The following is a 57671-nucleotide window of genomic DNA, read 5'->3' on the forward strand; positions in this document are numbered from 1 at the left end:
GGCAAGCCAGCTCCTACAGAGACCTCGGCAGCACGATATTTTTGTGGTGAAACGCGGTCCCGTGGGAGCCGGCTTGCTGGCGATGGCGTCAGCAAGGACAGCGCCAGACCCAAGGGCCTCATCGCCGGCAAGCCAGCTCCTACAAGGGATTTGCGTTCGGCCTGAAACACTATGGCCGGACCATCCCGCGCAACTGCAACACCTGTTCACGCAGTTGCTCCGGCACCGCCACCTCGGCCCCGACCGGCGCTCCCGCCACCAGGGTCACCCGCGACCACAGGCGCCGGAACAGGCCCTTGCCCGGATCACGGCTGAAGAAACTACCCCACAAGCCTTGCAACGCCAGCGGAATCACCGGCACCGGGGTCTCCTCCAGCACGCGGGTCATGCCGCCCTTGAACTCGTTGATCTCACCATCGGTGGTCAACTTGCCCTCAGGGAAGATGCACACCAACTCACCCTCCTTCAGGTACTCGGCAATCTTGCGGAACGCACGCTCATAGATCTCCAGATCTTCACTGCGCCCGGCAATCGGAATCGCCCCGGCCGTACGGAAGATGAAATTGAGCACCGGCAAACGGTAGATCTTGTAATACATCACAAACCGAATCGGCCGCCGCACCGCACCACCGATCAGCAGCGCATCGACAAACGACACATGGTTGCAGACCAGCAAGGCCGGTCCCTCATCGGGAATCAACTCCAGGTTGCGGTGCTCGACGCGGTACATGGAATGGCTGAGCAGCCAGATCATGAAACGCATGCTGAACTCGGGCACGATCTTGAAGATGTAGGTGTTGACCGCGATATTCATCACCGACACCACCAGGAACAATTCCGGGATCGACAGCTTCGCCACGCTCAACAGCAGGATCGAGACAATGGCTGAAACCACCATGAACAACGCATTGAGGATGTTGTTGGCGGCAATCACCCGGGCCCGCTCGTTCTCGGCGGTCCGCGACTGGATCAAGGCATACAACGGCACGATATAGAAGCCGCCGAACACCCCCAGCCCGAGGATATCCACCAGCACCCACCAGGCCTGGTGATAACCAAGGATCGCCAGCCAGTCGTTGGCCTGCACGTTCTGCGGCAGGTTGCCGGAATGCCACCACAACAACAGGCCGAACAGCGTCAGCCCGAACGAGCCGAAGGGCACCAGGCCGATCTCCACCTTGCGTCCCGACAACCGCTCGCAGAGCATGGAGCCGGCGGCGATGCCCACGGAAAACACGGTGAGGATCAGCGTCACCACGGTTTCATCACCGTACAGCCACTCCTTGGCGTACGCCGGGATCTGCGTCAAATAGATCGCCCCGACAAACCAGAACCAGGAGTTGCCGACAATCGACCGCGATACCGCCGGCGTCTGCCCCAGGCCCAGGCGCAAGGTGGCCCAGGACTGGCTGAAGATATTCCAGTTCAGGCGCATCTGCGGGCTCGCCGCCGCTGCCCGGGGAATGCTGCGGCTGGCCAGGTAACCCAGCACCGCCACCAGCACAATGGCCGAGGACACGATGGGCGCGTAGTGCGCCGAAGACATCATCACCCCGGCACCGATGGTCCCCGCCAGGATCGCCAGGAAGGTGCCCATTTCCACCAGGCCGTTGCCTCCCACCAGCTCGTCTTCAGCCAGGGCCTGGGGCAGGATCGAATATTTGACCGGTCCGAACAGCGCCGAATGCGTGCCCATGGCGAACAACGTCACCAACATCAACGACAGGTGATCGAACACAAAGCCCACGGCACCGACCGCCATGATCGCGATTTCACCCAGTTTGATCACCCGGATCAGCGCGTCCTTGGCGAACTTTTCGCCGAACTGTCCGGCCAGGGCCGAGAACAGGAAGAACGGCAGGATGAACAGCAAGGCACAGAGGTTCACCCAGATACCGCGATCCCCGGTGAGGGCGAGCTTGTAGAGGATGGCGAGGATCAACGACTGCTTGAACAGGTTGTCGTTGAACGCTCCGAGGGACTGCGTGACGAAGAACGGCAGGAAGCGCCGTGTACGCAGCAGGCTGAACTGTGAGGGGTGACTCATCTTCCCTGTACCTGAGTGGCGCCGAGAGCGGCTTTCTTGTTGGAAGGCGGATCACCACCCCCGGGCCACAACCTTACCTAAAATCAGGCAACTATTTCGCTATTCCTGCCAGGCAAGGTGAAACAAACAGCTCGCCTTTATAGGCACCGCGCAGGGTTTTCGAACCGACAATCAGCCAGAGCACCGCGAGCAAGGCCACCAGCACCATGCCAAAACCGCTGAAGAAGCCCAGGTGCAAGGTGCTGCCCAACTTCAAGGTCGCCAGGGAGTAGACACCCAAGGGGAAGGTGTAGCCCCACCAGCCGAGATTGAACGGGATGCCCCGACGCAGATAACGCAGGGTGATCAACACGGCCATCAGCATCCACCACAGGCCGAAGCCCCAGAGAATGATGCCGGCGATCAGGCCCAGGCCGCTGGCGATCTCGCCCATACCCGACAGGCCGTTGGCGGCGAAAATCGCTGGCGAGTCCGCCCCCAGCACCAACATGCCCAACGCACCGGTGCCGATCGGGCCCAAGGCCAACCAGCTCGAAGCAGCCATGTTTTCATGGGGCAGTTTGTGCAGGGCCATGCGCAGCAGCAGGATCACCAGGATGCTGAACGCTACCGGCACCGAAAAAGCCCAGAGCACGTAGCTGGTAATCAACACGTTGAACTGCATATGGGTATCGAGCAGGTGCGGCGCCAGCAGACCACCGCTGGCCGCCGCCACCTCGGCAGCCACCACCGGCAGCAGCCAGACCGCCGTCATCTGGTCGATGCTGTGCTCCTGGCGGGTGAACATCATGTAGGGAATCAGCACGCCGCAGGCCAGGGACATCGCCACGTCGATCCACCACAGCACTTCGGCCACCTGCACGGCGTTGTCGCCCCAGTGCGGCACGCCAAACATCAGGAAACCGTTGATGATGGTCGCCAGCCCCATGGGAATGGTGCCGAAGAACATCGAGACCGTGGAATGCCCGAAAATCCGCCGCGCTTCATGGAAGAACAACACCCAGCGCGCGCCGTAGAGCAGGCTGAACAGCGTGAACAGCAGGATATTGAACAGCCACAGGCCTTCGGCAAACGCCTTCAGGCCCGGGACTTCAACCGGCAGTTGAGCCAAGGCCAGGGCCAGGACACCGGTGCCCATGGTGGCAGCGAACCAGTTGGGGGTGAACTGGCGAATGACTTCGCGAGGGTGCTGGAGGTGGCCTAAAGGCCGGTTTCCGGGTTTGACGCTATTGGGGCACGTTTGCATGACTGACTCCTGTCCTCAGGTGAGGTTGCAGCCATCATAGAACCGGATCGAATATCCATATAACGGGTAATTTCTCTAACTGTTATCTATTTTGTAGATAAGCGATCATGGACTGCCTTCGGTTTCGATCACCAGCACCCGCGCCTCGCCCAAGGGTTCGGCCAGGTGCTCACAGCCTGTTTCAGCATAGAAGATATCGCCGACTTCCAGCACCACGGCCTGCTCGATTCCGTCCTTGCGATAACGCATGCGGACCTGCCCATCGAGCACCACAAACACCTCCTGCCCGTCATTGACGTGCCAGATATAGGGCTGGTCGGTCCAGTGCAAGCGGGTGCTGATACCGTTCATGCTGGCAATGTCCAGCGCTGCCCAGGGACGGCTGCCGGTAAAGTCACGGCTGCGGGTCATGGTCATGGACGTTGCAACCTCGGCTGATTGGAGGTCGGGATTGAAGAAGGGGGCATGGCCTGGGTCCTTGCTGAGTCGATGTGAGGGCTCATGATTGCCCGCCGCCCACTCATTAATAAGTGGCCCGAAAGACAATCTTCGATAAGATCAGGCCAAATCGCTGCCCGAGCCCAGAGCCGATGACCACGATCTCTATCGCTGTAGTCGCCTTCAACGGCATCAGCCCCTTCCATTTGTCCGTCCCCACACTGGTGTTCGACGGGCAGTGCGACGGTATCGAGATGCCGCGCTTTTCCTTGAAAGTCTGCGGCTTCGAACCGGGCCCACTGAGCACCTCGGCAGGTTTCGACATCCAGGTTCACCATGGGCTTGAAGTGCTGGAGCAGGCCGACGTGATCATCATGCCGTCCTGGCGCGACACCGAAGAACGGCCGCCCGAGCCCTTGCTGGAAGCGCTGCGCCAGGCACACGGCAAAGGCACGCGGATCGTCGGCCTGTGCCTGGGGGCCTTTGTCCTTGCCGAGGCCGGGCTGCTGGACGGACGCAAGGCCACCACCCATTGGAACTGGGCCGCGACCTTTGCCCGTAAATACCCCCGGGTGCTGCTGGATGCCGATGTGCTGTATGCCGAGTCCGGGCACCTGCTGACCTCGGCCGGCACCGCCGCCGGCCTGGATTGCTGCCTGTACCTGATGCAACAACTGTGCGGTGCCGAGGTCACGCACAAGGTGGCCCGGCGCCTGGTGGTTGCGCCCCATCGTTCGGGTGGACAGGCGCAGTTTATCGAGCGTCCCCTGGCCCTGGCCGGTGAGCAGGATCGCATGGGACAACTGTTGCAATGGCTCGGGCGAAACTTCACCCGCAGCCACTCCGTGGATGAGCTGGCGGACCGGGCGGCGATGAGTCGTCGGTCATTCACCCGGCACTTCAAGCAACTGACCGGGACCACGGTTGGCCAGTGGTTGTTGGGGCAACGTTTGAGTCATGCCCAGCGTCTGCTGGAAAGCAGCACCCAGAGCATTGAAGCCATTGCCCTGGAAGCCGGGTTCGGCACAGCTCTGTCATTGCGCCAGCATTTCAACGCCTCGCTGCGGATTTCCCCGTCGGCTTATCGGGCGCAGTTTGTCGGGCGCTGAGATGATCACCGCTCAACCAACATCGAACGCAGCCCCCTTGTAGGAGCGAGCTTGCTCGCGATGGACGTTAACGATAACGCGGCATTTGCTGAGCGAATGCGGCGCTCTCAGATCCATCGCGAGCAAGCTCGCTCCTACAAAATCCTCTTGGCCCTGCGCCTACGAGTTATGCGACGTTTCCAATAGTCCATTTCCCTGGCGGATATTGATGACTCACTCCACAAACAGGCGCAAACCGCCGAAAGAAGCTCGCGTATCCGCCCCTCGCTCCAAACGATAAAGATCCAGTTGGGACTCCTTGCGCAACCAAGTGGCATCCAACACCGGCTCCGCACTTGGCGGCGGTCGCTTGATCTCATCGCCCCGCACCAACGCACTGCGCAAAATCGCAAAGCGCGCCCTGTTGATATGCCCGCCGGAACCATAAGTACCGGCCTTGCCCAGCCTCGCAGCAACCCCGGTTTCCGCGCCGAACCAACCGCCGCCGATACCTAGGCGCGCCATGATAAAGACAGGATCGCGAAGAATCGCCGCACAGGTCTGGATCAACTCGATAAACCCCTGGGTCGCGATATCCATGGCCTCCAGACCATGCAATCGGGCAATGCGTTTGCCGATCCACACACCGCCGGTCTTGAGCAGCAATGCATCGACACAGTCATGGGCCAGCTCGACTCGGCGTCGCGGATCGGACTCGTGCAACAGTGCCCGCCTGAGGGTGTGCAGAACAAAGGCCATCGGCACCGCGCCCTGGGGTCGCATCCGCCGCGAGGGCAGTACATGGCAGAGCAATTGGTGCAGGCCGAACAGGCTCTCGGGCTGCAGGAACAAACGGGCCTGGGCGGACAGCGGTTGCCAGGCCACCTCCTGCAACAGGCCGAGCATTTGCGTCAGGTCCGCTGACTGGAGCCTCAGGGCAAGCTGAGTGGACGCCGGCAATGGCGCGCGGATGCCGGAGTGTGTGGGAGTCGTCATGGGCCGCCGTGGTCATTCCGGTAAAAGACCCCAGTCTGACCAGCGCCCAGCCGTCGATCTTGCAATAACCGATCAGCCGGCTGACCGGCTCAGGCCACCAGATCGCGGACCGGGCGCCGCCACAACAACATCAGCAAGGCCCCCAGGGCCAGCCCGATCAACATCGCGCCATAGCCATCGGTCGTCGCGATCAGGCCGAAACCGCGGCTGAGATTGCCCGCCAGCAACGCTGGAACACAGAAGGCCAGGTAGCTCAGTGCATAAAACGCCGACATCAGCCCCGCCCGCTCATGGGGCAAGGCCAGTGGCACCACGCTACGCAACGCCCCGAGAAAACCCGAGCCGAAGCCGCTGCCCGCCACCAGGGTGGCGAAGATAAACAGCGGGAGACTGGCAGTGTGCACGGCCAGCAGAATCAAACTGACACCGATGGCCAGCAGCACGGCGCCCAGGCGCAGGGTCTTTTGCGCCTCACGATTGCGCTGCATGAAGATCGCCAGTACCCCGCTGAGGGTCAGCACCGCCACCAGCACGCCGCCGATCAGGTTGGAGGTCGAACCGGTCGCGGCGCGCACCAGCGAAGGCGCGAGCGACAGGTAAAAACCGCCCATGGCCCAGACCGCGACGTCCACCGGTAGCGCTATCCACAGGGCTTTGCGCGCTTGCGGCGGTACGTGCAGGGTCGGGCGCAACGACGCCAGGGCGCCGGGCTGCGCACTGACCGTTTCCGGCAAGCGCCAGACATAAGCCGCCTGCACCACCAGCAAGCCGAACAGAATCCAGTACACCAACTGCATGGGGTGTGGTGCGAATTCCGCCAGCAGGCCGGAGCCTAGACCACCGCAGGCCATCCCCAGCAAGGGCGCCAGGCTGTTGATCAACGGGCCCTTGCGGTTGTCGTTGTCCAGCAGGGACGCACCCAGTACGCTGGTCGCCATGCCGGTGGCAAAGCCTTGCAGCGCCCGGGCGGCGATCAGCAACACAGCACTGTCAGCCGAGATAAACAGCGCCATCGCGCCGAGATCCAGCAACAGTGCGGCAAAGATCACCGGCCGCCGGCCCAGATGGTCGGACAACGAACCCACGGTCAACAGCGCGGCCAAAAGGCTCAGGGCGTAGACCCCGAAGATCAGCGTCAGGGTCGCAGCGGAAAACTGCAGGGTTTCCTGATACAGATGGTACAAGGGCGTCGGCGCGCTGGAGGCGGCCAGAAAGGTCAGCAGGGTAATCGACAGAAACACCTGGCTGCCACGATTGGAAACCGGCGCTTCGAGGCTATTGGACATGGGCACGCTCCACAAAAGCTAAATTATTGCTTTTGCGGAGTGTGCTACTGCCTTTCGCTTAAAGCAAATTCTTTGTGTTAAGGTTTTGGCATGGCGATCAAAGAAAGTATCCGTCCGGGCGGCCGCAGTGCCCGGGTGCAGGAATCGATTCACGCGGCGGTCAATGCCCTTCTCGACGAGCAGGAGCGCGCGAGCCTGACGGTCCCGCAGATCGCGGCGCGGGCCGGGGTCACGCCTTCGACCATCTATCGGCGCTGGGGTGATCTGTCGGCGTTGCTGGCGGACGTGGCTTTTGCCCGCATGCGCCCGGATGCAGATCCGGCCGACACGGGCAGCTTGCGTGGCGATCTGCGGGCGTGGGCCGAGCAGTATCTGGACGAAATGAGTTCGGCGCCGGGTCGTCAGTTGATGCGTGATGTGCAATGCAGCGCCAGCACCGGTTATTGCACGGAGATTCTCGGCGGGCAGTTGCAGGCGATTCTTGATCGTTACCCGGATGAGGCGCTGCCCAGCGTCGACCGGTTGCTCAACCTGATCGTTGCCCCGACGGTGTTCCGGGTGTTGTTTGCCAATACGCCATTGAGTGTCGAGGAATTGCATCGGCAGATTGAGCTGGCGTTGCTGCCCGCCAAAGGCCCTTGAACCTTGCGACGCCCTCTCGGCCGCCATCGCCAGCAAGCCGGCTCCCACAAGTAAGGGCGTACACCACAGGGGTATCGTCGTGCACAGCTTCCGTGGGAGCTGGCTTCCCAGCGATGAGGCCCTTGAGCCTTGCGACGCCCTCCCGGCCGCCATCGCCAGCAAGCCGGCTCCCACAAGTAAGGGCGTACACCTCAAGGGTATCGTCGTGCACAGCTTCCGTGGGAGCTGGCTTGCCAGCGATGAGGCCCTTGAGCCTGGCGACGCCCTCTCGGCCGCCATCGCCAGCAAGCCGGCCCCCACAGGATCGCGTCTCACCGCAAAATATCGCGCGGCCACGGCCCCTGAACCGACTCGCTGGCGATAACGGTGGTCAATACACATCCGGAACCAGAGTTGTTCGGCCTGCCTGCTTATCGCGTACTAGCTTTTCTAGTGACTCCCACGCTGACAGGAGGGCAACGGATTGCCCACATCACCTCACTCCAACCGGCTGCGCGCTGGGCGCTATTCACAGTCCGGGCAGATCTATCTACTGACCGCCGTCATTGAAGATCGCCACCCGCTTCTCGCCGATTGGCCGGTGGGCCGGTTGCTGGTGCAGCAGTTTCGCCAGGCACAAGCTGAAGGCCGGGTCGACTCTCTGAGCTGGGTCGTCATGCCGGATCACTTCCACTGGCTGATCGAGCTTAAAAACAGCACCTTGCCGGAGCTTATGCTCGCGACCAAGTCGAGAAGTGCACGACAGATCAATGCCCGCTTGGGACGCTCGGGAAGGCTTTGGCAAAAAGGTTTTCACGATCGTGCGATTCGCCGCGAAGAGAATTTACTGGCGGTCGCCCGCTATATCGTCGCCAACCCGCTACGCGCCGGTTTGGTGAAACGGGTACAGGATTATCCATTATGGGATGCAGTATGGCTGGAAGATGTGGATTGCAGGGAGGGACGGCGGTAGGCCCGGCATCGCTGCGATGCGGTGCCCCGACAAGCCAGCGCCTACGGAGGCCTCGGCAATACGATATTTTTGTGGTGAGACACAATTCTGTAGGAGCCGGCTTGCTGGCGATGGCGGCCAGATAAGCGCCGCAAGACTCAAGGGCCTCATCGCTGGCAAGCCAGCTCCTACGAAAGCCTCGGCAATACGATATTTTTGTGGTGAGACACAATCCTGCAACGCCCAGGGCTGCGACCTTGGTCGACACTGACGCCGCCCGGCCATCGTGCGAGACTGTAGCGCCAGGGCCGGACTGCCCTCGGGATGTCTTTTGCCGGGAGTTTCCATGTCGCTGTCCAGCGGGCTGATCGCCGCCGTCGCCCTGGCCTATATGGCCGTTATGTTCGCCATCGCCTTTTATGGTGACCGCCGCAGCGCGCCCCTGCCACCCCGCGTGCGAGCCTGGGTGTACAGCCTGTCGCTGGCCGTCTATTGCACCAGCTGGACCTTCTTCGGCGCGGTCGGCCAGGCCGCCGACCAGCTCTGGGCGTTCCTGCCGATCTACCTCGGCCCCGTGCTGTTGCTGGTGTTGGCGCCCTGGGTCCTGCAAAAGATGGTGCTGATCAGCAAACAGGAAAATATCACCTCCATCGCCGACTTCATCGCCGCCCGCTATGGCAAGTCGCAGTCCCTGGCGGTGGTGGTGGCGCTGATCTGCCTGGTCGGTGTGCTGCCCTACATCGCCCTGCAACTCAAGGCCATCGTCCTCGGCGTCAACCTGTTGATCGGCGCCGGTGCCGACGCCATGGGCGTGCGCGCCCAGGACACGGCGCTGGTGGTGTCGCTGATCCTGGCGCTGTTCACCATCGTCTTCGGGACCCGCAACCTCGACGCCACCGAACACCACCGCGGCATGGTGCTGGCCATCGCCTTCGAATCCCTGGTCAAGCTGTTTGCCTTTCTCGCCGTCGGAGCCTTCGTCACCTACGGCCTGTATGACGGTTTCGACGACCTGTTCAACCAGGCCAGAACCTCGGCGCTGCTGGCCGAATACTGGGAAGAAACGGTCAACTGGCCGTCCATGGTGGTACAGACCGGCGTGGCGATGATGGCAATCATCTGCCTGCCCCGGCAGTTCCACGTCACCGTGGTGGAAAACATCGAGCCCCAGGACCTGCGCCTGGCCAAGTGGGTGTTCCCCGCCTACCTGATCCTGGCGGCGCTGTTCGTGGTCCCCATCGCCCTCGCCGGGCGCATGATGTTGCCCGTCGATGTCTTGCGCGATTCCTACGTCATCAGCCTGCCCCTGGCCCAGGCCCATCCGGCGCTGGCCTTGTTGGCCTTTATCGGCGGCGCCTCGGCGGCCACCGGCATGGTGATTGTCGCCAGTGTCGCGCTGTCGACCATGGTCTCCAACGACATGCTGCTGCCCTGGCTGCTGCGCCGGCAGAACTCCGAGCGGCCGTTCGAAGTATTCCGCCACTGGATGCTCTCGGTACGCCGGGTCAGCATCGTTGCCATTTTGCTGCTGGCCTATGTCAGCTACCGCCTGCTGGGCTCGACCGCGAGCCTGGCGACCATCGGCCAGATCGCCTTCGCCGCCGTGACCCAACTGGCGCCAGCCATGCTTGGCGCGCTGTACTGGAAACAGGCGAACCGTCGAGGTGTGTTTGCGGGTATCGCCGGCGGGACCTTCCTCTGGTTCTACACCCTGATCCTGCCGATCGCCGCCCACAGCCTGGGCTGGTCACTGAACAGTTTCCCAGGGCTGGCCTGGCTGCACGGCAACCCGCTGAACCTGCCCATCAGCCCGCTGACCCAGGGCGTGGTGCTGTCACTGGCGGGCAATTTCACCCTGTTCGCCTGGGTCTCGGTGCTGTCGCGCACGCGGGTCTCCGAGCACTGGCAGGCCGGACGTTTTATCGGCCAGGAACTCAACGCCCGCCCCGGCGCCCGCTCGATGCTGGCGGTGCAGATCGAAGACCTGCTGACCCTCGCCGCGCGCTTTGTCGGCGAAGAACGCGCGCGCCAGAGCTTTATCCGTTTCGCCTATCGCCAGGGCAAGGGTTTCAACCCGAACCAGAACGCCGACAGCGACTGGATCGCCCATACCGAACGCCTGCTGGCCGGGGTACTCGGGGCTTCCTCGACCCGAGCAGTGGTGAAAGCGGCCATCGAAGGGCGGGAAATGCAACTCGAAGATGTCGTCCGGATCGCCGACGAAGCCTCCGAAGTGCTGCAGTTCAACCGCGCGTTGCTGCAAGGCGCCATCGAAAACATTACCCAGGGCATCAGCGTGGTCGACCCGTCCCTGAAGCTGGTGGCCTGGAACCGGCGTTACCTGGAACTGTTCAATTACCCGGACGGCCTGATCAGCGTCGGCCGGCCGATTGCCGACATCATCCGCTACAACGCCGAGCGCGGTTTATGCGGTCCCGGCGAGGCTGAAGTGCACGTCGCCCGGCGCCTGCACTGGATGCGTCAGGGCCGTGCGCACACCTCGGAACGGCTGTTCCCCAATGGCCGGGTGATCGAGCTGATCGGCAACCCGATGCCCGGTGGCGGTTTTGTCATGAGCTTCACCGACATCACCGCGTTCCGCGAGGCCGAAAAAGCCCTCACCGAAGCCAACGAGGGCCTGGAACAGCGCGTCACCGAACGGACCCACGAACTGTCGCAACTGAACGTCGCCCTGACCGAGGCCAAGGGCACGGCGGAGTCGGCCAATCAGTCCAAGACCCGCTTTCTCGCGGCGGTCAGCCACGACCTGATGCAGCCGCTGAACGCCGCCCGCCTGTTCTCCGCCGCCCTCTCCCACCAGGACGACAGCCTGTCCCGGGAAGCCCAGCAACTGGTCCAGCACCTGGACAGCTCGCTACGCTCGGCCGAAGACCTGATCAGCGACCTGCTGGATATCTCGCGCCTGGAGAACGGCAAGATCACACCGAACCCGCAGTCCTTTGTCCTCAATGATCTGTTCGACACCCTCGGCGCGGAATTCAAGGCCCTGGCCCAGGAACAGGGCATGACCTTCCGGGTTCGCGGCAGCCGCTTGCCGGTGAACAGCGACATCAAGCTGTTGCGGCGGATCCTGCAAAACTTCCTGACCAATGCCTTCCGCTACGCCAAGGGCCCGGTCCTGCTCGGGGTACGGCGCCAGGGCGGGCAACTGTCGTTGGAGGTCTGGGACCGCGGGCCGGGCATTCCAGAGGACAAGCGCCAAGTGATTTTCGAGGAATTCAAACGCCTCGACAGCCACCAGACTCGCGCCGAAAAAGGCCTGGGGTTGGGCCTGGCGATTGCCGACGGGCTGTGCCGGGTGCTCGGGCATCGCCTGCAAGTGCGCTCCTGGCCAGGGCGTGGCAGCGTGTTCAGCGTCAACGTGCCGATTGCCAGCCAGTCAGCGAGTGCGTCCGGCCAGATCGCCGCCGTTAACGGCCAGGCGTTGAGTGGTGCCCAGGTGTTATGCGTGGATAACGAAGACAGCATTCTGATCGGCATGCACAGCCTGCTGACCCGCTGGGGCTGCCGGGTTTCGACCGCACGCAATCGCGAGGAATGCGCCGCCTTGCTCGATGGCGGCCTGCGTCCGCAACTGGCACTGGTGGACTATCACCTGGATGACGGCGAGACCGGCACCGGCTTGATGACCTGGATGCGCACACGCCTGGCGGAGCCGCTGCCGGGCGTGGTGATCAGCGCCGACCTGCGCCCGGAGACCGTCGCGCAGGTGCATGGGGCGGGATTGGAATACCTGGCCAAGCCGGTGAAACCGGCGGCGCTGCGGGCCTTGTTGAGCCGGCACCTGCCTCTTTGAACGCGGACTGATTACTCCGGCAACTGCAGCACGCCGTCTTCGTCGGTCATCGCCCGCTCCAGCAGCTCCGTCGGCAGGCTCTTGCTCGCCCGTGCGCCCAACAGCTTGAGTTGCTCGCTGCGGCTGACCAGGTTGCCACGTCCATCTGTCAGCTTGTTGCGGGCGGCGGCGTAGGCCTTGTCCAGTTGCTGGAGGCGATTGCCGACCTCGTCCAGGTCCTGGATAAACAACACGAACTTGTCGTACAGCCAACCGGCGCGCTCGGCGATTTCCCGGGCGTTCTGGCTCTGACGCTCCTGCTTCCAGAGGCTGTCGATCACCCGCAAGGTGGCGAGCAGAGTGGTCGGACTGACAATCACGATATTGCGGTCGAAGGCTTCCTGGAACAGGTTCGGCTCAGCCTGCAAGGCCGCCGAAAACGCCGCTTCGATGGGCACGAAAAGCAAGACGAAATCCAGGCTGTGCAGACCCTCCAGACGCTTGTAGTCCTTGCCGGCAAGGCCTTTCACATGATTGCGCAGCGACAGCACATGCTGCTTGAGCGCCGCCTGGCCGATCGCCTCGTCATCGGCGCCGACGTATTGTTGGTAGGCCGTCAGGCTGACCTTGGAATCCACCACCACCTGCTTGTCACCCGGCAACAGAATCAGCACATCCGGCTGGAAACGCTCGCCGTCCGGCCCTTTCAGGCTGACCTGGGTCTGGTACTCGCGGCCCTTTTCCAACCCGGCATGCTCCAGCACACGCTCGAGAATCAACTCGCCCCAGTTACCCTGGGTTTTCTGGCCCTTGAGCGCCCGAGTCAGGTTGGTCGCCTCATCGCTCAGGCGCAGGTTCAGCTGTTGCAGGCGCTCCAGTTCCTTGCCCAGGGAGAAGCGCTCGCGGGCTTCCTGTTGATAACTTTCTTCCACGCGTTTTTCGAAAGACTGGATACGTTCCTTCAACGGGTCGAGCAATTGTCCGAGGCGTTGCTGGCTGTTTTCGGCAAACCGCGCCTCGCGCTCATCGAAGATCTTTCCGGCCAGTTCGGCAAACTGCGCACGCAGTTCGTCCCGCGAACCCTGCAGGTCGTCCAGGCGCTGCTGATGGCTGTCCTGTTGTTCCCGCAGCTCGGCACTCAAGGACGCCGCCTGGGCATCCAGACGACGCAGCTCGGCCTCTTTCTGGGCGCGCTCGAGGTTCCAGGCATGGGAGGCGTCACGGCCGTTATCACGCTCGACCTGCAACAACTCGACTTCCCGGCGCAACGCCGCCAGTTCCGCCTGCTTGACCGCATTGGCCTGACTCAGGTCGCTGACCTCGTCACGGCAGGCATCCAACTGCGCGTTAAGACCGTCCTGCCCCAAGCGGACGCCGCTCAAACGCTCGTCCAACAGCGCCAACTCGGCCTGGGCAGCGCTCGCCCGGCGCTGCAACTGCCAGGCCAGTGCCAGCAACGGCAACGCCGCGCCCGCCAAACCGAGCAAGAGACTGGTCAGATCCAACGCCATAAGGACTCCCGAGGTGCCAACGAAGTGTAAAAAATCAAGGGTAACCAACGTGATCGGCCAGGGACAGGTCGAGCCGAGTAGAAATCGTATCGGGCCTGAACAGGGACAAGAGCGCCAAGGGAAATTTCATGTGGCATTGCACGCCAGATCGCGGGGCGCGCCACTCTACGCTGTTTTTCATACGGGTAAAGTCGAAAAAACGCGGCATGCCCGTGCTAGAGCAAGCGCTTGGGACAATCCACAGAAGCTGTGGATAACTCAGTGGACAACCCCTCTCCAACCCTCGCAAAGCCGCATGGAATGGGGCTCGCAGTCAAACTGTCGATTTTTTCACCAATAAAAAAAGACGATATTTTTCATTGACTTGTATTTGCGATACAGGCATTCGAGGGACAGATTGCGCAGATGACAGTCAGGTGACAAGCCGTGGCCCGATTGTGCACAAGTAGTGCGGCAACGGTTATATCGACGCACCTTTTTTGCACAGGCCCGGCCATGGGCTTTTCCACACGGCACATCACGCCCTCTTCCGTGCAGTGCCCCACCGGCTCAATCCCGCCTCGACGCCAGGGCAGCACCCTGGGCAATATTTTTTGCTAACACACTTCCCTTATCCGTTTCAATGCGCTAGTATCCGCAGCGTTAGTACCAAGCTGAAAGTCAATTCTGGTCGAACATTCCCTCTAAGCACTCTCCAAAATGGATCAGTCGCTCAACAGAAGGGATCGACCCCTCGATGGTTTCCAGGTAAATCCTCGCAGTACAGCCTTTGAAGGCGACTGTCGAATACGATTACTCTGACCGAACCAACCTGCAAGATTGATCAGGATCTTCACCCCGGGCCCAGAACCTTTGCCCTTGTTGTGATTGCCTGCCCTCCTAAGTACCTACCTGCCAGCCCCAGCGCCACTTAATTTCATGCGCTCAACTGGCGGCTTTGTTCCAGTCAGGTTCTTCGTCAGATCCATAATGGTTCGACGCTACTGGAACGTTTTAACGTTGCACGGATCAGATTCCGTGTCATTTGCAGGAACACCTAATAATTATGTCGACTCAAATCCATACCCAGGACGCCATTCGCACCCTGACCAACGCCTTCGCACCAATGAACTGCCTGATCATGGCCGCTCGCAAAGGCTGCTTCAGCTTCACGCTGGTCAACGAACACGGTATCGCTCGTCACAGCGAACGCCTGTATCCCGACCAGTATTCCAGCGCCGAGCCGCTGCAGGCGGTCATTGATCGCACGCGTCAGGCCCTGGTTGCCTAAAGTTCGAAACAAGCTGTAACCCAAAAGCCCGGCCTTTGTTGCCGGGTTTTTTATTGCCTGAAGTTTCGCGATTTTGGCTGTATTACTAAGCACGAATAAATATATAGGCCGCGCTCAGATGGCTTAAATATTTTAAAAACAGTCCTTTACAACAAAGATATGACACTACACTTCAACTCAAGCGGCCCGGGCCGCTTCCGGCGGGCCTGAACGCCTCAACCGCTACCAGAGGCCAGGCCACGCCGACCAATAAAAAACGCCGATTACACCGGCAGGAGCATCGAGGGTGTCATGGGTATCGCCGCCAGGGAACTGCGCCTTTATGTGATTCGTCCGACCCTGTTGTACCTGGGCCGCCACAGCCCGAGCGCCGAAGCGCTGCTGCTGGGAATCGCAGCGAGCCAGTCGGACCTCGGCTCGGCCCTGCACGACCGCCGTGGCCACGGCCTGTACTGCATCGACGAGAGCCGCCACGCCGCGTTATGGGACCGCTACCTGGCCCCGGACCCGGAATTGGCCAGTCTGGTTCGCGGTCTCGCCAGTCAGCACGCCTTTTTTAGCAGCCCAAATCTGGAACTTGCGGTCAATCTTCGTTATGCCACGGCCATCGCCTGGCTATTGGTAGAAGAACACCACCCTCACCTGCCCGCTATCGACGATCTGCTCGGTATGGCGCGGATATGGAGACAGACTTTCCAGCCACAAGGACGTTTAAGGGATTTCACCCGCGCCTGGCGAAGTTGTGACTCTTCGGTCACTTCCGTCACCTGTTAGTGCCAAAACCCAGTTTCTGAAAAAACTCAGCGACTTTGGTCGGATTGTCCTACAAAACCGCTCTATCTCCAGCCATTCAGCCTATAGCGTCGAAGCGAAAATGTTGGTAATTTTCGCCTCGGTGATCACCACGGAGTTCTAATAATGAAAAAAGTAATGCTCAAGACCACACTCAGCCTTTCTGTTGCTCTGGCATCCACCCAGTTGTTCGCAAGTGGCTTTGCGCTCAACGAACAGAGCATCAGCGGGATGGGGACCGGTTATGCGGGTCGATCTTCTTCTGCCGAAGATGCAAGCACCGTTTACGGCAACCCTGCCGGTATGTCCCTGCTCGGTCGCGATCAAGTGACTGCGGGTGTAGCAACGATTGATGCCACCAGCCATATCAGGAATGCCAGCGGCAATCCCGGTACCAGCGACGGTGACATGGTCCCGTTCACCTCTGTACCCAATGCGTTCTTCGTCAAGCAACTGGGTAACGGCTGGGCCCTGGGTCTGGGTGCCTATGCGCCTTTCGGCCTGATAACCGATTATGAAAGCGGCTTTGGCGGTAGTAACTTCGGCCAAAAGAGCGAAGTCAAGGTTGTCACCCTGCAACCGACTGTCAGCTATGCGTTCAACGATATAGTTTCCGTCGGCTTCGGTCCGACCATCAACCGTATGAGTGGCGAGCTGAGTTCCACCCTGGCTGCACCACCGATTGGTACCGGCTTTGTGGACGTCAAGGGTGACGACACAGCCATCGGCTACAACATCGGGGTTATCGTCCAACCGACCAACACCACCCGCCTGGGTATGACCTACCACTCCAAGGTCAGCTACTCGCTGGATGGTCACACCTCTGTTACCGGCCTCGGTCCTTTTATTCCAGACGCACGCTACAAGGGCTCCCTGGATATCACCACGCCAGAGAACCTGGACTTCTCGATCACCCAGAAACTGGATGATCAGTGGACTGTCTATGGCGGTGCCACTTGGACTCGCTGGAGCCGCCTGCAAAACATCACTATCAACAACCAGGGTGTGAGCGGGCCGCTCGCTGGCGGTATCACCACCATCACTGAGCAGCAAAACTGGCGTGATACCTGGGCTTCGGCCATCGGCGTGGCCTACCGGGTCAACAAGGAATGGGTGCTGCGCAGTGGTCTCTCGGTTGACCAATCGCCCACCAACAACACTGACCGTTCCGTGCGCATCCCTACGGGTGATCGCAAGGCCATCAGCTTTGGTGCAGGCTGGAGCCCGACCGACGACCTGACCATCGACCTCGCCGTTTCCTATCTCAAGGAAAAAGATGTCGATGTCAACCTCAGCAACCCTCAGAAAGGCACCTACAGCGCCGAGTACGAAAACAGCGCATGGGGCTACGGCCTGGGCGCGACGTACAAGTTCTGATTCACGACGGGCCTGAACCGCTCGTTAGCTGGATAGAAAAAAACCGCATCGTCTGATGCGGTTTTTTATTGCCTGATGTTTATCAGGGCTTCGAGGCAATGGCCTTTTCCACCGCCTCGATCAGCTCGGGGTTATCCGGCTTGGTCAGACTGGAGAAGTGCGCGATCACCTTGCCCTGGCGATCCACCACATACTTGTAGAAATTCCACTTCGGCGCCGCGCTCTGCTGTGCCAGCACCTTGAACAGGTGCACGGCATCCGGCCCCCTGACCGACTGCGGCTCGGTCATGGTGAAGGTGACGCCGTAGTTCACATAACAGACCTTGGCCGTCTCGGCACCATCGTTGGACTCCTGCTTGAAGTCATCCGACGGCACGCCGATCAGCTCCAGGCCCTGCCCCTTGTAACGCTGATAGAGCGCCTCGAGGCCCTTGAACTGCGGGGCAAAGCCGCAGAAGCTGGCGGTGTTGACGATCACCAGCGGCTTGCCGGCAAAACGCTGGCAAAGATCGATGGACTCCTTGGCCCGCAACTTCGGCAACTGCCCCTGCAACAACTCGGGGCAATCGGCAGCCAGGGCTGCGCCCGAAAAAGCCATCAGCACTGCAGGCACTACCAGCCAGCGCATCGCCATATCCAGCGTCCTTGAAAAAAGATCGGACCTCGACGTTACTCGCACCGGCGCGCGTCTAGCAAGCACCCATGCCCAGCTGCATCAAGGCCAGGCCGCCCTGGTGCCAACCCCACCAGGACAGTGCCAGCAGCAAGGCGATTACCGCCAAGGCCAGCAGCCGCGACCAGAATGCACTCATGCCAGGCCTGCCTGTGCCTGTAACCGCGCCACAGGCCGCTCACGCACCGGCCAGTTCAAAGCGGCGGCAAGCAGGCTTAGAAGGATGGAAACCTGCCAGATCAAGTCGTAGCTGCCGGTACGGTCATACACCACCCCGCCGAGCCAGCCACCGAGGAATGCCCCCAACTGATGGAACAGGAACACGATCCCACCGAGCATGGAGAGATTTCGCACCCCGAACAGCGTCGCCACGGTGCCGTTGGTCAGGGGTACCGTCGATAGCCAGAGAAAGCCCATCGCCATGCCGAACAGGTAAGCGCTGAACTGCGTGACCGGCACCCAGAGAAACACCGCGATCACCACCGCCCGCGCCAGGTAGAGGGCGGTCAGCAGGCGCGGCTTGGAGATCCGCCCGCCGAGCCAGCCGGCGGTGTAGGTCCCGAAGATATTGAACAGGCCGATCAGCGCCAACACCGTGGTGCCGACGGTGGCCGGCAGATGCTGGTCCACCAGGTAGGCCGGCAGGTGCACGCCGATGAACACCACCTGGAAACCGCAGACAAAAAAGCCGAATGCCAGCAGCCAGAAACCGGAATGGGAACAGGCCTCACGCAGCGCTTCGGAGAGGGTCTGCTCACCCTCGAGCTTGGGCAGCGGCTTGTCCTTGAGCAGGCCCACCAGCGGCACGATCAGCGCCACCAGCACGCCCAGCACCAGCAACGCCGTCGACCAGCCGAGCCAGCCGATCAGGCCCAGGGTGCCCGGCAGCATGGCGAACTGGCCGAAGGAGCCGGCAGCACTGGCGATGCCCATGGCCATGCTGCGTTTCTCCGGCGGCACGGCACGCCCGACCACGCCGAGGATCACCGAGAACGAGGTCCCCGACAGGCCGATACCGATCAGCAGGCCGGCACTCAGGGACAGGGTCAGCGCAGAGTCGGACAGGCCCATGCAGAACAGTCCGACGGCGTACAGCACACCACCGATCACCACCACTTTGGCCGCACCGAAGCGATCGGCCAGGGCTCCGGTGAATGGCTGGGCCAGCCCCCAGATCAGGTTCTGCAAGGCGATGGCAAAGGCAAACACCTCGCGCCCCCAACCGAACTGCGCACTCATGGGCGGCAGGAACAGCCCGAAACCGTGCCGAATACCCAGGGACAGCGCCAGGATCAGCGCGCTCCCGAGCAAAATCCAGCCACTGGCACGCCACATCGATGTCATTATTGTTCTCCCCTAACGGGTATATACCCGTTTTATTCAAATAAACGGCGATTACCCGCCGCTTGCCAACTCTTCCAACAAGGCCACCAGTGCCGCCCGCTTTTCATCGCCCAGGCGGTTGGCCAGACGTTGCTGCGCGGCTTCCCATGCAGGCTCGGCGGCCAACAGCCGTTCGTTCCCGGCGTCGGTGAGCCGGACCAGGCGGTTACGTTGGTCGACACCTTCGGTCAAGGCTACAAGGCCGTCGCACTCCAACACCCGCAAGTTGCGCCCCAGGGTGCTGCGATCCAGGCCCATGGCTTCGGCCAGGCTGGAAATGCTCGGCTGGTCCAGACGCTTGAGGTTGCACAGCAGAGAATACTGGGCAACGTTGATCCCGAAGCCGTCGAGAGCGCCGTCGTAATGCCTGCTGACGCCACGAGCGGCGCGACGCAGGCTGATGCATAAACAATCGGTGGATAACATCGCGTGTGTATATACCCGTAACACAGTGAAAACAAGTCGGGCCGCCGCATCGCAGCAATGAGACCCTTGAATCCAGCGGCGCCTATCCGGACGCCATCGCCAGCAAGCCGGCTCCTACAAATTTGTGTTTCACCACAAAAATGGCGTCGATCCCAGACTTCTACAAATTTGTGTTTCACCACAAAAATGGCGTTGAGCCCAAGTTTCTGTAGGAGCCAGCTTGCTGGCGATGGCATTGGCAAGATCAGCGAAGACCCATCAGACCAACGCCAACCCCACCAGCACCAGCATTTCCAGCAACTCCAGCAACGCCCCCGCCGTATCGCCCGTGGTGCCGCCCAATCGCCGCATCATCAACTGTCGCAACCAGCAGAAGCCCAGCGCCGCCAGCCCTAAAGCCCAGGCGCCCTTGAAACCGGCCAGCACTCCACAGAACAGCGCGCTCGCCAGCAATACAGTCCAACCTGCCCGGCGCGGCAGATGATCGGCCAACGCCTGCCCCAAGCCACCGGCACGCACATAAGGCGTGGTCAGGAACAACCCGAGCAAGGCGCTACGGCCGGTCAGCGGCACAATCCACAACACAAGCGTCTGCTGTTGCTCGATCAACGCCAGCAAGGCACAGAACTTCAACAACAACACCAGCACCAAGGTGACCACGGCAATCGGCCCGCTGCGCGGGTCCTTCATGATCAGCAAGGTCCGCTCACGGTCGCCGAAGCCGCCCAGCCAGGCATCCGCGCTGTCGGCCAGGCCATCCAGATGCAGGCCGCCGCTGAGCAGCACCCAAGCCGTCAGCAGCAGCGCGGCATGGAGCAACAACGGCGCTCCCGCCAACATCCAATCAAGGGCATAAAGCACGGCACCAAAGAGCAACCCCACCAACGGATAACAGAGCAACGAACGCCCCATTTCCCGAGGCTCCGGCATCCCCGGCAAGCGAATCGGCAGGCTGCTGAGAAACTGCAAGGCGATCCAGAACGGCTCGCGATTCACGGCGCTTCCCTCAGCCCATCGTCAGTCGCTACCTGCAAGGCAAACAAGGCGCCATGGGCCACCTCGACCTGCAACAACTGCTCACGCGGCAACCCGCGGGCCTGGGCCAGCAAGACCTTCATCACCCCGCCATGGCTGATCAGCAACACGCGCTGGCCGGCATAGCGCTGCCGCAAACGCGACACCGCCGCCAACACCCGCGCGGCGAAGCGTTCCACCGGTTCGCCGTCAGGCGGTGTGAAACCATAGGGATCGGACCAGAAGCGTCCCAAATCGTCGGAATCCGTCTCCATCAACGCGGCCGCGCTCTGCCCTTCCCAGGCACCGAAATGCAACTCCCGCAGGTCGTGCTCGATCTCCACCGGCAGCCCCAGGCTCGCGCCCAGCTCTTCGGCAAAGCGGGCACAACGCTGCAAGGGCGAACTGATCACCCGGTCCCAGGGCCCTTGCTCTGCCACACCAGCGCGCATCTGCTCCCAGCCCTTGAGCGTCAAGGCATCGTCCAGGCTACCGCGCAAGCCGCCACCCAGTTCGGTTTCACCGTGACGCAGCAGGTCCAGGCGCAAGGTCATGCCGGGCGATCAGCCACGGCCGCCTCGGCAAAGGTCGCCATCTGCCCGTGCAGGTCACAGGCCAGGCGTACCAACGGCACCGCCAACGCCGCGCCGCTGCCCTCGCCCAGACGCAGGCCCAGGTCGAGCAATGGCTCGGCCAGCAAGCTCTCCAGAACATGCCGATGCCCACGTTCGGCACCCCGATGGGCGAAGATCAGCCACTGCCGACACTCGGGATTCAAACGCACCGCGACCATCGCCGCCACGGTGCAGATAAAGCCGTCGACCAGTGCCGCCACGCCTTCCTGGGCACAGGCCACATAAGCCCCGGCCAGAGCCGCGATCTCGAAGCCACCCAAACGGAACAAGGCCTGCAACGGATCGTCGGTGTGCTCGGCGTGCAGCGCCAACGCTCGCTCGATCACCTGGGCCTTATGGCTCACGCCGGCCGGATCAAGCCCGGTGCCGGGACCGGCCAACAACGCCGCCGGGCATTTCAACAGCGCACAGGCCACGGCACTGGCCGAGGCGGTGTTGCCGATGCCCATTTCGCCGCCGATAAACAATTCAGTCCCGGCCGCCAGCGCGCGCCGCACGCTGTCACGTCCGGCTTCCAGCGCCAGACGGCCCTGGGCTTCGGTCATGGCCGGGCCCTGGGCAAAGTTCGCGGTACCGGCACCGATCTGCAGATGACGCACACCCGGCAGATTGAGCATCGGCGTCACAGTGCCGAGGTCGTTGACATCCAACTGCGCGCCCAGCTGCCGCGCCAGCACACTGATCGCCGCGCCGCCACCGACGAAGTTGGCGAGCATCTGCCCGGTCACTTCCTGGGGATACGCCGAAACCCCTTCGGCCACCACGCCATGGTCACCGGCAAAAATCGCGATCCACAGGGTGTCGACCCGCGGCTTGAGCCGACCCTGCAAACCTGCCAGTTGCACCGCGACCTGCTCCAGCTGGCCCAGGGAGCCGGTGGGTTTGGTCAGTTGTTGCTGACGTTCGAATGCCGCGCCTTGCGCCTGCAGATCAATCGCCTTGCACGGGTTCAGCCACCACGATTCACTCATAACGCAGTTCCTTTCAAAGTCAGGGGCAAACCGGCGACTGTCAGCACCACACGCTGACAACGCTCGGCCAGAGCTTGATGTAGCCAACCGGCTTCATCGACATAACGGCGAGTCAATTCGCCCAGCGGGACGATACCCAGACCGGTTTCGTTGCTGACAAAAATAATTTCTCCCGGCAACTGCGCAAGGCTCAGCAACAGGGCTTCGCGCTCGAGCTGCAGACGCTCGGCGTCGTCCAGCATCAACAGATTGGTCAGCCACAGGGTCAGGCAATCCACCAACAGGCAGGCGTCGGTCGCCGCGTTCTCACGCAGGACCCGGGCCAGCGCCAGCGGTTCTTCGATCAACTGCCAGTGGGCCGGGCGCCGCTGGCGATGCAGGGCAACCCGCTCGTTCAATTCGCCGTCCAGCGGCTGGCTGGTGGCGATGTAAGTCACCGGCAGCGCACTTTCCGCCGCCAGGCGTTCAGCCAGGCGACTCTTGCCGGAGCGGGCACCGCCGAGGATCAGTTGCAACATGGTAGACAGATATCCTTATTCAAGACCGCACAGCTGGCGCAGGCGATCGGTATCCAGATGTTTTTCCACCAGGTCGGCCAGGCGCTCGATGTCACGCTCGCGCAGGGCGTGATAATCGACCTCCTGCACCTGCGCCAAACCGGCCCAGCGCAGCAGCGCACTGCACGCCCGAGGCGATTCGAACAAACCATGCAGGTAAGTCCCGAGCACTTGTCCGTCGGCACTTTGAGCACCGTCGCAACGACCATCGTCTAGGTGCACGGCCGGCTGTTCCAGCGCCGCGCCGACGGTCACTCCGGCATGGATCTCATAACCGCTGACCTCGGCGTCTTCCAGGGACAGGCGACCGCGCACATTACGCAATTGTTTTTCCTGTTCAAGCTCGGTGCTCAGGGCCAGCAGCCCGAACCCGGCACTGGAACCCGGCGGCCCTTCCAGCCCGAGGGGATCATGCACCTGCTCACCGAGCATCTGCAGACCGCCACAGATCCCCAGCACCTTGCCGCCATAACGCAGATGACGGTTGATCGCCGTGTCCCAGCCCTGCTGGCGCAGATAGGCCAGGTCGCTGCGCACGCTCTTGGAGCCGGGCAGGATAATCAGGTCCGCGGGCGGAATGGCCTGGCCAGGCGCGATAAATTGCAGGTCGACCTGCGGGTGCAGGCGCAAGGGATCGAAATCAGTATGGTTGCTGATGCGCGGCAGCACCGGCACCACCACGTTCAGCACCTGGTCGGCCTTATCGGCCTGGCGTTGGTCGAGACCGTCCTCGGCCTCCAGATGCAGGTCCAGCACATAAGGCAGCACGCCAATCACCGGCTTGCCGGTGCGCTGCTCCAACCAATCCAAGCCGGGCTGCAACAGCGCGAGATCGCCGCGAAAACGGTTGATGATAAAGCCCTTGACCCGCGCCTGCTCGCTGGGCGACAGCAGTTCCAGGGTGCCCACCAGATGGGCGAACACCCCGCCTCGATTGATATCGGCAATCAACAGCACCGGGCAGTCCACCGCCTCGGCAAAACCCATGTTGGCGATATCCCCGGCGCGCAGATTGATCTCCGCCGGCGACCCCGCGCCTTCGACCATCACCACCGGATAGGCGGCGCTCAGGCGTTGGTGCGAGGCCAGCACCGCCTGCATGGCGATGGCTTTGTAGTCGTGATAGGCGACGGCATTCATGCTGGTCACCGCACGGCCGTGGATGATCACCTGGGCGCCAGTGTCGCTGTTGGGCTTGAGCAACACCGGGTTCATGTCGGTGTGCGGCGCCAGCCCGGCCGCCTGGGCCTGGACCGCCTGGGCCCGGCCGATCTCGCCGCCGTCGGCGGTCACCGCGCTGTTGAGCGCCATATTCTGCGGCTTGAACGGCACCACCCGCACGCCCTGACGGGTCAGCCAGCGGCAGAGTGCGGTCACCAGCGTACTTTTGCCGGCATCGGAGGTGGTGCCTTGCACCATCAGGGTGGTCATGCCAACTCCCCGGCAAACGCCGACAGCGCCTGCTCCAGACGCAGCCAATCGGCTTCATTGGCCGGCAGACCGAAGCGCAGGCTACTGTTCTGGGCAAACAAGCGCAGCAGAATGCCCCGGCCAGCCATGAACTCATGCAACGCCTCGGCCCGGGACGTCACTAGCCACTGGAACAACGTGCAACCGCCCTGGGGCGCCAGGCCGAAACGCGTCAGCAATTCCACCAGGCGCTGACTGGCCTGTTCGCTGCGCACCCGCTGGCGCTCATGGCCGGCGGTGTCGGCGAGGCACACCTGCCCGAGTACCCGCGTCGGCCCACTGACCGCCCAGGGACCAACCTGTTCGGCCAGCAACTTGAGCAACTGGGCTTCAGCCAGGACAAAGCCCAGGCGTACGCCGGCCAGGCCGAAAAACTTGCCGAACGAGCGCAGCACAATCAGCCCGACCTTGTGGCTGTGGGCGGCCAGGCTACGCTGTGGCGTGTTGTCCATGAACGCTTCGTCCACCACCAGCCAGCCACCGCGCTGGGCCAGGCGGCCATGCCACTCCAGCAACTGCTCCGGGGCCAGGCTCAGGCCCGTGGGATTGTTCGGATTGACCACCACCAGCACATCAAGACTATCTAGAAAAAAGTCGACTTCGTGCTCCAGCACTTCGCGCACGATGTAGCCGTTGCGCCGCCAGGCTTCGGCGTGTTCGGCGTAACAGGGCGACAGCACACCGACCTTGCCGGAACGACGCAGGCGCGGCAACAACTGGATCGCCGCCTGGGAACCGGGCACCGGCAACACCAGGGGCGCGCCGTAATAGGTGCAGGCGGCCTGTTCCAGGCCGTCATCGGTTTCCGGCAGGCGCGCCCAGGCACGCTCGGGGATCGGCGGGATCGGCCAAGGCCAGGGCGCGAGGCCACTGGACAGGTCCAGCCAATCGGCTTCGGCAATCCCGTAGTGCTCCACCGCCTTGCGCAAGCGCCCACCATGCTCAAGCATAAATCTCAGCTCCCAGACAGAGAATCAGCAACCACAACCACACACCCCGTTGCACCAACTGCCAGCCACGGTCGATGGAGTCGGCCGTGGCCGGCTCCCCCTCGCCCAGCTGTGGGCGTTGATGCACTTCACCGTGATAAATCGCCGCCCCGCCCAACTCGACCCCCAGCGCACCGGCGCCGGCCGCCATCACCGGCCCGGCATTCGGGCTGTCCCAGGTCGGTCCCTGGCGGCGCCAGCATTGCAGTGCCAAGCCGGTCTTGCCAAGCAAGGCGTAGGTCAGCGCCACCAAGCGTGCAGGAATATAGTTCAAGACATCGTCGATCCGCGCCGCCGCCCAGCCAAAACGCTCGAAACGCTCGTTGCGATAACCCCACATGGCGTCCAGGGTATTGCTCAAGCGATACAGGACCACGCCGGGCGCGCCGGCCACGACAAACCAGAACAAGGCGGCGAACACCGCGTCGCTGCCATTTTCCAGGACCGACTCGGTGGCCGCACGGGCCACTTCGGTGTGATCGAGCTCCGTGGTCTGGCGGCTGACCAGATAGCTCACCCGCTGGCGTGCACGATCCAGGTCATCACTGCGCAACGCCTGGGCCACCGGAATGACGTGCTCGCCGAGGCTGCGCAGGCCGAGGGCACAATAGAGCGCGAGGATTTCGACGAGCCAACCGACATAGGGCGCCCACGACAAGGCCGTGGCCAGGAGAGTCAGCGGCAGCACCGCGAGCACCCAGGCGGTGACCCCGTGACTGCGCCAACCGCGCCCGCCGGCATTGAAACGTTGTTCGATACGGTCCGCCAGACGGCCGAACGCCACCAGCGGATGCCAGCGTTTGGGTTCGCCCAGCAGCGCATCCAGCGCAACCCCGGCGACACTCAACAACGCCACACTCATTGACTCACTCCCCAATAATTCTCATATAACAGCTCACTCAAAGGACGCGGTTGCGCCCAGCCTTCCAATACCAGCATCGGTGCCGGATAAAACGCCTCGACCGGCCCCAGGCACAACACCGCCAGCGGCTTGGCCCCCGCCGGCAGACCGAGCAAGCGGGCCAGGGCCTGGGGCTCGAACAGCGAGACCCAGCCCATGCCCAGGCCTTCGGCGCGGGACGCCAACCAGAGATTCTGGATGGCACAGGACAAGGACGCCATGTCCATTTCCGGCAAGGTCCGACGACCGAAGATATGCCGCTCGCGATCATCCATCAGCGCGGCAACCAGCACTTCGGCACAGTCGTTGATGCCTTCGACCTTCAACTTCATGAATTCATCGGAACGCTCACCCAAGGCCTCGGCGGTGCGTATCCGTTCTTCTTCCACCAACTGCTGAATTTTCCCGCGCAGCTCGCGGTCGGTAATCCGAATAAAGCGCCAGGGTTGCATCAGCCCGACACTGGGTGCCTGATGCGCCGCTTCGAGCAAGCGCGAGAGCAATTCGGGCGCCACGCTGCCACCGGTAAAATGACGCATATCGCGACGCTCACCGATGACACGGTAGACCGCCGCGCGTTCTTCAGGACTAAAAGCGTTGTCGGTCATGGCCTCCGCGCGGGTAAGTCCGCGCGCTCCGAGAGTGCGCCGGCCTTGGCAAAGTGGATATCCGGGGCCAACAGCGCGGCAATGGCCCGCGGATTGGACGGAAAATAAAAATGCACATAAGAGGCGGTCATCCGCCCCTGTCGATACACCGCTTCGGCGCCACGCCCACCATTGGGGCTCAGGCCCCGGGCAATCGGCTCAAGGGCCGTGGTGGTCAGCGAATGGTGATAGGTGTGACCGCGCAACAACCCTTCCGGCAAGGTCACCGCCTGCAAGGCCAGGGCCGCCAGGCGCTTCTGCATCACCGCCTCCCCCGCCAGCAAGCCCAGCAACTCGGCACGCTGTCCTTCGACATCGGTCAGCGCGTCGAGCAGATAGAGCATTCCGCCGCATTCGGCGAGCAAGGGTTTGCCGGCCTGGTGGTGGGCACGGATCGCCGCCAGCATCGCTGCGTTCTGCCCCAGGGTCAGGTGATGCAGCTCCGGGTAACCGCCGGGCAGATAGAGGCTGTCCGCCTCGGGCAGGACCTGATCGTGGATCGGCGAGAAAAACCGCAACTCGGCGCCCATGGCCCGCAACAGGTCCAGGTTGGCGCCATAGATGAAGGCAAAGGCTTCGTCATGGGCCACCGCGATGCGCACGCCGGCCAGCAGCGGCTCGGCGACCACCAGCTCGGGCGCCTCAAAGGCCACCGGCGGCGGCAGCGCCACCTCGCAACTGCCGGCCAAGGCCTCGGCGGCGACGTCCAGGCGCTTGTCCAGGTCATTCAATTCACTGGCCTGCACCAGGCCGAGATGGCGGCTCGGCAGCTCGATCCCGGTTTCCCGGGAGAGCGCACCGTACCAACGCAGGCCTTCGGTCAGGCTGCCTTCGAGCAATTGCGCGTGACGCAGGGTGCCGACGCGGTTGGCCAGCACCCCGGCGAACGGCAGGTCCGGTTGGTAACGCGCCAGCCCCAGGGCCAGGGCGCCGAAGGTCTGGGCCATGGCGGTACCGTCGATGACCCCGAGCACCGGCACACCAAAATGCCGGGCCAGGTCGGCACTCGACGGCGTACCGTCGAACAACCCCATGACCCCTTCGATCAGGATCAGGTCGGCCTCACCCGCGGCTTCCCAGAGCAGCCGGCGACTTTCCTCGGCGCCGACCATCCACAAATCCAACTGATAGACCGGCGCGCCGCTGGCGCGCTCATGGATCATCGGGTCGAGAAAGTCCGGGCCGCATTTGAAGACCCGGACCTTGCGCCCCTGATTGCGGTGCAGGCGCGCGAGGGCCGCCGTCACCGTGGTCTTGCCCTGGCCGGAAGCCGGCGCGGCGATCAGCACCGCCGGGCAATGACGCGTTTGACTCATAGTTCGATGCCCTTCTGGGCCTTGATCCCGGCCTGGAACGCGTGCTTGAGCAGGCCCATTTCAGTCACGGTGTCGGCCAGTTCGATCATTTCCGGCTTGGCGCCGCGCCCGGTGACCAGCACGTGCTGCATCGGTGGGCGGGCTTGCAGGTCGGTCAGGACCTGGTCGAGGTCCAGATAACCATGTTTGAGGGCGATGTTCAGTTCATCGAGCACCACCAGGCCGATGCTCGGGTCGCGGAGCATTTCCCGGGACACTTCCCAGGCGGCTTCGGCGGCGGCGATATCCCGTTGGCGATCCTGGGTCTCCCAGGTAAAGCCTTCGCCCATCACATGGAAACGCACCTGCTCGGGGAAGCGCCGGAAGAACAGCTCCTCGCCGGTGCTGTTGCGGCCCTTGATAAATTGCACCACGCCGCACTGCATGCCATGGCCCATGGCACGGGCGAGCATGCCGAAGGCCGAGCTGCTCTTGCCCTTGCCGTTGCCGGTCAGGACCAGCAGCAGGCCGCATTCGTTGGGCGCACTGGCGATACGTTCGTCGATGACGGCCTTTTTGCGCAGCATGCGCGCCAGGTGGCGTTCGTCGCGATCGGGGGATTCGTTCATGGCAGCTCTCCGTTGGGGCTGGATAAGGCAAACGGGGGGCAGGGAAAAACGCGGCCGGAGCCGTCCAGCATCGCCCGCCGTGACGCTGTGGGATGGATCAGGCCGGTCTCCGGGCTCATAAGCGCGTATTCGCGGGACCGCGCGCCTTCCCATGTCGATTGGACACAGTGGCTCAAGGCGCGGTCTTGACTCATTTACCGTTGCGGGGGCAGCGCCGGAATCGCGCCTGTCGAAGGGCTCACCGGCTTCCCTGTTTCACCCTGTCGGCTGGCCGCCACAGAGCACCTGAAACAATCGGCGAAGGTTAGAGGGTTGGGGGTGGAGCGTCAAATAAAGCCGAGCCGGGCTACTGGCGATACAACGATCCACGCCCCATAAGCATTCGAAATGACCTGCACGAGGAAAACTCATTTTTACTGATCGACATGACCGGGAATACTCGCCTCTCAGGAAGAACAATAACCCGAGGTGACGGCCATGCACCTGATCAGACCCAACCTGCGCCACCACTGCCCCACGGCCTATACCGCCACAGGCAGTACGATCCATACGAACGACAACAGGACAATACTCGACGCCTGTTCCGGCGCCATCGCCTGCTCGCTCGGCTATGGCCATGAATACATCCTCGCCAGGATGACCGAGCAAGCTCAAAAGCTGAGCGCCGGCTACCGAACCCAATTCCTCAATCTTCCAGCGGAACAATTGGCCGACCGGCTTTGCCGCAAACTGGGTTATGCCGGTGCCTTTTTCGTCAATAGCGGGTCCGAAGCCGTGGAGGCGGCCTGCCGGACCGCGATTCAGTATTGGGACGAAGTGGGGCTGCCGAAGAAAAAACACATCCTGAGCAGAACCATCAGCTATCACGGTTCAACCCAGGCCAGCCTGACGCTTTCCGGTCACTGGCCCCGACGCAGAGGGGTTTGCAACCCCGCGCAACGTCCGACCTTGCCCACACCCTACTGCTATCGATGCCCCTACGGAAAAACGCCAAAGAGCTGCCAGCTCGCCTGCGCCCAGGCATTGGAAGTCGAGCTGGGCGAGGTGGGCAGCGATGCCATCGCGGCACTGCTGATCGAACCGATCACGGGCGCGTCCGGGGCCGCGATTACACCACCGACCGGTTATCTCGAAAAAATCCGCGACATCTGTAACCGCCACGACATCCTGCTGATCGCCGACGAAGTCCTGACTGGCCTGGGCAGGACCGGCTCATGGCTGGCCATGGAGCATGGCGACGTCAAAGCCGACATCAGCGTGCTGGGCAAAGGCCTGAACGCCGGCTACTTCCCCTTCTCCTGCCTACTGGTCAGCGAAACGATCAAGGAAGCCATCGAGCTGGGGACCGGCCTCTTCTCCTACGGCCACACCCACTCCAATCACCCGGTGGGCGCGGCGGTAGGCAACGCGGTGCTCGATGTGCTGGAAACAGAGGCATTGGTGGAGTTGTCCGCCAGCCGGGCAACAATCATCGAGTCGCATTTGCGCCGCTGCATGGAAACCTCGGACCTGATCGGAGAGGTTCGTGGAAAAGGCCTGTTCTGGGGACTGGAAATTGTCCGGGACAAGCGCAGTAAAAGGACATTTCCCCAACGTGCCAATGTCGCCGAAAAACTGGTCGGGCACGCCTTGGAAAAAGGCTTGAATCTCTATCCCGCCAGCGGGTTCGCCGCCCATGAACACGGCGATGCACTGATCTTCGCACCGGCGCTCAACACCCCACAAACCGTGCTCGAGGACATGCTGTCGTTGCTTGACGAAGTGATCCGCAGTGCCCCTTATGATCTGCGCAGGGAGTCACTGCATGACTGAGCTCATGGGCAGGACGGGCGAAATTCTACATACCGTAACGCCCAGCGACCTTGCCACGCACTGGAACAATGACATTCCGGTTCTCGCCACACCAATACTGCTGTGGCTATCGGAACTGGCCGCGATGCGTGCCCTGGAAGACCTGCTACCCACAACCGCAATGACCCTCGGCATCGCCCACGACAGTCGACACCTGGCCCCGACCCCCTTGGGATTCACTATCAGCGTCAGCGCCCGGGTCAAGGCGGTGACGGGCAAATACGTCACGTTTGACGTCAAGGCCACCGACGGTTTCGAAGTCATTCTTTCAGGTACGCATACAAGAGCCATCATCGAGCGCGAAAAGTTCGAGGAACGGGTCGCGGACAAAAGTACAGGAGCCTGACCATGACACCAGGACTTCCCCAGTCTGAAAAAAGGCTATCGCTCATTCTCTGGCTGGTGGCCGGAGCCGCCTTGCTCGGGGTGGCTCCCGTCACCGTCAAGGCCCTGCCTTTCGATGCCGAGGTCTCCGCCTTTTATCGCGTACTGCTGGCGACGCCTTTCATGTTGCTGATCTGCGCCTTCAATACCACCAGGGCATCGCCTGTTCCGAAAAACGGGCGATTCTACGGTCTGACACTGCTGGCCGTTATCTTGTTTACCGCCGACCTGACGGTCATGCACTTCGCCATCAAGCGCACCGATGTGGCCATCGCCACACTGCTCACCAACTGCGCGCCCTTCTTCGTCGTGCTCATGGGCATCGCCGGGATCGTCGAGAAACCGAAAGTCACGGAGTTCGTTTGCCTGCTGGTGGCCATTGGCGGGATGTACGTGCTGTGCATCCTCGATAAACCCCTGACCCACGACTACTGGGGAGAGGCCCTGGCGTTGCTGGCGGCCTTTTTCTACGCCGCCTATATCGTGACCATCAAGAAGGTCAGGGAATATGAGTGCGCGCCTGCACTGATCATGCTGTTCATCACGGTGGGTTGCAGCCTGCTGCTGTTCCCGGTCTTCATACTGTCCGGAGCGCCGCTGCCCGGCGACCTGAGCACCTGGGCCCTGCTGCTGGCCCTGGTTCTCTGTGGCCAGGTGCTGGGACAACTGCTGGTGACCCGGTCGCTGAAAGGACTCTCTGCCTCGTTCAGCTCAATCGTATTGCTCCTGCAGCCCGTTACCGCGACGGCGCTGTCGTGGTCATTGCTGGATGAAACCCTGACACCCCTGGAGCTGGCAGGGATGGCAATCATCCTCGCCGCCATTGCCGCCAGCGCCCTGTTGCCGCCCAAAAGCAGTAATCCCCTGCGCACACCGGAAAAAGAATTTCCCGACAGAAATACCAGCCAGTAACGACTGACAGTCGCAGAAGCAACGTCCAAGCTGATGATCTCTCTACCCTGAACACCCGGCCATGAAACTCACCAATATCGACATGGACCTGCTCAGAGCCCTGGTGTATGTCAGCAATACCCAGGGGTTCACCAAAGCGGCTGAACAGCTGTTTCGAACGCAATCAGCCATCAGCCTGCAAATAAAAAAACTGGAGCAGATCACCCATGAAAAACTTCTGGAACGGGGCAAAGAAATACGCCTGACACCGGCCGGCCTGAAAGTTTACGATTACGCCCAGCAAATCCTGAAGCTCAACGATGAGTTGATCCACTCGATCACCCATGAACGTCCCCCGCCTCACGCCAGAATCGGCCTGCCCGAACATCACGACCCGGCACTCATAGAGAAGATCATCAGGAGTACGTTCTCCTCGAACATTCAGTGTTCTTTTTTTAATGACGACGCCATGAACCTCTCAAGGATGGTCGAGCACCACCTTCTGGATATCGCCTTCATACTGCAAACAGAATTGGTTGGGGCACTGGAGATAGCGGTGATCCCCTTGAGTTGGGTATCGGCCAAAGGCTCGCGGCTGTACCGCAACGACATCATCAGGCTAGCCGTTCCACCGCAAGGCAGCGTCATTCGGCGCCTCACGCAACAAACACTCACGGACAACGCGCAACGGTTCACGGTGATCTGTTCGTCCGGTGATTTCACACACCTCAAGACGACCATCGTGACCGACCAGGCCATCGGCGTCATGCCGACTCAAAACGTGCCCGATGCATTGGGCATCGTGAATGACCACAAGCTTCCCGACCTCCCGCAAGCCCGGTTATTCATCAAGATATCCGCACAGGCCAGCGACGACGTGAAAACGCTGGCGTCTGCAATGATACGGGCCTGTACTGAAAGCGACTGGCCCCTCAACACCTCGACATCTGATTGAAGATATTGATCCGCTGTATATCGTTGGTTCCCCCGGCGATCTTCAGGCCGGCGGCATCGCGCAGGTATTTCCCGATCCTGGGGTCCGAATAGCCCAGGTGACCATGTACCTGCATCAGGCTCTCGGCCGACCTCATCAAACACTCGGCCCCTTGATACTTGGCAGTGGAACAGACCATGGAGGCCTCGGGATCATTTCTGTCCAGGAGACGCAAGGCTTCATAGGCCAGGTTTCGACACACGATGGAAGACATCTTCATCTCGGTCAAACGCCCTTGAATATACTGATACGCGCCGATCGCCTGCCCAAACGCCTGCCGGTACTGGCTGCGCTGCATCGCGGAACGGGTCATGCCATCGATCAGGCCCGCCGCGATAATCCCGTACAGGGCCCGCTCAAAAGAAATGATTTCATATAAAACCGTCAGGCCCCGTCCTGGAGCACCGATGATATTGCCCTCATCAATGGCCACCTCGACCAGATTCAGATCCGCCGTCGGACTGGTACGAATACCCAGGTTGAACTCTTGCTCGCCCACACTGATTCCGGGCGCATCCAAGTCCATGAAAAACAGCGTGATGTCTTTTTTCGGGCCCAGTGCAGGTATGCGTCCCGCCAACATCCCCATCGTGGCAACGGGTGCATTGGTAATATGCTTTTTCTGCCCGCTCAAACGATAACCACTGCCCTCGCGTACCGCGGACAACTGCATTTTCGACAGATCGGAACCACCCGAAGACTCCGTCATGGCCGTGACCGCAATTTCACCCTTCAACAACCTCGGCACCCAACGTTGTATCTGTTGCGCGGAGCCATGACTACACAGAAGCTTTAATGAACCTATATGGCCGAGGACGGTAATCAGGAAACCCAGGTCCTCACACTCTTTGGCCACCTCGTCCAGGCACTCGGCACACTCCGCCCAGGTCCCCCCAAAGCCACCCAGCTCGCGGGTGACAGGAATCTTCCACATGCCCAATTCAGCCATCCTTTGCCAACTGCGTCGATCCAGCGTCGCATCACCGTCGTGCCGTAGAGCATTTTCGGCAACCGCTCGCCCCAAGGCCTTGAACAATGATTTATCGATCACACCACCGTTTGAAGGAGACATAAAACACCTCTGCTAGCGCTTTCCTGATGTTTTTATGCCCTCGATTCCATCGTCCGCACAACGAGTTCTGAAAATCCTCCCGATGACGAAAACCAATCCTTGCCCGGCCAGGCAAAAACATCGACTCGCTCAAAAAACTGGCGCCAAAATTTGTGCTACGTTGAACAAGGTGATATCAAATAGCCACAACCCGCCCAAGAATAAGTAAAGGGGAGCCCCATGCAAGGCCTGATCATCAGCAATCCGAAACTGGAATTCCTGCGTCCCGCCCTGGAACGCTGGCCCGAATGCATTGATCGCTACAACCAACTGCTCGGTGACGGTCAGGCGCCGTACTGGTTCAACGAGCGAGCCAACCTGGGATTGTTGTCGGCCGCGGCCTGGGCGGCGGAAATGGTCACCCTGGAGCACTTCCAGACCAAAAAGCAGTTCGAAGAGGGCGACCGTGGCGGACACTGCGACCTGCAGATCTCAACCGCGCAAGAGTCAGTCTATATCCAGGCCACGCAACGCTGGCCCAAGGTCAACAACCTGAACCCGATGCCGGCGCTGCTGGATGTGACGAGCGATGCCAAGAGGATCAGCCAGCCCCATCACCTGAAACTCGGCTGCCTGTTCGTCTCACCCTTCAAGCCGCAGCAGAGCCCCAGCCCGGAGGACCTGCAGGACATGGTCGATGACCTGCAAAAAGCCCACAGCTGCGCCGTCGCCTGGTACTTCCCCTACGCCTATCGCAAGTTGCACAACGAAGCCGGCCAATATCACCCCGGCATCGCCCTGCTGTTCAAGGAAGCCTGAGCGAGCGCTCTAGACTTTACGGCACAGCGTCAAACCATCACCCAGCGGCAACAGCGAAAGATCCACCCGCGCGTCATCCTTCAAGGCTCGGTTCAGCGCCTGGATGGCCCGGGTGTCGGCACTTGGCGCATTCACTTCCAGCACCCGCCCGCTCCACAGCGTGTTATCGAAAATCGCCAGGCCGCCCGTGCGCAGCAAACGCAAGGCACTTTCCAGGTAAGCCGGATAGTTGGCTTTGTCAGCATCGATAAACATCAGATCGAACTGCCCGCCCTGCCCTTGCTGCTCCAGCTGCGCCAGGGTTTCCAGCGCCGGCGCCAGGCGCAGTTCGATGCGCTCGGCCAGACCCGCTTCCCGCCAATAGCGCAGCGCCGTGGCGTTGTAGCCCCCGGGAATATCGCAGCACAGCAGGCTACCGCCCTGCGGCAAGGCCGAGGCCATGCACAAGGCGCTGTAACCGGTGAAGGTGCCGACTTCGAGCAAACGCCGGGCGCCGGTCAGCTTGACCAGCAGCGCGAGGAACTGGCCCTGCTCAGGCGCCACCTGCCAACGCGCCATGGGCAGCGCCTGGGTTTCATCACGCAGACGCTTGAGCAACGGCGTTTCGCGCAGGGAAACGTCCAGCAGATAGCCGTAGAGGGCATCGTCCAGCTTGAGGGTGCGAGCGGTCATGACAACCTCGCGGCAACTCGGTGACTAAGGGTTGCTCGCCAGGTGCCCGGCCGGTAACACACGCTTGGCATTCAGATAAGCGTGCTGCCAGTAGGCCTTGGACAGGCTGTCCAGTTTCACCGTGCCGCCAGTGGCCGGCGCATGGACGAAACGGCCCTCGCCGACATAAATGCCGGCATGGCTGACCTGGGAACCACCGTTGGTGGCGAAGAAGATCAGGTCGCCGGTCTGCAAGGCGTTCTGCGGCACGTTCGGCGCCCGCATCACGATCAGCTCACGGGTCGAACGTGGCAGGTTGATGCCCGCCATATCGCGATACACATAACCGATCAGGCCGCTGCAATCAAAACCCGAGTCCGGCGTATTACCACCCCAACGATAAGGCGTACCAACCAGGCCCAAGGCACGGAACAGCACGTCTTCGGCTTCTGGCGAGGAGGGTTGCGGGGAGGCGAATACCACGGGGCGAGCCACCGGCGCTGGCGGCGGCGGCGCGTGGCCGGCACAGGCACCGAGCAACGCGGTGAAGGCAATCAAGGCAATACGGGCCGTGGTCGACATGTGCAGAAATCCTGACTGAATGCGGCTTTCTCTGCCGTGGCGTAGAGAAATCAAAACCGCGCAAGCAAGGCTCGCGCGGTCAGATACTCAACAATATGTCAGGATTCTAGCGGCTATACGCCAAACTTCAAGTATCACTTTAACTTCGGACGTTTTTTGTACAGTTTGCCTGGCGCTGAGGCTTGGCATTTAGCCATCAGCGGGGCCGATGGCACTGAAAACGCCCGAGTGATTACCGGTTGCTGGTAGTCATCGTGGTAGGGGCCATCGCGAGGGCACGCTTGGCTTCGATGAAGGTCTTGCTCCAGTAGCTGTCGCCCAGGCTGTCGATCCGCACACCACCGCTACGGCGGCTGCTGGAGTGGATGAACTGGTCATCGCCCAGGTAGATACCGGCGTGACTGACACGACCGCGGCGACCATTGGTCGCGAAGAACAGCAGATCACCTGGCTTGAGCTTGTTGCGCGCAACCAGTGGTGCCTTCACGTTGATCATCTCGCGGGTGGAGCGCGGCAGGTCGAGCCCGGCTTCCTCACGGAACAGATAACCAATGAAACCACTGCAGTCAAAGCCGGAACTCTCGTTGGTGCCGCCAAAACGGTAACGGGTACCGATCAGGGACATGCCACGCTCGAGAATGCTGTCAGCAAGGACTGGCAACTGATAAGGCTTACCCTCGCCGAACGAGGCGAGTTCTTTCTCTGTGGCCAGCTCATCGTCCAGTACAGACGCGGATTTGACGCCAGAAACCGAAGCGGTTTTGACCGAATTATCGACCTGCTGTTGCGAAACCGGCGTATGCGCCGCGCAACCAAACAACAGGGTAACAAGTGCGAGAGGCACGAGGGGTGCGAAGCGATTTAGCATGGGCACGACCGTGGCTGATTTGTTAGGAGGCGTGACTATGCCTTCTATCACCCTCATTTGCAAATTTTATGGGACAAGATGTGACTCGGTCGTTTCTTGAAAACATCTAAGGATTTAATACCCAAACGGTTCCCACACGCCTGAAAAAAGCTTCTGACGTGGGTTTTGTGACGTCTGGATTTTGGCGAAAAAGCGCTGAAAGCCCCGGTTTTACCAGCCCAGGGTCTCTTTGAGAAAGGGGATGGTGAGCTTGCGCTGGGCCTGCAACGAGGCCTGATCGAGCTGTTCGAGCAAGTCGAACAAAGCGCTCATGCTACGAGTACCACGAGTCAGGATGAAATGCCCTACTTCGTCGGTCAAATGCAGACCGCGTCTTGAAGCACGCAGTTGCAAAGCCCGCAGCTTGTCTTCATCCGAAAGGGGCCGCATCTGGAAAATCAGTGCCAGGGTCAGGCGCGATTTCAGGTCGGCCAGCTTGACCGGCAGTTCACGGGGCGAAGTCGAGGCGGCAATCAACAGGCGTCGGCCGCTGTCCCGCAGACGGTTGAACAGGTGAAACAACGCCTCTTCCCAATCCGCACGCCCGGCCACCACTTGCAGGTCATCCAGACACACCAGCTCGTACTGTTCGAGGTTGTCGAGCAACTCGACACCACGGTCCATCAACTCCGCCAACGGCAGGTACACCGCCGGCTCCCCCATCTGCTCGAAGCGCAGGCAAGCTGCCTGCAACAGGTGGGTACGCCCCACGCCGTCCTTGCCCCAGAGGTAGATCAGGCTTTCGGTCCACCCGGCGTCGGCTTCGCATAGCCGCTCGACATAGCCGAGTGCAGCGGCATTGGCGCCTGGGTAGTAGTTGATGAAGGTGGCGTCATCACGCAGACGCACACCTAGGGGCAGCTGAATCGGTTTCATGCTGACTGAACGGTTATCGGGAACCGTTAGTGGCCTCTGTGTAAAGTTTGCAAAGTTTATACCCGTGAGGCTGGGCGCACAATGCAACAGACCACAAGCAAAATCAAAGGTTTGCGCGCGACGATCAGAGATCGGGGTCTTCCCGACCGCCGTACATGTCCGAACGTTTGTACAGTTCGTGCATATGCCGCACCAATACCATGATCACCGCCGCCACCGGCAGAGCCAGCAACACGCCGGTAAAACCGAACAGTTCGCCCCCGGCGAGAATCGCGAAGATCACCGCCACCGGGTGCAGGCCGATGCGATCACCAACCAGCAGCGGCGTGAGCACCATCCCTTCCAACGCCTGACCAATCATGAAGACCGCGACGATGCCCGCCATCGGGTACAGGTCGCCGCCAAACTGGAACAGGCCAGCGATAATCGCCGCACTGATGCCAATCACGAAGCCCATATAAGGAACAATGGCCGCCAAACCGGCCAACAGGCCGATCAACAAGCCCAGCTCCAGGCCGACCAGCATCAGGCCACCGGCATAGATCCCGCCCAACGCCAGCATCACCAGCAACTGGCCACGCATGAAGGCGCCCAGCACGTCGTGACACTCGCCCGCCAGGGAAACAATACGTTCCTCGCGGTCACGGGGCAGCAGGCTGCGAATCTTCGCCATCATCAGGTCCCAGTCCCGCAGCAAATAGAAACTCACCACGGGCACCAGCAACAGGTTCGCGACGAAACCGATCAGCGCCAGGCTCGAAGCCGTCGCCTGGGACAGCACCACGCCGACGATATCGCCGGTCTGCCCCATGTGTTCGCTGATGGCCGCCTTGACCTTGTCGAATTTCCAGAAACCGTCAGCCAGGCCGAACTTGTGCTGAGCCCAGGGCATCGCGGTGTGCTGCAGCCAGTCGAGCATCTGCGGTGCCAGTTCATACAGGCGGAAGAACTGCTTGGCCAACATCGGTACCAGCACCAGCAGCAGGGTCATCAACACCAAGATAAACAGCGCGAACACCGAGACCACGCCCCAGGTACGGGACATCCCGAGCTTTTCCAGACGATCGACCACCGGGTCGAACATATAGGCCAGCAGCAGGCTCACCAGGAACGGCGAGAGTATCGGGTGCAGCAGGTACACGAACACGCACAGCAGGATCGCCGCGCCCAACCAAAACCATCGACGTGTGTCGGTCATGGACGACTCCAGCCTTATATATAGAAAGAAATTCGATAGAACCGAAAAATTACCAACGGAAACGCAACTGCGCTGTCGGCGCCACCGGCGTAACAGGTGCCGCGACAGGGCTCCCAGGGGCGGCGGCCGGAGCCGGAGCAACTGCCGTCGCCGCCGGCAACGCTTCACCCGCCGGGACTTCCTGCAACTTCGCCAGCCCCAGTTGCGCACGCAACTGTTCCGCGCTGCCGTTGACCTGATAAACGATCCGGTCGCCGTCCACGCTTTGCGGGCGACCACCAAAGGGCTCGAGCAAATGCTCCAGAGCAGCGTAACGCTCCAGGGTCATGCCCTGCACTTCCAGCAGTTGTGCAGCCGATACCCCGGGTTTGGTGGCAAAACGCGGTGCCAGGCGCTCGCTCACCGCCAACAGCACGGCATCCGCCAACGCCGCCGTATCGGCGCCCTGGGCCGTGCCCTGCTCCTTCTGGTCGCCCAGCCACAAGCGCCATTTCGCCTGCCACTGCCCGCCTTCTTCATGGGCATGCACCGCCAGCAGGGCATCGGCGCCATAGCGTTCGGACGCCGCGTGCAACGGCGTCGCATCACTGCCTTCGAGGTTCTTCGCCGTGGCGACGATCTGTTCATCCAGGTCGGCCAACGGCAGACGCAGTGGCAAGCCACGGTGTTGCGCTGCCCGGCGCAACGGCTCGGCGGCCGATTGACCGTCGCCGATCAGGTTCGAGCCCTCGGTCGAATCATTCAGCCACCAACCGAGAATCGCCGGCCGGTTGCTGCCCCACAGTGCCAGCCCGGCGCCACGCAGGGCGCGGTCGGTGCTCAGCGGATCGAAATCCACCTGCAGGCTTTCCGGTGGCCCGGCGTCATAGCCGTACTGGCTGATGATTTGCTGCGGGTCCTTGCGCACTTCGGCCAAGCCGGGGTTCTGCAGCGCCTTGGGGTCGCCGGTCAGGCGCAGCACCAAAGTATCCAGGGCACGCTGGGTGGCCTGGTTGCGTTCATCCGGCGTCTGGCTGCTGACCGGTTCGCGCACCTGGTACAAGCCATTCAGGGTTTGCGCGTGGATCGCCAGGCTCAACAGGGAAAGACAGCCGGCACTCAATAGTTTGAACAGACGCATGAAAAATTCCCGACGGGCAGAAGCGGCAGGTTAAAGACCGCATGAATACAAAGCGACAGGTTTGAGACCGCTGCGCAGTGCCATCATTCACACAATCGCTGAAAAGTTTTTCCCCGTCATAAAGATCGTGGGTCAAGGGCTATACCTTATACAGCCACATCCATTGCGGCCAGCACGAGCGTAAAGGGATTTTTTTAACACGATATGACCCTGCCGTCGGCCCGAGGATGGCCGCTGCTGCCCAAGCCTGATAAAATCGCGCGCCTTCGCAGACCGGCGAGCGTCAGGCCCAAGGAAATTCGAACCCGTTCGTTTCCCCCATGAAGCCCAACCGCTTCCGGTCGATACCCCCTGAATCCCCCCTAAAGGCCTGGATCATGAGCAAGCAACCCTCCCTGAGCTACAAGGACGCCGGTGTAGACATCGACGCCGGTGAAGCATTGGTCGAACGCATCAAGAGCGTGGCCAAGCGCACTGCGCGCCCGGAAGTCATGGGCGGCCTGGGCGGTTTCGGCGCCCTCTGCGAGATCCCGGCCGGTTACAAGCAGCCGGTCCTGGTCTCCGGCACCGACGGCGTCGGCACCAAGCTGCGCCTGGCGCTGAACCTGAACAAACATGACAGCATCGGCATCGACCTGGTGGCCATGTGCGTGAACGACCTGGTGGTCTGCGGTGCCGAGCCGCTGTTCTTCCTCGACTACTACGCCACCGGCAAGCTCAATGTCGACACCGCCGCCCAGGTAGTGACCGGCATCGGCGCCGGCTGCGAACTGTCCGGCTGCTCCCTGGTGGGCGGCGAAACCGCTGAAATGCCCGGCATGTACGAAGGCGAAGACTACGACCTGGCCGGTTTCTGCGTCGGCGTGGTGGAAAAGGCCGAGATCATCGACGGCTCGAAAGTCGCCGCCGGCGATGCCCTGCTCGCCCTGCCGTCGTCCGGCCCGCACTCCAACGGCTACTCGCTGATCCGCAAGATCATCGAAGTGTCGGGTGCCGACATCGAAACCATCCAGCTCGACGGCAAGCCGCTGACCGACCTGCTGATGGCACCGACCCGCATCTACGTCAAACCCCTGCTCAAGCTGATCAAGGACACTGGCGCGGTCAAGGCCATGGCCCACATCACCGGTGGCGGCCTGCTCGACAACATCCCGCGGGTACTGCCAAAAGGCGCCCAGGCCGTGGTCGACGTGGCCAGCTGGCAGCGTCCGGCGGTCTTCGACTGGCTGCAGGAAAAAGGCAACGTCGACGAAACCGAGATGCACCGCGTGCTGAACTGCGGCGTTGGCATGGTCATCTGCGTCGCCCAGGAACACGTTGAAACCGCGCTGAACGTCCTGCGTGAAGCCGGCGAACAGCCATGGGTCATCGGCCAGATCTCCACGGCCGCCGAAGGCGCTGCCCAGGTCGAGCTGAAGAACCTCAAGGCTCACTGATGTCCGAGCCGATGACCTCGACCTGTAACGTCGTGGTGTTGCTGTCCGGTACCGGCAGCAACTTGCAGGCCCTGATCGACAACGTGCGGGCCGGTGAAAACCCGGCCCGCATCGCTGCGGTGATCTCCAACCGCGCCGACGCCTTCGGCCTGCAACGTGCCCGGGACGCGGGGATCGAAACCCGCGCCCTGGACCACAAGGCCTTCGACGGCCGCGAAGCCTTCGATGCCGCCTTGATCGAACTGATCGACGCCTTCAATCCGCAACTGGTGGTCCTGGCCGGCTTCATGCGCATCCTCAGCGCTGACTTCGTCCGCCACTATCAGGGGCGCCTGCTGAATATCCACCCCTCTCTCCTGCCCAAGTACAAAGGCCTGCACACCCATCAGCGCGCGCTGGAAGCGGGTGACCGGGAACACGGCTGCAGCGTGCACTTCGTCACCGAGGAACTCGATGGCGGACCTCTGGTCGTACAGGCTGTGGTTACGGTAGAGTCTGACGATACCGCGCACAGTCTGGCGCAACGGGTCCACACCCAGGAACACAGGATTTATCCGCTGGCGGTACGCTGGTTCGCCGAGGGGCGTTTGGTCCTGGGTGATCAGGGTGCATCGTTGGACGGTCAATTACTCGCGGCCAGCGGCCACATGATTCGAACCTAGGAGATTTTATGCGTCGTGCCCTGCTCTTCGCTCTTACCCTGCTCGCCTTGCCGGCAGTGCAAGCGGCGGATCTTCAACCTTTCGCCGCCAGCTACACCGCCGACTGGAAACAACTGCCCATGAGCGGTTCGGCCGAGCGTAGCCTGTCGAAAAACGATAACGGCACCTGGACCTTGAGTTTCAAGGCTTCCATGATGATCGCCAGCCTGACCGAGGAAAGCACCATTCGCCTCGACAAGGACACCCTGCTGCCACAGAGCTACACCTTCGAACGCGGCGGCCTGGGCAAGGCGAAGAAGATCAACCTGGACTTCGACTGGTCGTCGAAGATGGTCACCGGCACCGACCGTGGTGACCCGGTCAAGGTACCGCTCAACAGCGGCATGCTCGACAAGTCCACTTATCAGTTGGCCCTGCAACGCGATGTTGCGGCCGGCAAGAAAAGCATGAGCTACCAGGTAGTCGAAGGCACGGACACCGACACCTACGACTTCCGGGTCCTGGGCGCGGAAAAAGTCAGCACCAAGGCTGGCTCGGTCGATGCGATCAAGGTCGAGCGCGTGCGCGACCCGACGCAGAACAAGCGCACCACCGTCATGTGGTTCGCCAAGGACTGGGACTACCTGCTGGTCCGCCTGCAACAGGTGGAAACCGACGGCAAGGAGTACAACATCATGCTCCAGGAAGGCACCGTGGCCGGCAAAGAGGTCAAGGGCAGCTGATCCAAGCCGCCAGAATGAGCCCCGCGAGTGCGGGGCTTTTTTATGCCCGCAATAAAACCGGCGTCACGCGTGTAGACACCGCCTTGCCCGCCAATCGACGCGATCCCGGTAGGAGCTGGCTTGCCAGCGATGGCGATTTCACATTCACCGCCGCCCTCCTCCCGCAACCGCGCTTCCAAGCGTCTGGATCGCAGCTTTGCCGCGGATCCAAGATGAAACTTTTGTCAGAAAACTTCAGCCAAAAAGGCGCAAACCCAAGCAATCCGGGCCTTTGGCCATTATTGCGTTTCTGACAAGAGTAAATTCCGTCTGTTACCGATTTACGTAGGAGGCTAATGAATCATATAACAGAGGCCTGCGACGCGTTGCCGCAGTTCAACAGAGACTGGAGCTTGCAGATGACCGTAAAAGTGACCGAACGCGATGATGCACACATGTCCCATGAAGGCGTTGCCCACGGCATTCGAATCTGGGATGTACACCAGCAGGACCTCCTGGTAGGCATGTTTCACAACGAGACCGACGCTCATAATTATAAAAACGAGCTGGAAACCCTCGAGAAGAAACGCGAGATGCAGGCGTCCTGAACGCCTGGTAATGACAGACTTGTAAAACGACAAACCCCGCACCTGGCGGGGTTTGTCGTTTCTGGCTGCCAAGGACTTGATGGCTCTTGGCGCAACAGCCTCAGTCCAAGGCGGGTGATGGCTGATCAGACAGGGGGGCCCCCTCAAGCAGGGCATCCACCACCGCACGCGCCACCTCCACCGAATGCAGCATGCCCCAGAACAACGACCGCTCCACGGGGTTGGTATGCAGGCTGATTTCGTCACCGTTGAGTTCGGCCGTTTCGAGCAGATTGGAAACGTAGGTCAGCGCATCCTGGGCATTGATGCCTGGCTGGATAGCGAACAGCGTGGGTTTGTACGAAGCTTCGGGAGTGACGGGTTTGGAGCAGGTGAACGCGAGGGTATCGAGCAGACGGCCCGTGCTTGTGAGGGCCGGCTCGGACTCATTCTCGTTGGATGGGGTATCAGGGAGTTTGCGCAAGTACATCGCCCTGTCGGCGGTGCTGAGGGCTTTGCGAACAGGGGGCGGATCGGGTGTAATTTTCTTAGCCATGGAGATACTCCTATTCAATAAAGGAGCCCGCCACATTTCGTTACCAAGCGAAGGGGTGGCGAACTGTACGCAGGTTGGTAAACCGGTGAATAGGAACCGGCAGGCCGAAGCCTCCTGCGCACAGCCCGCCATAACGCGAACACAAAAAAGCCGCAATCGCGGCGCTGTGCGCCTACTCAAATCCGGGTTACCAAGCCCGATCGCTGAATTTGCAGCGACAATCGAACTGTAGCCCTGGCGTTTGGCGCACGCAATATTCTCCCATGCCTGAAGCATGTGGGAAATATGAGTTTTTTCGGCAGGCTATTTCGCGTATTGATTGAGTATCGCTGAGCCGTGCTTTCTAAAGCGAAGATCCAAGCCTTACCCCATATTGATGAAGGCGTGTCGATCAGCAAGGGTCGACGTCAGAAAGCAGTGGCTCCCAAAACAAAAACAACGTTAAGTAAGTGCCATTCAAATCCGTCCCCTTTTCCTCCATAGAAGACGTGTTCAATACCTGTCATCAGACCACCGTCCTTGTTGTAAGTGCTCGCGCCCCACGATGTATCTATTTATCTTGGAGCAGGTAATGCCTTGATTGCGTCATCTACAATATCCCTAGCTTTTTTTGCCCCAAGCTGGCTGACCCTTTACTTTTTCAAACTTCGCCACATATCATTTAAAACAATTAGCACCCTAGAATAAACCAGCAACTGAACCTCAAAAACCACAACACCCTCCGAAAGATGAATTTCTAAAGGAATTGAAATATTCACATTATGGGTCGCCGAAGCCTGCGAAAACACCGCAGCAGATAGATAACTAGTGATCTTTAATATATCAGAATAAAGAACACCAACATTTTTTTCCTTAGATTTTATAGCTACGCCTTTTTCAAAAATCTTTAAGGCACAGTTATCCAAATCAATTTCATATACTCCCTGACCCAGTTCGGAATCACTACTGAGAGGTATATAGCCTCCATAACCAGACACATTGAGGCTTTTCAGTTGTTTGCTCGCTGCCTTTGGATGGCTCACTACTTTAGCCCCTTCAAAAAATCTCTAAGTCCTTCTTTGGTAGCGGGAAAACTAAAAGAGAATTGCTCGCCCACTTTCCCTGCCCCTAATGCTGCGCCTTCCTCTGACGCGTAATAGCCTTTAAGGGTGACTGTCTTGGCACCTTGAGACTGAGTGTATTCTAGGAGTTTTTTAAGCGGCCCCACTAATTCGGAGGCCCCATCCGGACCATAGCCAATAAAACCTTTCGATGTGCCTACAGCAAAGTCGTCAAATATAACCTCACCAGCATTCATCGTCACTTTCGGGGAGTATATGGTTCCGACCCCGTTAGCAGCATCAAATGAAACTTTCCCAAGATCGGTTGCCACAGGCAAGGTTGCTTTTGCACCATCTTTTAGAGCAATAGCCCCCCCACCAAACACCCCTAACGCTGTACCACCTAACGCTGCATCCCCACTCGCCATTTCTGCAGCAATGATAGCCGTCTCATTGCACATCGCCGGAGCCAGCGCGCATCCCATCGCCAATTCGGGAAGGACAACAGCAGCACCCACACCACCCGAAGCATAAACCCAGCCCGCGACAAAGTCATGCCCTGGCCCTTCGTACCCATCACCCCTGGCTTGCGATCTCTGGGCCTCGCTTCTTTGTTCCGGGGTCGCACCCTGCTGAACCAAATAAGCATCCAGACTGGCCGCCGCCGCCCCATAACCGGCATTCAACGGAAAGGAGATTTCGTTGTTTTCAACAGCGTTCTTGGCCGCGTTTCCTCCAGCTACCGCACTCGCCGAATCGCCCCCCACCAAGCCACCGACCAAACCACCGGCCAATGTCGACAACGTCGATATTTTCTGTTTTTCAACTTCGCTCAGCTCACTGGCCTGCTTGCCCGGATAAAGCTGGGTCGCAATCAGCTCTCCCAGACTGGCTCCTGCGGCCCCAGCCAGGGCCGAGGTCTGCTGGGACTTGGCCAATACCGCGCCAAGCACGGCGTGAGCCATGATTCTCGCTTCAAGGTTGTCACCGGTACTAGCCTTGATCACACCGGCCAGATACGGTGCCGACGCTCCCACCAGTGCTTGAGCGACATTACCGCCAGCCAGACCTTGGATCGCCGCCGTGACCGCCTGCGCCGCTCGTTGATAATTGCCGCCCGTACCGTAATCCTCCAGGACGGCGTTGGTGACCTGGGTGGATATTTGTTCATTTGTGGGATTGGTGTTGCCGCTCTGGGCCAACTGCTGACGAGCCGCTTCAACCTTCTGTGGATCCTTCAGGGCCTTGGCCGTTTCGATCGCACCCTGGGTGCGAATGATGTCGATTGCCTGGTTGCCGATTTCACCAATCAACTGAGCCTGACGCAGGCGTTTCTGCTCTTTCTCTTTATCGAAAATCGGGCTCAAGGCGTTATTGGCATGTTCGACATCACGACTCAGCGTGGCGACATCCTGCTGTTGCTTGCCCTGATCGCGAATATTGATTTCACCCGCTGAAACAGCCGAGTAGGTGCTACTGCTGTCATGCCCACTATGGTTGGCGCCCGTCAGTAACAAGCTGCCCATATTCCCTATGAACGTTGAACCCGTATCGCCACCGGTACCACCACTGACACTTTGATGTTGGCTGCTGAAGTCAGCTTCGTTGTGAATACCCGTCCATCCCAGGGTGCCCGTACTCAGTTTGTTTTGATACGCACTGGCGGTGCTTGCAATCACACTGCCGTTAAGCTGCGTGTGCTCTCCAACATTGACCTGATACCCCCCCTTGCCAGCAAACAGGCCTGTTTGCTCCTGTACGCTCTCGAAGTTGGACTTGATTTTGTCCTGGCTGACGCTAAGCGATGCGCTGCCCGTCATGCTGCCAAAGGTAAAACTGCCACCAGCACTAGCATTGGCCTGCTTGGAATCGAAACGATCGGTGTCTTGCAGGCTGGTCAAGGTCAGGTTGCGGCCAATATCGGCAATCACTTTTTGTGCCGTGGCTTGCGCGCCTTCCAGCGTCGTGTCACGGCCACTTTTCAAGGTCAACTGATTACCCGCGTTAACCGTGGTTTCTGTCCACGCGCTGCCGTTGCCTGTTTCCTTACCTGTACCGCTATTGGCATTGGCGAATATGCTCAGACCCGCACCGCTGGAACCGACCCCCAAACTAATCCCAATCGCCCCGCCACCACTCTTGTTGGAACCATCAAGTCGTTGTGAGTTGATACCCGCGCTCAGATCAATGTCATGAGCCGCTGTCATCGACACATCGTGGCCCGCCTGTAGCTTGCCACCGACGACCGCTATATCTCCCGTCGCAGAACCAGGCTGACCGCTCCCTACCGCAATGATGTTCAGATCCTTGCCTGCGGTCAGGCTGCCCCCCTGACTGGTACTCTGCTCCTGAACCTGCTTGGAGCTGGACTTCTGTGTACCTAGCGACAAGGCAATACCTACAAAGCTGCCTGTACTCGCACCGGACTGAATCGCCTGAGCGCCTTGCCAGGCCTGATACCCAGATAACCCGGCCTTGACCCCCTGGAGTGCGGCGAGACGAGAGTCATCTTCCTGCTTTGAAGCCTGAACCGTTTGCACCGCTGTATTGACAGCCTCGCCCACGACCCCGGACAAGGCCAGTGTCAGGCCACTTTTACTGCTCTCTTGAGTGGTTTGGGTAGAACTGCCATTGGCTGCATCTGTGATGTAGACATTTTGTCCCGCAAGATTGATGTCTTTATCCGCGACCACATCGCTGGCCTTGACGCTCAGGTCCTTACCGGCGGTGATGTTCACGCTGCCCAACACACTGCCGACGGTGCTAGCTTTCTGCATCTGGCTTTCAGTGCTTTGCGAATAGGTATTCTTGGAGGAACCCAAGGTCACGCCTATCCCACCAGAGCCCATCAGGCCTGACTCTTTAGTTGACTGGCTATGTTGTGCACTGAAGTGCTCGGTACCACTTTCTATACGAATATCGTTACGGGCTTGCAGGTTGGTTTCTTCAGTCGACACAACATTACTGGCGGACACCGCAAGGTCATGCCCCGCCTGAATCAGTGTGCTATCAGCACTGAGCGTCGTTCCGGTCAGTGACGTGCTGCTGGAAGAGTCACTGCTCATCTTACTGGTGCTGGAAAAACCGAAACCGCCTGACTTCGACTCGGCCGAAGCACTGAATTGGCTGTTTTGCGCCGCGCTCAAATTGACATCGTTGCCCGCACGAACCAACAGGGCTCCTTTGTCACTATTAACAGACGAGCCCGTGATGTTGACGTCATTCACGGCAACGATCGTGGCCTTCCCTTGCGCTTGGATGACGGAGGAAACGGCTTGCTCACTGCCGCTTTCCGTCATCGTCGATGACTTTTTGCCCCAAGCACCTTTCTTGGTTTTGGAGTAATAGGAATAGTCGCTATTTTGCGCCGTATCCAGGTTCAGGTCATTGCCAGCATAGAGGTAAGCTTCATTGCCGGCACTCACACGGCTTGCAGTCACTTCAAGGTCTTTGCCCGCAACCAGAGCAACACTGCCACCCGCAGTCACACCAGTAGAAACCTGCTGGGTGTGATCCTCCTGACGGGTGATCTTGTTGGTCTGGACGAAGGAGTGCTGCTCGTCCGCCGCCGAAGCCAAGGTCAAATCACCGACCGCCGACAGCGCCACGTCACGCTTGGCATCGATCTGACTGGCGATGGCCGTCAGGTCGCGCCCGGCACTGACCGTCAGGTCCCTGCCAGCCGTTACGCTGGAGCCATTCTGAACCACGCTCTTGTCGCTGGAACGGACACCCAGCGTCTGGCTGTTCACTTGCTCGGCTGAGGTGATGTTCACATCGCGCCCAGCCTTGAGCGTGGTGTCCAGCGTGCTTTTCAACACGCCACCGCTGTTGTCGATATCGCGCCCGGCGCTGACCGTCAGGCTGTTGCCCGCCTCGATCCGCGCGGCGCTATCGGCGAAACCACGCTGTTCGCTTTTCTCACCGATGCCGCTTTCGTGAGTGGTGATGGTGCGCTCGTTGATCACGTCGCCCGTGGTGGCGGTCACGCTCACATCACGGCCCGCGATGATGCCGCCCGCCTTGTTGACCAGGTTATTGCTCGCCAGCGCATCCAGGCGATTACCTGCTTCCAGCAACCCGCTGTTGGTCAGGTCATTGCCGGCCGTGACCGACAGGTTGTTACTGGCCCGCAAGGTCCCGGCGTTGTTCAGGTCCTTGCCCGCAATCAGGCTCACGTCACTGCCCTGGATCAACGCGCCATTGGCCGCCAGGCGGTTGCTGGCGTTGGCCAGGTACAGCACCGGCACCAACACCTGCTCGCCGTTCACCGTCTGGTTTTCCATCCAGACGATATCGTGGGTCAGGGCCGCGACCTGTTCGGAAGTCAGGCTCACCCCCAGTTGCAGGTTGAGCGCCTGTTTGCTGGTGATGGCGTTGTTCATCAGGTACTTGAACATCGCGTCATCGGAGGTCTGGCCGTCGATAAAACGCTGGCCGGTACGGGCAGTCACCGCCTGCTGGATCAGTTTCTGTTCATAGAAGCCGTCACCCAGGCGCTTGGCGCTGTCATCCGGGTTATAACCCAAGCCCGAGAGCAGGTAGTCCGAACTCATGAACTGCTTGAGGTCGGTCAGCACCGGGTTGGTTTCGATCAGGTATTTCTGCGGGCTGGACCTGACCGACATATCCGGCAAGCCCTGGACGCGAGCCAGGGGCTGACCCTCGGAGATTGGATTCACACCGATATTGCTGTCATGGCCGGGCAACTGAATGGCACCGCTGCCGGAGTCCACAGGTGCACCGACATCAATGGCGCTGGCGCCCACGCTATTTCCGGTGGCCTGACGGGTAGTCTGGGTCAGTTGCCGATCATTGATGGCGACCTGCGAGATATCGCCGATCTGGCCGTCACGCACCTGGACTTGCGGCAGGCTTTGCTGGCGCTGGGCGGTACCGACCGTCGTGCCGCCCATGCTCCAGCTTTGCGAGCCAGGATTGGCCTGGCTGGCCTGCTGAAGCGAACCACCCTGCCCGCTCAAGCGGAACAGGCCGTTTTGCCCGGTGGGTAGGCTGAAGCCCGGCAGGGCCAGGGGATTGACCTGCTGCTGCGCCAGATTCGGCGGCAGTTGCGAGTTGACGGTGATCCGCGTGGAAAAATTGCTGCCCGAGGACTGGGTGTCGGTGCGTGGACCCGCGCCTACGTAGGTGTAGCCCGGACGCACGACGCTGTTGTCGATGCCGCTTTGCGCCCGGACGTTGACCGCACCACCGGCCTGGATCACTGCGGCATAACTCTGGTCGCCGGAGTCCAGTTTACGGGTGGTACGCAGTTGTACCCACTCCCGCTCGGTCGAGCCGATAAAAGCGCTCATGGCCGCCTGGAGACCACCCAGGTTGTTGGGGTTGTAGCCTGCACTTTGAAACCAGTACTGGTTGGTAAAGGCGGCGGCGTTCGCGTACCAGCCTTCCGGGTGACGGGTACGCTCGGACACGAAGATACGCGAGGTTTCGGTCTCACCGGTTTCCAGGCCGCTGTTGGTCAGGTTATTGACCTGGGCGCTGAAGCTGCCGCCGGCGGCGATGGTACTGCTCTGGTTGAGCAGGTCGCCGCCTTGAATACTCAGATTGGTGCCGGCCGTGATGCTGGAGGCCGCACTGGCCTCGGTCACTTCGAACTTGTCCCGCTGAGTGATCTGCCAGACGTGGTTCATCTTGCCGTCGCTGCAGTCACTGGCGTTAAAGCTTTCGATACATTGAGTTTCAGTGATCGAAGCGGTGTAGAGGCCCAGATTGTTGGTGGTCAGCACAGTTCGCACGTTCTTGATCGTGCCCGCCGACAGACTCATGCTGCCATCGCTCTGGATCGTGCCCGAGCTGTTGAGGATGCTGCTGGCCAGGCCACCAAGCCCGTCGCGATCTACCTTCAAGTTGCCCAGGCTGTAGATGTTCCCGTAGCTGTTGGTCAACGAATCGACCCGCAAGCCCATGTCGCTGCCGCTGAAGATCAGTCCATGGTCATTGAGCAATGCCCCGGTGGTCGCGGTCAGGGCCTGCGAACTGCCCAAGGTGCCGTAGTTGTTGATACCAGCAGCGCTGACACTCATGTTGGCCGCCGAGGTCAGGCGACCGTAGTTGTTCAGCACACCACCGACATTGATCGTGGTGTCTCCGCCCCCGGCAATGCTCCCGCTACTGCCAACGTTCACCGAGGCGGCGGTCAGCCCAAGGGTACCCAAACTGCTCAAGCGACCATTGCCACCGTAGCTGCCACTCAGGTTCAGATTCACCGTGCCATCACTGGCAATCAACCCATCGTTGTTCCAGTTGCCACCGTTGCCGGTCAGGCTGGTGGACGCCAGCAACTGCCCGCCCGCCGTCTGGTTCAGGGTGTTGACGTTCACCGTCAAGCGCCCGGCCTGGATCACGCTGCTGTTGGTCCAGTTATCCGCCGTCAGCGTCAACCCGCCACGGGTCACCAAGCTGCCGCCCGCGTTCAAGATATTCGCGGTGGCAATATCAAAGGTGCCGTTACCCACATGCAGCAAGCTACCGCCCAGGTTCTGGAAGCCCCCGGCATTCACAGTCAAATCGCTGTTAGCGGTTTCCAACTTGCCATTGCTGTTGTCGAACAACCCACCAATCTGAAACTCGGTCTTGCCGCTACCACCCAGCGCCCGCAGTTGCCCGGTCTGGTTATCCAGGCTGGCCGCACGCACGCTCAGGGTGCTATCACTTTCGATAATGCCCAGGCGGTTGTTCAGCGCGCCGTTGAGGCTGAGGTCGATCTGTTGGCCGGCGATCTGGCCATCGTTGTCGCCGCTGTTGTCGAAGTTGTTGCCACTGACCTTGACCAGACCCTTGGCGTACAAGCCGCCGTTGCGGTTATCGAAATCGGCGGTGGTGATCACTGCATCGCCGCTTTGCGCCGAGATCCGCCCGCCGTAGTTGTCGATCCCGCCCAGCGCACTCAGGTTCAGGCGCTGGGCCTGGGTGGTGCCGCCCTGGCGGTTGTTGTTCAGGTCGTAGCCGTTTTTCAGCACGCCGACGATGTGGGCTTCGAGAGCGCCCTTGATACTTGCCAGAGTACCGCCACGGTTGTCGAGGTTGGCGGCGCCGACGTTCAGGTCGCCGTTCTGGGCCAAGAGCTTGCCGCTCTGGTTGTCGATATCGCCTGTAACCGTCAGGTTCAGCGCACCCTGGCTTTGCACGGTGCCCTTGCCATTGGCGAGGCTGGCGGCGCTGAGCTTCACGTCAGCGTTCTGGCTGTAGATCAGGCCGTCGCCGCTGTTCTGCACGGCGCCGCTGGAAGTCAGGGTCAGTACATCATTGGCCGCCACGGTGCCGCGATTGCTGTTGTCGAGACCGCCTGTGAGCACGCTCAACAGACCCTGGCTGACCAGTTGCCCGCCCTGGTTGTTGATCTGGCTGCTGCGGCTGATCAGCAACGGACCGGCACTGGCCAGCTTGCCGTTGGTGTTGGTGAGGACGCCCAGCAGGTCGAGATTGACCGCGCCATTACCGGTCAGGCTGCCGCCGGTGTTGTCCAGTGTGGTCCCGGTGAAACCCAGGGCCTGTTGTGCACTGATGCTGCCGCCGTTGTTCAGGGCCATGGCATTCAGCGTCAGGGCCGTGCCGCTGTCGATGGAACCGCCCGATGCGTTGTTCAGCAGACCGCTGACGGTCAGTTGCTGGGCCGCGCCGCTGGACAGAATACCGGCGCTGTTGTCGAGACTCGCGGCGTTGAGGGTCAAGGCCTGCTGGCTGACCAGCGCACCGGCATTGCCGTTGAGCAGTGCGCCACTGAGGGTCACATCAAGATTGCCGTTGCGGCTGGACAAGGTGCCGCTGTTGCGGTTGTCGAGACTGCCGCCATTGACGGCCAGTCCCTGCCAGCCGGAGAGCAAACCACCCTGGTTGATAACGCTGGTGGCGGTCACGCCCAGTTGGTTATTGCTGATCAGCTTGCCGCCGCTGTTGTCCAGGGTCCGGCCAGTGAGGTTGAAACTCTGGCTACTGGAAAGTTCGCCGTTCTGGTTGTTCAGGTCGCGCAGGCGGTTGAGGCTCAACGGTCCCTGGGCGTTCAACAGGCCGTTGCGGTTATCCAGGTCGCCGCCGGCCAGGTCCAGATTGATCGCCTGGCTGCCGAGCAGACGCCCGCCGTTCTGGGTCAGGGCGCCGAGGTTCAAGCCGATATCGCCCTTGGCCGAGACTTCACCACCGTTGCTGGAATCCAGACTGTTGGCGGTGATCGTCAAACCACCCTGGCTGTTGATCAGACCATTGCCGGTGTTGTTCAGAGCCATCGCATTAAGGGTTACGGCGCCAGTGCCGAGCAGCGTGCCGCCCTGGTTGTTCAAGTCGGCACTGGTGATTTTCAGGCTTTGTGCAGCGTTGATCAGCCCCTGGTTCTGGTTGGTCAGCAGACCGCTAGTCGTCAGGCTGAGGTCGCTACGACTGGTGAGCGTCCCGCCGCTGTTATCCAGGCTGGCAGCCTGCACATCGAGCGCGGCGGCGGCGATCTGGCCCTTGAGGTTGGTCAGCGCCTGATTGACCCGCAAGGTCACGGCCTGGTTGCTCAGCAGCTTGCCGTTGCTGTTATCCAGGCTGTCGGCGATGACACTGAAGGCCTGGGCGCTGGAGATTTCACCACCCTGGTTGTTCACGCCCTTGAGGTTGTTCAGCAGCAGAGACGGCGCATTGATCAGGCCGTTCTGGTTGTTCAACTGACCGTTGTTCAGGTCAAGGCTCAGGGCGGTGTGGCTGAAGAGCTTGCCGCCCTGCTGGTCGAGGCCGCTGACGCTGGCGGTCAGGGCCTTTTCGCTACCGATACTTCCGCCCTGGTTGGTGACCTGCCCGGCGGTGAGGGTCAGGCTGTCGGCGCTGCTCAGGTTGCCGGTGCTGTTGTCGTAGGCCCCAGTGGTGACACCCATCGCGCCTTTGGCGCTGATCAAACCTTGCTGACGGTTATCGAGGCTGGCGCTGTTCAGGGTCAGTTGCTGGTCGGTGACCAGCCGGCCGCCCTGGTTGATCAAGGCCCCGGTGCTGGTCAGGCTCAAGGCCCCCGCGCTCGACAGGCTGCCCGCCGAGTTGTCCAGGCTGGCGGCGCTGACCGTCAGGTTGCCTTCGCTGCTGATCAGCCCCTGAAGCCGGTTGGTCAGAGCGTTGTCGAGGGTAATGACCAAACCGGACTGAGCACTCAGGGTGCCGCCGCTGTTGTCCAGGCTGCTACCGCTGAGGCTGGCGCTGCCCTGGCTGCGCAATTGGCCCAGGCTCTGGTTGATCACTTGGGCCACCTTGAGGCCCAGCGCCGTGTCGGACAGGACCTTGCCGCCGTCGCTGTTGTCCAGGCGTGTGCCGGTCAGGGTCAGGTCGGCGTTGCTGGAGAGTTCGCCGCCACGGTTGTCGACCTGATCGACGTTGAGTTTCAGCGCTTTTGTCGCCCCTACCAGGCCGCCCTGGCGGTTATCCAGGGTGTTGCCGTTGAGGCTCAGGGCGCCAGTGGCAATCAGTTGGCCATTTTGGTTATTTACGCTGGCGACAGTCGCTGTCACATCGGCTTTGCCGGAGACCGCACCGTTGCTGTTGTCCAGGCTGTTGGCGGTCAACAGCACAGCGCCGTCGCCGATCAGGGTGCCGTTCTGGTTGATGAAGGCATTGGTCACGCCCAGATCGACCGCGCCCCGGCTGCTGATCAGACCATGGCTGTTGTCCAGGCTGGCGCTGCGGCTGTCGAGGGATGCGGCGGAAATCGTGCCGCCCTGGTTATTCAGGGCCTGATCGATGCGCAGGGCCAGGCCCTGGTCGCTGAGCAACTTGCCGTTGCTGTTATCCAGGCTTTGCGCGGCCAGGGTGTAGGCCTGGGCGCTGGAGATTTCACCGTTCTGGTTGGCAACACCGTTGAGGTTGTTCAGGACCAGCAGCGGACCATTGATCACGCCGTGTTGGTTGTTCAACTGGCCGTTGTGCAGGTCCAGGCTCAAGCGGGTTTTACTGAACAGTTCGCCGCCTTGTTGATCCAGGCCGGTGACGCTGGCGGTCAGGTCCTTGGCACTGGCAATACGACCCGAGGCGCCATTGCTGACCTGGGTGGCGGTCAGCTCCAGGCTGTCGTCGCTGGTGAGGTGACCGCCCTGGCTGTTGTCCAGCGTGCCGGTGGTGATGCGAGTCGTACCTTTGCCGTTGATCACGCCTTGTTGGCTGTTGTCGAGGCTGGCACTGGCCAGGGTCAGGCCCTGATCCGCAAGGATCGAACCACCCTGGTTGAGCAAGGCGCCAAGGCTGGTGATCGACAAGGCCGCGCCACTGCCGAGCTTGCCGGCGCTATTGTCCAGGCTCGCGGTGTTGAGGGTCAGTGCGCCCTCGCTGCTGAGCAGCCCGGTGTTGTTCAGCAGGGCACCATCGAGGCGGATGTCCAGGCCCTTGAGACCGGAGATGTTGCCGCCGCTGTTGTCCAGGCTCGTACCGCTCAGGTTCAGGTTGCCCTTGGCGAACAGTCGGCCCTGGGTCTGGTTGATCAGTTGCGCGACGCTCAGCCCGAGGTCGGTCTCGCTCAACAGCTTGCCGCAGTCGCTGTTGTTCAGGCTCTGGCCAGTGACATTGACGCTGCGGGTGGTGCTGGACAGTTCGCCGCCGCGGTTGTCGATCTGGTCGACCTTGAGGACCAGCGCCTGGGTGCTGGCGACCGTGCCGCCGTTACGGTTGTCGAGGGTTTTGCCGGTCAGCAGCAAGCTGCCTTGGGCCACCAGGGCCCCGCCCTGCTGGTTCAGGGTGTCGACGTTGGCGGTGAGATCGCCCTGGCTGGCGATACGGCCGGCGGCGTTGGCGATTTCCTGCACAGTAAGGGTCACCGGGCCGACTGCGCTGAGCAGGCCGCCACTGTTATCCAGACGGGTGCCCGTGTAGCCGAGGGCAGCCTTGCCGATCAGATTGCCCTTGTCGCGGTTGTCCAGTTGATCGACCAGGAGCTTCAAGTCCTTGTCGGCTTGAATCACACCGCCACGGTTGTCCGTCGATGCACTGCGCAAGGTCAGTTGATCCTTGCCCACGAGGCTGCCGCCGCGATTGTCGAGGCTGCCGGTGTTGAGGTCGATGGCCTGGCTGGCGCGCAGTTTGCCCTGCTCGCGGTTGTCGAAGGCGCCGCTGAGGGTGGCCGTCAGACTACCGCCCGCCGCCAGCAAGGTTCCCGCCGCACGGTTATCGAGACTGGCCGCCGTCAGGCTCAGCGCCTTGCCGGAGCCGAGCATGCCGGCGTGGTTATCCAGGGCGCCGCTCAGGTCGATGCTCAACCCCAGGTCGCCGGTGAGCTGACCTTGGGTGTTGTCCAGGCTGCTCGCCTTGAGCGTGGCGATGCCCGCGCTCGACAAGCTGCCCCCGCGGTTATTGAGCGCACCGCTGGCGTTGATGCTCAGAGCATTGCCCGCCGACACCAGCCCGGCTACGTTGTCCAGGGTCGCGACCGTCAAGGTGACACCGGCCAGGCTGGAAAGCTGGCCGCCGTTGTTGCCCAACGAACCGACATTACCGACGAGTTCGCCGTTGCTGGTGATCAGGCCAGCTTGGGCGTTGAGCACTTGTCCGGCATTCAGGTTCAGGGTGCCGCCACTCAGGGCTCGACCTTTGTTCTGGTTATCGAGGGTGGCGGCGCTGACGCGGGTCTGCCGCTGCCCGCTCAAGGTGCCGCCCTGGTTGTTCAGGGCTTGTGTGGCCGTGACGCTCAGGTCGCGGCTGGCAATCACGCTCTGGCCATTGTTGGTAACGTTCTGCGCCGTGATGCTGACATCGCCTGTGGTATTACGCGTGTTATCCGCATTGACCCCGGCTTCGATAATGCCGTTGTTGGTCAACTGACCGCCGCTACCCAGAGTGATGCTGTCCCTGGCCGCCAGGTTGTTCCGGCTGGTCAGGTCACCCGTGGTCTGCACATTCAAGGTGCTGCCGGCGTAGATCGGACCTTGGGCATCAAGGCTGGCAGCCTTTACATTGATGGCACCACTGGCGGTGGCCTGGACCATGCTCAGTTGACCGTTGGCATCGAGTTGGATATCGCCGCCACTGGCCGCCAGATTGCCGGCCAGTTTTACCCCGACACCGGCCTCGGTACCGACCAGCTTGATGGCGCCGGCGTACATGCCGCCCAACGCTGTGGAGTCGATCGCCACCTGCGGTTTGGCACTGCCGTCATCGGCACGCGCTGTGGCCTTGAGACTCTGGGCATCGACGTCGTTGCGCCCGGCGATAATCGTCAGTTGCTTGGCATTGATCTGCGCGTTGATGGTCGCGGCGCGGGTAATGATTTCAAACTGGTCGATATTGCTGGCGTTGAGCCCTGCGCCATCGATGGAAACGCTGCCTTGGTCAACCTGATAACCCGTGACCTGACCGTTGGTGATCACCGGCTTGCCGGTGGTCAAGG

Annotated in this window: 46 protein-coding genes and 1 riboswitch (1 of these 47 running past the window's edge); of the genes, 16 read left to right on the forward strand and 30 right to left on the reverse strand. The window is 61.1% G+C overall.

Annotated elements, in window-relative coordinates:
- Nucleotides 1-169: 169 nt before the first annotated feature.
- The 3 genes from HX866_RS29990 to HX866_RS30000 all read right to left on the reverse strand — a co-directional run bounded on the left by HX866_RS29990 (nt 170) and on the right by HX866_RS30000 (nt 3710).
- The gene (locus tag HX866_RS29990) at nt 170-2047 is read right to left on the reverse strand and encodes an MFS transporter (RefSeq protein ID WP_177140995.1); all 1878 of its coding nucleotides are present in this window, start codon (nt 2045-2047) and stop codon (nt 170-172) included.
- A 91-nt stretch (nt 2048-2138) separates the two neighbouring features.
- Nucleotides 2139-3293 (reverse strand): TDT family transporter, encoded by a 1155-nt coding sequence (locus tag HX866_RS29995; protein ID WP_177098356.1) that lies wholly within the window; start codon nt 3291-3293, stop codon nt 2139-2141.
- Nucleotides 3294-3398: 105 nt separating this feature from the next.
- The gene (locus HX866_RS30000; RefSeq protein ID WP_177098357.1) at nt 3399-3710 is read right to left on the reverse strand and encodes a cupin domain-containing protein; all 312 of its coding nucleotides are present in this window, start codon (nt 3708-3710) and stop codon (nt 3399-3401) included.
- A 173-nt stretch (nt 3711-3883) separates the two neighbouring features.
- Between HX866_RS30000 and HX866_RS30005 the strand changes: the two genes are divergently transcribed.
- Nucleotides 3884-4840 (forward strand): GlxA family transcriptional regulator, encoded by a 957-nt coding sequence (locus HX866_RS30005; RefSeq protein WP_177098358.1) that lies wholly within the window; start codon nt 3884-3886, stop codon nt 4838-4840.
- A 213-nt stretch (nt 4841-5053) separates the two neighbouring features.
- On the opposite strand, the gene HX866_RS30010 is transcribed toward HX866_RS30005, so the two are convergent.
- Nucleotides 5054-5815, reverse strand: a complete 762-nt coding sequence (locus HX866_RS30010; RefSeq protein WP_177098359.1) for a hypothetical protein — start codon at nt 5813-5815, stop codon at nt 5054-5056.
- Nucleotides 5816-5904: 89 nt separating this feature from the next.
- Nucleotides 5905-7101, reverse strand: a complete 1197-nt coding sequence (locus tag HX866_RS30015; protein ID WP_177140996.1) for an MFS transporter — start codon at nt 7099-7101, stop codon at nt 5905-5907.
- Nucleotides 7102-7191: 90 nt separating this feature from the next.
- Between HX866_RS30015 and HX866_RS30020 the strand changes: the two genes are divergently transcribed.
- The 3 genes from HX866_RS30020 (at nt 7192) to HX866_RS30030 (ending at nt 12491) form a co-directional block, all read left to right on the forward strand.
- On the forward strand, nt 7192-7743 hold the full coding sequence (locus tag HX866_RS30020) for a TetR/AcrR family transcriptional regulator (protein ID WP_177105776.1): 552 nt from the start codon (nt 7192-7194) through the stop codon (nt 7741-7743).
- A 463-nt stretch (nt 7744-8206) separates the two neighbouring features.
- Complete coding sequence (locus HX866_RS30025; RefSeq protein WP_177098362.1) at nt 8207-8695, forward strand: REP-associated tyrosine transposase; 489 nt, start codon at nt 8207-8209, stop codon at nt 8693-8695.
- A 325-nt stretch (nt 8696-9020) separates the two neighbouring features.
- Nucleotides 9021-12491 (forward strand): hybrid sensor histidine kinase/response regulator, encoded by a 3471-nt coding sequence (locus tag HX866_RS30030; RefSeq protein ID WP_177140997.1) that lies wholly within the window; start codon nt 9021-9023, stop codon nt 12489-12491.
- Between the two features lie 11 nt (nt 12492-12502).
- On the opposite strand, the gene rmuC is transcribed toward HX866_RS30030, so the two are convergent.
- Nucleotides 12503-13867 (reverse strand): DNA recombination protein RmuC, encoded by a 1365-nt coding sequence (gene rmuC / locus HX866_RS30035; RefSeq protein ID WP_177098402.1) that lies wholly within the window; start codon nt 13865-13867, stop codon nt 12503-12505.
- Between the two features lie 1159 nt (nt 13868-15026).
- Between rmuC and HX866_RS30040 the strand changes: the two genes are divergently transcribed.
- The 3 genes from HX866_RS30040 to HX866_RS30050 all read left to right on the forward strand — a co-directional run bounded on the left by HX866_RS30040 (nt 15027) and on the right by HX866_RS30050 (nt 17420).
- The gene (locus tag HX866_RS30040; protein WP_003214941.1) at nt 15027-15251 is read left to right on the forward strand and encodes a hypothetical protein; all 225 of its coding nucleotides are present in this window, start codon (nt 15027-15029) and stop codon (nt 15249-15251) included.
- Between the two features lie 291 nt (nt 15252-15542).
- Nucleotides 15543-16025: a hypothetical protein gene (locus HX866_RS30045; RefSeq protein WP_177098364.1), complete on the forward strand. Its 483-nt coding sequence runs from the start codon at nt 15543-15545 to the stop codon at nt 16023-16025.
- Nucleotides 16026-16169: 144 nt separating this feature from the next.
- Nucleotides 16170-17420: an OmpP1/FadL family transporter gene (locus HX866_RS30050; protein ID WP_177098365.1), complete on the forward strand. Its 1251-nt coding sequence runs from the start codon at nt 16170-16172 to the stop codon at nt 17418-17420.
- Nucleotides 17421-17502: 82 nt separating this feature from the next.
- Here HX866_RS30050 and HX866_RS30055 read toward each other — a convergent pair whose 3' ends face one another.
- The 14 genes from HX866_RS30055 to cobO form a co-directional block, all read right to left on the reverse strand.
- On the reverse strand, nt 17503-18054 hold the full coding sequence (locus HX866_RS30055; protein WP_177098366.1) for a glutathione peroxidase: 552 nt from the start codon (nt 18052-18054) through the stop codon (nt 17503-17505).
- A gap of 55 nt (nt 18055-18109) precedes the next feature.
- A complete protein-coding gene (locus HX866_RS34510) occupies nt 18110-18232 on the reverse strand; it encodes a hypothetical protein (RefSeq protein WP_256345038.1) in 123 nt (40 codons plus the stop codon).
- Nucleotides 18229-19428 (reverse strand): MFS transporter, encoded by a 1200-nt coding sequence (locus HX866_RS30060; RefSeq protein ID WP_177098403.1) that lies wholly within the window; start codon nt 19426-19428, stop codon nt 18229-18231. Before HX866_RS30060 ends, HX866_RS34510 begins: the two co-directional genes overlap by 4 nt.
- A gap of 60 nt (nt 19429-19488) precedes the next feature.
- Nucleotides 19489-19902 (reverse strand): MarR family winged helix-turn-helix transcriptional regulator, encoded by a 414-nt coding sequence (locus HX866_RS30065; protein ID WP_177098367.1) that lies wholly within the window; start codon nt 19900-19902, stop codon nt 19489-19491.
- Between the two features lie 258 nt (nt 19903-20160).
- Entirely contained in the window at nt 20161-20898 is a 738-nt protein-coding gene (locus tag HX866_RS30070) for an adenosylcobinamide-GDP ribazoletransferase (RefSeq protein WP_177140998.1), read from the reverse strand.
- Nucleotides 20895-21470 carry an alpha-ribazole phosphatase family protein gene (cobC, locus tag HX866_RS30075; RefSeq protein ID WP_177140999.1) on the reverse strand — a complete coding sequence of 192 codons (576 nt, stop codon included), beginning with the start codon at nt 21468-21470 and terminating at the stop codon, nt 20895-20897. Before cobC ends, HX866_RS30070 begins: the two co-directional genes overlap by 4 nt.
- The gene (gene cobT / locus HX866_RS30080) at nt 21467-22522 is read right to left on the reverse strand and encodes a nicotinate-nucleotide--dimethylbenzimidazole phosphoribosyltransferase (RefSeq protein WP_177125557.1); all 1056 of its coding nucleotides are present in this window, start codon (nt 22520-22522) and stop codon (nt 21467-21469) included. Before cobT ends, cobC begins: the two co-directional genes overlap by 4 nt.
- Nucleotides 22519-23040 (reverse strand): bifunctional adenosylcobinamide kinase/adenosylcobinamide-phosphate guanylyltransferase, encoded by a 522-nt coding sequence (gene cobU / locus HX866_RS30085; protein ID WP_177141000.1) that lies wholly within the window; start codon nt 23038-23040, stop codon nt 22519-22521. The genes cobT and cobU overlap by 4 nt, the downstream gene beginning before the upstream one ends.
- A 15-nt stretch (nt 23041-23055) precedes the next feature.
- Nucleotides 23056-24510, reverse strand: a complete 1455-nt coding sequence (locus HX866_RS30090) for a cobyric acid synthase (RefSeq protein ID WP_177141001.1) — start codon at nt 24508-24510, stop codon at nt 23056-23058.
- Nucleotides 24507-25499 carry a threonine-phosphate decarboxylase CobD gene (gene cobD, locus HX866_RS30095; RefSeq protein WP_177141002.1) on the reverse strand — a complete coding sequence of 331 codons (993 nt, stop codon included), beginning with the start codon at nt 25497-25499 and terminating at the stop codon, nt 24507-24509. Before cobD ends, HX866_RS30090 begins: the two co-directional genes overlap by 4 nt.
- Entirely contained in the window at nt 25492-26400 is a 909-nt protein-coding gene (cbiB, locus tag HX866_RS30100; RefSeq protein ID WP_177098374.1) for an adenosylcobinamide-phosphate synthase CbiB, read from the reverse strand. The genes cobD and cbiB overlap by 8 nt, the downstream gene beginning before the upstream one ends.
- Nucleotides 26397-27047: a 5,6-dimethylbenzimidazole synthase gene (bluB, locus tag HX866_RS30105; protein WP_177098375.1), complete on the reverse strand. Its 651-nt coding sequence runs from the start codon at nt 27045-27047 to the stop codon at nt 26397-26399. The genes cbiB and bluB overlap by 4 nt, the downstream gene beginning before the upstream one ends.
- Entirely contained in the window at nt 27044-28402 is a 1359-nt protein-coding gene (locus tag HX866_RS30110) for a cobyrinate a,c-diamide synthase (RefSeq protein ID WP_177098376.1), read from the reverse strand. Before HX866_RS30110 ends, bluB begins: the two co-directional genes overlap by 4 nt.
- A complete protein-coding gene (gene cobO, locus HX866_RS30115; protein ID WP_177098377.1) occupies nt 28399-29010 on the reverse strand; it encodes a cob(I)yrinic acid a,c-diamide adenosyltransferase in 612 nt (203 codons plus the stop codon). Before cobO ends, HX866_RS30110 begins: the two co-directional genes overlap by 4 nt.
- A gap of 83 nt (nt 29011-29093) precedes the next feature.
- Nucleotides 29094-29314: riboswitch (cobalamin riboswitch) on the reverse strand.
- 173 nt (nt 29315-29487) lie between these two features.
- Between cobO and HX866_RS30120 the strand changes: the two genes are divergently transcribed.
- The 4 genes from HX866_RS30120 to HX866_RS30135 all read left to right on the forward strand — a co-directional run bounded on the left by HX866_RS30120 (nt 29488) and on the right by HX866_RS30135 (nt 33091).
- Complete coding sequence (locus tag HX866_RS30120; protein WP_177098378.1) at nt 29488-30822, forward strand: aminotransferase class III-fold pyridoxal phosphate-dependent enzyme; 1335 nt, start codon at nt 29488-29490, stop codon at nt 30820-30822.
- Nucleotides 30815-31207: a thioesterase family protein gene (locus tag HX866_RS30125; RefSeq protein ID WP_177098379.1), complete on the forward strand. Its 393-nt coding sequence runs from the start codon at nt 30815-30817 to the stop codon at nt 31205-31207. Before HX866_RS30120 ends, HX866_RS30125 begins: the two co-directional genes overlap by 8 nt.
- A gap of 2 nt (nt 31208-31209) precedes the next feature.
- Nucleotides 31210-32157, forward strand: a complete 948-nt coding sequence (locus HX866_RS30130; protein WP_177098380.1) for a DMT family transporter — start codon at nt 31210-31212, stop codon at nt 32155-32157.
- 61 nt (nt 32158-32218) lie between these two features.
- Complete coding sequence (locus HX866_RS30135; protein WP_177098381.1) at nt 32219-33091, forward strand: LysR family transcriptional regulator; 873 nt, start codon at nt 32219-32221, stop codon at nt 33089-33091.
- Here the strand turns inward: HX866_RS30135 and HX866_RS30140 are convergent.
- Entirely contained in the window at nt 33069-34202 is a 1134-nt protein-coding gene (locus HX866_RS30140; RefSeq protein WP_177098382.1) for an acyl-CoA dehydrogenase family protein, read from the reverse strand. The genes HX866_RS30135 and HX866_RS30140 overlap by 23 nt on opposite strands.
- 219 nt (nt 34203-34421) lie before the next feature.
- On the opposite strand from HX866_RS30140, the gene HX866_RS30145 reads away from it, so the two are divergent.
- Nucleotides 34422-35000 carry a hypothetical protein gene (locus tag HX866_RS30145; RefSeq protein WP_177098383.1) on the forward strand — a complete coding sequence of 193 codons (579 nt, stop codon included), beginning with the start codon at nt 34422-34424 and terminating at the stop codon, nt 34998-35000.
- A 9-nt stretch (nt 35001-35009) separates the two neighbouring features.
- Here the strand turns inward: HX866_RS30145 and HX866_RS30150 are convergent, their stop codons facing one another.
- The 6 genes from HX866_RS30150 to HX866_RS30175 form a co-directional block, all read right to left on the reverse strand.
- Entirely contained in the window at nt 35010-35672 is a 663-nt protein-coding gene (locus HX866_RS30150) for a class I SAM-dependent methyltransferase (RefSeq protein ID WP_177098384.1), read from the reverse strand.
- Nucleotides 35673-35696: 24 nt separating this feature from the next.
- The gene (locus HX866_RS30155; protein WP_177098385.1) at nt 35697-36233 is read right to left on the reverse strand and encodes a C40 family peptidase; all 537 of its coding nucleotides are present in this window, start codon (nt 36231-36233) and stop codon (nt 35697-35699) included.
- Between the two features lie 232 nt (nt 36234-36465).
- Nucleotides 36466-37101 carry a C40 family peptidase gene (locus HX866_RS30160; RefSeq protein ID WP_177098386.1) on the reverse strand — a complete coding sequence of 212 codons (636 nt, stop codon included), beginning with the start codon at nt 37099-37101 and terminating at the stop codon, nt 36466-36468.
- Between the two features lie 210 nt (nt 37102-37311).
- Nucleotides 37312-38016 (reverse strand): DnaA regulatory inactivator Hda, encoded by a 705-nt coding sequence (hda, locus tag HX866_RS30165; RefSeq protein ID WP_177098387.1) that lies wholly within the window; start codon nt 38014-38016, stop codon nt 37312-37314.
- 124 nt (nt 38017-38140) lie between these two features.
- Nucleotides 38141-39214 (reverse strand): AI-2E family transporter, encoded by a 1074-nt coding sequence (locus HX866_RS30170; RefSeq protein WP_177098388.1) that lies wholly within the window; start codon nt 39212-39214, stop codon nt 38141-38143.
- Between the two features lie 49 nt (nt 39215-39263).
- Nucleotides 39264-40334: a DUF2066 domain-containing protein gene (locus tag HX866_RS30175; protein ID WP_177098389.1), complete on the reverse strand. Its 1071-nt coding sequence runs from the start codon at nt 40332-40334 to the stop codon at nt 39264-39266.
- Between the two features lie 377 nt (nt 40335-40711).
- Between HX866_RS30175 and purM the strand changes: the two genes are divergently transcribed.
- From purM to HX866_RS30195, 4 genes are all read left to right on the forward strand, one after another.
- Nucleotides 40712-41770, forward strand: a complete 1059-nt coding sequence (gene purM / locus HX866_RS30180) for a phosphoribosylformylglycinamidine cyclo-ligase (RefSeq protein ID WP_177098390.1) — start codon at nt 40712-40714, stop codon at nt 41768-41770.
- 11 nt (nt 41771-41781) lie between these two features.
- Nucleotides 41782-42432 carry a phosphoribosylglycinamide formyltransferase gene (purN, locus tag HX866_RS30185; RefSeq protein WP_177098404.1) on the forward strand — a complete coding sequence of 217 codons (651 nt, stop codon included), beginning with the start codon at nt 41782-41784 and terminating at the stop codon, nt 42430-42432.
- A gap of 8 nt (nt 42433-42440) precedes the next feature.
- Entirely contained in the window at nt 42441-43154 is a 714-nt protein-coding gene (locus tag HX866_RS30190) for a DUF3108 domain-containing protein (protein ID WP_177098391.1), read from the forward strand.
- A gap of 398 nt (nt 43155-43552) precedes the next feature.
- Nucleotides 43553-43741 (forward strand): hypothetical protein, encoded by a 189-nt coding sequence (locus HX866_RS30195; protein ID WP_100940982.1) that lies wholly within the window; start codon nt 43553-43555, stop codon nt 43739-43741.
- Between the two features lie 100 nt (nt 43742-43841).
- Here the strand turns inward: HX866_RS30195 and HX866_RS30200 are convergent, their stop codons facing one another.
- The 3 genes from HX866_RS30200 to HX866_RS30210 form a co-directional block, all read right to left on the reverse strand.
- Nucleotides 43842-44276 (reverse strand): hypothetical protein, encoded by a 435-nt coding sequence (locus HX866_RS30200; RefSeq protein WP_177141003.1) that lies wholly within the window; start codon nt 44274-44276, stop codon nt 43842-43844.
- Nucleotides 44277-44908: 632 nt separating this feature from the next.
- Nucleotides 44909-45298, reverse strand: a complete 390-nt coding sequence (locus HX866_RS30205) for a hypothetical protein (RefSeq protein ID WP_177141004.1) — start codon at nt 45296-45298, stop codon at nt 44909-44911.
- A protein-coding gene (locus tag HX866_RS30210) for a hemagglutinin repeat-containing protein (RefSeq protein WP_177141005.1) crosses the window boundary here: on the reverse strand, nt 45298-57671 show its 3' portion. Its footprint extends 520 nt past the window's final position; only the last 12374 of its 12894 coding nucleotides appear in the window; its start codon lies beyond the right edge, outside the window; the stop codon is at nt 45298-45300. Before HX866_RS30210 ends, HX866_RS30205 begins: the two co-directional genes overlap by 1 nt.

It is taken from the genome of Pseudomonas gingeri, from assembly GCF_013386165.1.
Lineage (GTDB): Bacteria > Pseudomonadota > Gammaproteobacteria > Pseudomonadales > Pseudomonadaceae > Aquipseudomonas > Aquipseudomonas gingeri_C.

Coding starts and splice junctions, on each gene's coding strand:
- HX866_RS29990 (WP_177140995.1), bottom strand. CDS start 2,047: ATGAGTCACCCCTCACAGTTCAGCCTGCTGCGTACACGGCGCTTCCTG.
- HX866_RS29995 (WP_177098356.1), bottom strand. CDS start 3,293: ATGCAAACGTGCCCCAATAGCGTCAAACCCGGAAACCGGCCTTTAGGC.
- HX866_RS30000 (WP_177098357.1), bottom strand. CDS start 3,710: ATGACCATGACCCGCAGCCGTGACTTTACCGGCAGCCGTCCCTGGGCA.
- HX866_RS30005 (WP_177098358.1), top strand. CDS start 3,884: ATGACCACGATCTCTATCGCTGTAGTCGCCTTCAACGGCATCAGCCCC.
- HX866_RS30010 (WP_177098359.1), bottom strand. CDS start 5,815: ATGACGACTCCCACACACTCCGGCATCCGCGCGCCATTGCCGGCGTCC.
- HX866_RS30015 (WP_177140996.1), bottom strand. CDS start 7,101: ATGTCCAATAGCCTCGAAGCGCCGGTTTCCAATCGTGGCAGCCAGGTG.
- HX866_RS30020 (WP_177105776.1), top strand. CDS start 7,192: ATGGCGATCAAAGAAAGTATCCGTCCGGGCGGCCGCAGTGCCCGGGTG.
- HX866_RS30030 (WP_177140997.1), top strand. CDS start 9,021: ATGTCGCTGTCCAGCGGGCTGATCGCCGCCGTCGCCCTGGCCTATATG.
- HX866_RS30040 (WP_003214941.1), top strand. CDS start 15,027: ATGTCGACTCAAATCCATACCCAGGACGCCATTCGCACCCTGACCAAC.
- HX866_RS30045 (WP_177098364.1), top strand. CDS start 15,543: ATGGGTATCGCCGCCAGGGAACTGCGCCTTTATGTGATTCGTCCGACC.
- HX866_RS30050 (WP_177098365.1), top strand. CDS start 16,170: ATGAAAAAAGTAATGCTCAAGACCACACTCAGCCTTTCTGTTGCTCTG.
- HX866_RS30055 (WP_177098366.1), bottom strand. CDS start 18,054: ATGGCGATGCGCTGGCTGGTAGTGCCTGCAGTGCTGATGGCTTTTTCG.
- HX866_RS34510 (WP_256345038.1), bottom strand. CDS start 18,232: ATGAGTGCATTCTGGTCGCGGCTGCTGGCCTTGGCGGTAATCGCCTTG.
- HX866_RS30060 (WP_177098403.1), bottom strand. CDS start 19,428: ATGTGGCGTGCCAGTGGCTGGATTTTGCTCGGGAGCGCGCTGATCCTG.
- HX866_RS30065 (WP_177098367.1), bottom strand. CDS start 19,902: ATGTTATCCACCGATTGTTTATGCATCAGCCTGCGTCGCGCCGCTCGT.
- cobC (WP_177140999.1), bottom strand. CDS start 21,470: ATGACCTTGCGCCTGGACCTGCTGCGTCACGGTGAAACCGAACTGGGT.
- cobT (WP_177125557.1), bottom strand. CDS start 22,522: ATGAGTGAATCGTGGTGGCTGAACCCGTGCAAGGCGATTGATCTGCAG.
- cobU (WP_177141000.1), bottom strand. CDS start 23,040: ATGTTGCAACTGATCCTCGGCGGTGCCCGCTCCGGCAAGAGTCGCCTG.
- HX866_RS30090 (WP_177141001.1), bottom strand. CDS start 24,510: ATGACCACCCTGATGGTGCAAGGCACCACCTCCGATGCCGGCAAAAGT.
- cobD (WP_177141002.1), bottom strand. CDS start 25,499: ATGCTTGAGCATGGTGGGCGCTTGCGCAAGGCGGTGGAGCACTACGGG.
- cbiB (WP_177098374.1), bottom strand. CDS start 26,400: ATGAGTGTGGCGTTGTTGAGTGTCGCCGGGGTTGCGCTGGATGCGCTG.
- bluB (WP_177098375.1), bottom strand. CDS start 27,047: ATGACCGACAACGCTTTTAGTCCTGAAGAACGCGCGGCGGTCTACCGT.
- HX866_RS30110 (WP_177098376.1), bottom strand. CDS start 28,402: ATGAGTCAAACGCGTCATTGCCCGGCGGTGCTGATCGCCGCGCCGGCT.
- cobO (WP_177098377.1), bottom strand. CDS start 29,010: ATGAACGAATCCCCCGATCGCGACGAACGCCACCTGGCGCGCATGCTG.
- HX866_RS30120 (WP_177098378.1), top strand. CDS start 29,488: ATGCACCTGATCAGACCCAACCTGCGCCACCACTGCCCCACGGCCTAT.
- HX866_RS30125 (WP_177098379.1), top strand. CDS start 30,815: ATGACTGAGCTCATGGGCAGGACGGGCGAAATTCTACATACCGTAACG.
- HX866_RS30130 (WP_177098380.1), top strand. CDS start 31,210: ATGACACCAGGACTTCCCCAGTCTGAAAAAAGGCTATCGCTCATTCTC.
- HX866_RS30135 (WP_177098381.1), top strand. CDS start 32,219: ATGAAACTCACCAATATCGACATGGACCTGCTCAGAGCCCTGGTGTAT.
- HX866_RS30140 (WP_177098382.1), bottom strand. CDS start 34,202: ATGTCTCCTTCAAACGGTGGTGTGATCGATAAATCATTGTTCAAGGCC.
- HX866_RS30145 (WP_177098383.1), top strand. CDS start 34,422: ATGCAAGGCCTGATCATCAGCAATCCGAAACTGGAATTCCTGCGTCCC.
- HX866_RS30150 (WP_177098384.1), bottom strand. CDS start 35,672: ATGACCGCTCGCACCCTCAAGCTGGACGATGCCCTCTACGGCTATCTG.
- HX866_RS30155 (WP_177098385.1), bottom strand. CDS start 36,233: ATGTCGACCACGGCCCGTATTGCCTTGATTGCCTTCACCGCGTTGCTC.
- HX866_RS30160 (WP_177098386.1), bottom strand. CDS start 37,101: ATGCTAAATCGCTTCGCACCCCTCGTGCCTCTCGCACTTGTTACCCTG.
- hda (WP_177098387.1), bottom strand. CDS start 38,016: ATGAAACCGATTCAGCTGCCCCTAGGTGTGCGTCTGCGTGATGACGCC.
- HX866_RS30170 (WP_177098388.1), bottom strand. CDS start 39,214: ATGACCGACACACGTCGATGGTTTTGGTTGGGCGCGGCGATCCTGCTG.
- HX866_RS30175 (WP_177098389.1), bottom strand. CDS start 40,334: ATGCGTCTGTTCAAACTATTGAGTGCCGGCTGTCTTTCCCTGTTGAGC.
- purM (WP_177098390.1), top strand. CDS start 40,712: ATGAGCAAGCAACCCTCCCTGAGCTACAAGGACGCCGGTGTAGACATC.
- purN (WP_177098404.1), top strand. CDS start 41,782: ATGACCTCGACCTGTAACGTCGTGGTGTTGCTGTCCGGTACCGGCAGC.
- HX866_RS30190 (WP_177098391.1), top strand. CDS start 42,441: ATGCGTCGTGCCCTGCTCTTCGCTCTTACCCTGCTCGCCTTGCCGGCA.
- HX866_RS30195 (WP_100940982.1), top strand. CDS start 43,553: ATGACCGTAAAAGTGACCGAACGCGATGATGCACACATGTCCCATGAA.
- HX866_RS30200 (WP_177141003.1), bottom strand. CDS start 44,276: ATGGCTAAGAAAATTACACCCGATCCGCCCCCTGTTCGCAAAGCCCTC.